Annotated in this window: 57 protein-coding genes (1 of these 57 cut by a window edge); 20 read left to right on the top strand and 37 right to left on the bottom strand. The window is 61.9% G+C overall.

Annotated features, from left to right (window positions below; genetic code table 11):
• Positions 1-152 precede the first annotated feature (152 nt).
• The 5 genes from FJ950_RS16670 (at position 153) to FJ950_RS16650 (ending at position 5,138) form a co-directional block, all read left to right on the top strand.
• Complete coding sequence (locus FJ950_RS16670; RefSeq protein WP_140617574.1) at positions 153-863, top strand: GntR family transcriptional regulator; 711 nt, start codon at positions 153-155, stop codon at positions 861-863.
• A 56-nt stretch (positions 864-919) separates the two neighbouring features.
• Entirely contained in the window at positions 920-2,086 is a 1,167-nt protein-coding gene (locus FJ950_RS16665) for a mandelate racemase/muconate lactonizing enzyme family protein (protein WP_015319195.1), read from the top strand.
• 55 nt (positions 2,087-2,141) lie between these two features.
• The gene (locus FJ950_RS16660) at positions 2,142-3,500 is read left to right on the top strand and encodes a mandelate racemase/muconate lactonizing enzyme family protein (protein WP_140617573.1); all 1,359 of its coding nucleotides are present in this window, start codon (positions 2,142-2,144) and stop codon (positions 3,498-3,500) included.
• Positions 3,501-3,602: 102 nt separating this feature from the next.
• Entirely contained in the window at positions 3,603-3,929 is a 327-nt protein-coding gene (locus FJ950_RS16655; protein WP_140617572.1) for an NIPSNAP family protein, read from the top strand.
• A 9-nt stretch (positions 3,930-3,938) separates the two neighbouring features.
• Positions 3,939-5,138 carry a mandelate racemase/muconate lactonizing enzyme family protein gene (locus FJ950_RS16650; protein ID WP_015319192.1) on the top strand — a complete coding sequence of 400 codons (1,200 nt, stop codon included), beginning with the start codon at positions 3,939-3,941 and terminating at the stop codon, positions 5,136-5,138.
• A 111-nt stretch (positions 5,139-5,249) separates the two neighbouring features.
• On the opposite strand, the gene FJ950_RS16645 is transcribed toward FJ950_RS16650, so the two are convergent.
• The 5 genes from FJ950_RS16645 to FJ950_RS16625 form a co-directional block, all read right to left on the bottom strand.
• On the bottom strand, positions 5,250-5,843 hold the full coding sequence (locus tag FJ950_RS16645; protein WP_015319191.1) for a DJ-1/PfpI family protein: 594 nt from the start codon (positions 5,841-5,843) through the stop codon (positions 5,250-5,252).
• 67 nt (positions 5,844-5,910) lie between these two features.
• The gene (locus tag FJ950_RS16640) at positions 5,911-6,861 is read right to left on the bottom strand and encodes a substrate-binding domain-containing protein (protein WP_140617571.1); all 951 of its coding nucleotides are present in this window, start codon (positions 6,859-6,861) and stop codon (positions 5,911-5,913) included.
• A gap of 55 nt (positions 6,862-6,916) precedes the next feature.
• On the bottom strand, positions 6,917-7,906 hold the full coding sequence (locus FJ950_RS16635; protein WP_181171282.1) for an ABC transporter permease: 990 nt from the start codon (positions 7,904-7,906) through the stop codon (positions 6,917-6,919).
• On the bottom strand, positions 7,903-9,495 hold the full coding sequence (locus FJ950_RS16630) for a sugar ABC transporter ATP-binding protein (protein ID WP_140617569.1): 1,593 nt from the start codon (positions 9,493-9,495) through the stop codon (positions 7,903-7,905). Before FJ950_RS16630 ends, FJ950_RS16635 begins: the two co-directional genes overlap by 4 nt.
• A gap of 11 nt (positions 9,496-9,506) precedes the next feature.
• Positions 9,507-10,208 (bottom strand): GntR family transcriptional regulator, encoded by a 702-nt coding sequence (locus FJ950_RS16625; RefSeq protein ID WP_015319187.1) that lies wholly within the window; start codon positions 10,206-10,208, stop codon positions 9,507-9,509.
• Positions 10,209-10,362: 154 nt separating this feature from the next.
• Here FJ950_RS16625 and FJ950_RS16620 point away from each other — a divergent pair, with 154 nt between their 5' ends.
• The 4 genes from FJ950_RS16620 to FJ950_RS16605 all read left to right on the top strand — a co-directional run bounded on the left by FJ950_RS16620 (position 10,363) and on the right by FJ950_RS16605 (position 14,541).
• Complete coding sequence (locus FJ950_RS16620) at positions 10,363-11,589, top strand: iron-containing alcohol dehydrogenase (protein WP_140617568.1); 1,227 nt, start codon at positions 10,363-10,365, stop codon at positions 11,587-11,589.
• Between the two features lie 17 nt (positions 11,590-11,606).
• Positions 11,607-13,094 (top strand): NAD-dependent succinate-semialdehyde dehydrogenase, encoded by a 1,488-nt coding sequence (locus tag FJ950_RS16615; RefSeq protein WP_140617567.1) that lies wholly within the window; start codon positions 11,607-11,609, stop codon positions 13,092-13,094.
• Positions 13,095-13,103: 9 nt separating this feature from the next.
• Complete coding sequence (locus FJ950_RS16610) at positions 13,104-13,919, top strand: alpha/beta hydrolase (RefSeq protein WP_140617566.1); 816 nt, start codon at positions 13,104-13,106, stop codon at positions 13,917-13,919.
• Positions 13,920-14,073: 154 nt separating this feature from the next.
• Positions 14,074-14,541, top strand: coding sequence for a hypothetical protein (locus tag FJ950_RS16605; protein ID WP_246681327.1), 468 nt, complete (start codon positions 14,074-14,076; stop codon positions 14,539-14,541).
• 37 nt (positions 14,542-14,578) lie between these two features.
• On the opposite strand, the gene FJ950_RS16600 is transcribed toward FJ950_RS16605, so the two are convergent.
• The 10 genes from FJ950_RS16600 to FJ950_RS16555 form a co-directional block, all read right to left on the bottom strand.
• Positions 14,579-15,142, bottom strand: a complete 564-nt coding sequence (locus tag FJ950_RS16600; protein WP_140617565.1) for a hypothetical protein — start codon at positions 15,140-15,142, stop codon at positions 14,579-14,581.
• Positions 15,139-15,711: a L,D-transpeptidase gene (locus FJ950_RS16595; protein WP_015319181.1), complete on the bottom strand. Its 573-nt coding sequence runs from the start codon at positions 15,709-15,711 to the stop codon at positions 15,139-15,141. Before FJ950_RS16595 ends, FJ950_RS16600 begins: the two co-directional genes overlap by 4 nt.
• Entirely contained in the window at positions 15,698-16,861 is a 1,164-nt protein-coding gene (locus FJ950_RS16590; protein WP_140617564.1) for an AAA family ATPase, read from the bottom strand. The genes FJ950_RS16595 and FJ950_RS16590 overlap by 14 nt, the downstream gene beginning before the upstream one ends.
• A complete protein-coding gene (locus tag FJ950_RS16585) occupies positions 16,858-17,493 on the bottom strand; it encodes a TadE/TadG family type IV pilus assembly protein (RefSeq protein WP_140617563.1) in 636 nt (211 codons plus the stop codon). The genes FJ950_RS16590 and FJ950_RS16585 overlap by 4 nt, the downstream gene beginning before the upstream one ends.
• On the bottom strand, positions 17,487-17,981 hold the full coding sequence (locus FJ950_RS16580; RefSeq protein ID WP_140505828.1) for a TadE/TadG family type IV pilus assembly protein: 495 nt from the start codon (positions 17,979-17,981) through the stop codon (positions 17,487-17,489). The genes FJ950_RS16585 and FJ950_RS16580 overlap by 7 nt, the downstream gene beginning before the upstream one ends.
• 7 nt (positions 17,982-17,988) lie before the next feature.
• Positions 17,989-19,500, bottom strand: a complete 1,512-nt coding sequence (locus FJ950_RS16575) for a pilus assembly protein TadG-related protein (RefSeq protein WP_140617562.1) — start codon at positions 19,498-19,500, stop codon at positions 17,989-17,991.
• A gap of 68 nt (positions 19,501-19,568) precedes the next feature.
• Positions 19,569-19,844: a hypothetical protein gene (locus FJ950_RS16570; protein ID WP_246681326.1), complete on the bottom strand. Its 276-nt coding sequence runs from the start codon at positions 19,842-19,844 to the stop codon at positions 19,569-19,571.
• Between the two features lie 4 nt (positions 19,845-19,848).
• Entirely contained in the window at positions 19,849-21,282 is a 1,434-nt protein-coding gene (locus FJ950_RS16565) for a type II and III secretion system protein family protein (RefSeq protein WP_140617560.1), read from the bottom strand.
• Positions 21,283-21,347: 65 nt separating this feature from the next.
• Positions 21,348-22,388: a Flp pilus assembly protein CpaB gene (cpaB, locus tag FJ950_RS16560; RefSeq protein ID WP_140617559.1), complete on the bottom strand. Its 1,041-nt coding sequence runs from the start codon at positions 22,386-22,388 to the stop codon at positions 21,348-21,350.
• A 92-nt stretch (positions 22,389-22,480) separates the two neighbouring features.
• The gene (locus tag FJ950_RS16555; RefSeq protein WP_140617558.1) at positions 22,481-22,699 is read right to left on the bottom strand and encodes a Flp family type IVb pilin; all 219 of its coding nucleotides are present in this window, start codon (positions 22,697-22,699) and stop codon (positions 22,481-22,483) included.
• A 540-nt stretch (positions 22,700-23,239) separates the two neighbouring features.
• On the opposite strand from FJ950_RS16555, the gene FJ950_RS16550 reads away from it, so the two are divergent.
• The 7 genes from FJ950_RS16550 to FJ950_RS16520 all read left to right on the top strand — a co-directional run bounded on the left by FJ950_RS16550 (position 23,240) and on the right by FJ950_RS16520 (position 29,139).
• Positions 23,240-24,628, top strand: a complete 1,389-nt coding sequence (locus FJ950_RS16550; protein WP_140617557.1) for a CpaF family protein — start codon at positions 23,240-23,242, stop codon at positions 24,626-24,628.
• Positions 24,628-25,596, top strand: coding sequence for a type II secretion system F family protein (locus tag FJ950_RS16545; protein WP_140617556.1), 969 nt, complete (start codon positions 24,628-24,630; stop codon positions 25,594-25,596). The genes FJ950_RS16550 and FJ950_RS16545 overlap by 1 nt, the downstream gene beginning before the upstream one ends.
• Positions 25,597-25,615: 19 nt before the next feature.
• On the top strand, positions 25,616-26,566 hold the full coding sequence (locus tag FJ950_RS16540; RefSeq protein WP_140617555.1) for a type II secretion system F family protein: 951 nt from the start codon (positions 25,616-25,618) through the stop codon (positions 26,564-26,566).
• A 54-nt stretch (positions 26,567-26,620) separates the two neighbouring features.
• Positions 26,621-27,181 (top strand): tetratricopeptide repeat protein, encoded by a 561-nt coding sequence (locus FJ950_RS16535; protein WP_140617554.1) that lies wholly within the window; start codon positions 26,621-26,623, stop codon positions 27,179-27,181.
• 2 nt (positions 27,182-27,183) lie between these two features.
• On the top strand, positions 27,184-27,723 hold the full coding sequence (locus tag FJ950_RS16530) for a prepilin peptidase (protein WP_140617553.1): 540 nt from the start codon (positions 27,184-27,186) through the stop codon (positions 27,721-27,723).
• 245 nt (positions 27,724-27,968) lie between these two features.
• A complete protein-coding gene (locus tag FJ950_RS16525) occupies positions 27,969-28,277 on the top strand; it encodes a hypothetical protein (RefSeq protein WP_140617552.1) in 309 nt (102 codons plus the stop codon).
• A gap of 367 nt (positions 28,278-28,644) precedes the next feature.
• Positions 28,645-29,139, top strand: a complete 495-nt coding sequence (locus FJ950_RS16520) for a hypothetical protein (RefSeq protein ID WP_140617551.1) — start codon at positions 28,645-28,647, stop codon at positions 29,137-29,139.
• A gap of 66 nt (positions 29,140-29,205) precedes the next feature.
• Here FJ950_RS16520 and FJ950_RS16515 read toward each other — a convergent pair whose 3' ends face one another.
• A complete protein-coding gene (locus tag FJ950_RS16515) occupies positions 29,206-31,317 on the bottom strand; it encodes a catalase (protein ID WP_140617550.1) in 2,112 nt (703 codons plus the stop codon).
• A 292-nt stretch (positions 31,318-31,609) separates the two neighbouring features.
• Here FJ950_RS16515 and FJ950_RS16510 point away from each other — a divergent pair, with 292 nt between their 5' ends.
• The gene (locus FJ950_RS16510) at positions 31,610-32,173 is read left to right on the top strand and encodes a sigma-70 family RNA polymerase sigma factor (RefSeq protein WP_015319164.1); all 564 of its coding nucleotides are present in this window, start codon (positions 31,610-31,612) and stop codon (positions 32,171-32,173) included.
• A gap of 4 nt (positions 32,174-32,177) precedes the next feature.
• Here FJ950_RS16510 and FJ950_RS16505 read toward each other — a convergent pair whose 3' ends face one another.
• The 10 genes from FJ950_RS16505 to FJ950_RS16460 all read right to left on the bottom strand — a co-directional run bounded on the left by FJ950_RS16505 (position 32,178) and on the right by FJ950_RS16460 (position 41,128).
• Complete coding sequence (locus FJ950_RS16505; protein ID WP_015319163.1) at positions 32,178-32,354, bottom strand: hypothetical protein; 177 nt, start codon at positions 32,352-32,354, stop codon at positions 32,178-32,180.
• Positions 32,355-32,515: 161 nt separating this feature from the next.
• Positions 32,516-33,571, bottom strand: a complete 1,056-nt coding sequence (locus FJ950_RS16500; RefSeq protein ID WP_246681325.1) for a class I SAM-dependent methyltransferase — start codon at positions 33,569-33,571, stop codon at positions 32,516-32,518.
• A gap of 70 nt (positions 33,572-33,641) precedes the next feature.
• Complete coding sequence (locus tag FJ950_RS16495; protein WP_181171278.1) at positions 33,642-34,622, bottom strand: GNAT family N-acetyltransferase; 981 nt, start codon at positions 34,620-34,622, stop codon at positions 33,642-33,644.
• An 8-nt stretch (positions 34,623-34,630) separates the two neighbouring features.
• On the bottom strand, positions 34,631-35,695 hold the full coding sequence (locus FJ950_RS16490) for a glycosyltransferase family 4 protein (RefSeq protein WP_140617547.1): 1,065 nt from the start codon (positions 35,693-35,695) through the stop codon (positions 34,631-34,633).
• A 129-nt stretch (positions 35,696-35,824) separates the two neighbouring features.
• A complete protein-coding gene (locus tag FJ950_RS16485) occupies positions 35,825-36,757 on the bottom strand; it encodes a beta-xylosidase (protein ID WP_140617546.1) in 933 nt (310 codons plus the stop codon).
• Positions 36,750-37,511, bottom strand: a complete 762-nt coding sequence (locus tag FJ950_RS16480; protein WP_015319158.1) for a TIGR04290 family methyltransferase — start codon at positions 37,509-37,511, stop codon at positions 36,750-36,752. Before FJ950_RS16480 ends, FJ950_RS16485 begins: the two co-directional genes overlap by 8 nt.
• 2 nt (positions 37,512-37,513) lie before the next feature.
• Positions 37,514-38,317, bottom strand: coding sequence for a sugar phosphate nucleotidyltransferase (locus FJ950_RS16475; protein WP_140617545.1), 804 nt, complete (start codon positions 38,315-38,317; stop codon positions 37,514-37,516).
• On the bottom strand, positions 38,317-39,417 hold the full coding sequence (locus tag FJ950_RS16470) for a glycosyltransferase (protein ID WP_140617544.1): 1,101 nt from the start codon (positions 39,415-39,417) through the stop codon (positions 38,317-38,319). The genes FJ950_RS16475 and FJ950_RS16470 overlap by 1 nt, the downstream gene beginning before the upstream one ends.
• A 14-nt stretch (positions 39,418-39,431) precedes the next feature.
• Positions 39,432-40,028 carry a histidine phosphatase family protein gene (locus FJ950_RS16465; protein WP_140617543.1) on the bottom strand — a complete coding sequence of 199 codons (597 nt, stop codon included), beginning with the start codon at positions 40,026-40,028 and terminating at the stop codon, positions 39,432-39,434.
• The gene (locus FJ950_RS16460; protein WP_140617542.1) at positions 40,025-41,128 is read right to left on the bottom strand and encodes an inositol-3-phosphate synthase; all 1,104 of its coding nucleotides are present in this window, start codon (positions 41,126-41,128) and stop codon (positions 40,025-40,027) included. Before FJ950_RS16460 ends, FJ950_RS16465 begins: the two co-directional genes overlap by 4 nt.
• A 156-nt stretch (positions 41,129-41,284) precedes the next feature.
• Between FJ950_RS16460 and FJ950_RS16455 the strand changes: the two genes are divergently transcribed.
• Positions 41,285-43,030: a hypothetical protein gene (locus FJ950_RS16455; RefSeq protein ID WP_140617541.1), complete on the top strand. Its 1,746-nt coding sequence runs from the start codon at positions 41,285-41,287 to the stop codon at positions 43,028-43,030.
• A gap of 6 nt (positions 43,031-43,036) precedes the next feature.
• Here the strand turns inward: FJ950_RS16455 and FJ950_RS16450 are convergent, their stop codons facing one another.
• From FJ950_RS16450 to FJ950_RS16410, 9 genes are all read right to left on the bottom strand, one after another.
• Positions 43,037-43,237: a hypothetical protein gene (locus tag FJ950_RS16450; RefSeq protein ID WP_224582624.1), complete on the bottom strand. Its 201-nt coding sequence runs from the start codon at positions 43,235-43,237 to the stop codon at positions 43,037-43,039.
• 80 nt (positions 43,238-43,317) lie between these two features.
• The gene (locus tag FJ950_RS16445) at positions 43,318-44,364 is read right to left on the bottom strand and encodes a UDP-glucuronic acid decarboxylase family protein (RefSeq protein WP_140617540.1); all 1,047 of its coding nucleotides are present in this window, start codon (positions 44,362-44,364) and stop codon (positions 43,318-43,320) included.
• A 23-nt stretch (positions 44,365-44,387) separates the two neighbouring features.
• Positions 44,388-45,491, bottom strand: a complete 1,104-nt coding sequence (locus FJ950_RS16440) for a glycosyltransferase (RefSeq protein ID WP_140617539.1) — start codon at positions 45,489-45,491, stop codon at positions 44,388-44,390.
• Complete coding sequence (locus FJ950_RS16435) at positions 45,488-46,582, bottom strand: glycosyltransferase (protein ID WP_015319149.1); 1,095 nt, start codon at positions 46,580-46,582, stop codon at positions 45,488-45,490. The genes FJ950_RS16440 and FJ950_RS16435 overlap by 4 nt, the downstream gene beginning before the upstream one ends.
• Positions 46,579-47,709: a glycosyltransferase gene (locus FJ950_RS16430; protein ID WP_140617538.1), complete on the bottom strand. Its 1,131-nt coding sequence runs from the start codon at positions 47,707-47,709 to the stop codon at positions 46,579-46,581. Before FJ950_RS16430 ends, FJ950_RS16435 begins: the two co-directional genes overlap by 4 nt.
• Before the next feature lie 2 nt (positions 47,710-47,711).
• The gene (locus FJ950_RS16425) at positions 47,712-48,812 is read right to left on the bottom strand and encodes a glycosyltransferase family 4 protein (protein WP_140617537.1); all 1,101 of its coding nucleotides are present in this window, start codon (positions 48,810-48,812) and stop codon (positions 47,712-47,714) included.
• Positions 48,797-50,089 (bottom strand): TIGR04295 family B12-binding domain-containing radical SAM protein, encoded by a 1,293-nt coding sequence (locus FJ950_RS16420; RefSeq protein WP_140617536.1) that lies wholly within the window; start codon positions 50,087-50,089, stop codon positions 48,797-48,799. The genes FJ950_RS16425 and FJ950_RS16420 overlap by 16 nt, the downstream gene beginning before the upstream one ends.
• Complete coding sequence (locus FJ950_RS16415; RefSeq protein WP_140617535.1) at positions 50,086-51,165, bottom strand: NAD-dependent epimerase/dehydratase family protein; 1,080 nt, start codon at positions 51,163-51,165, stop codon at positions 50,086-50,088. Before FJ950_RS16415 ends, FJ950_RS16420 begins: the two co-directional genes overlap by 4 nt.
• Entirely contained in the window at positions 51,162-52,268 is a 1,107-nt protein-coding gene (locus FJ950_RS16410; protein WP_015319144.1) for an NAD-dependent epimerase/dehydratase family protein, read from the bottom strand. Before FJ950_RS16410 ends, FJ950_RS16415 begins: the two co-directional genes overlap by 4 nt.
• Before the next feature lie 215 nt (positions 52,269-52,483).
• Between FJ950_RS16410 and FJ950_RS16405 the strand changes: the two genes are divergently transcribed.
• Complete coding sequence (locus tag FJ950_RS16405) at positions 52,484-52,756, top strand: hypothetical protein (RefSeq protein ID WP_015319143.1); 273 nt, start codon at positions 52,484-52,486, stop codon at positions 52,754-52,756.
• A 144-nt stretch (positions 52,757-52,900) separates the two neighbouring features.
• On the opposite strand, the gene FJ950_RS16400 is transcribed toward FJ950_RS16405, so the two are convergent.
• Together FJ950_RS16400 and FJ950_RS16395 are read right to left on the bottom strand one after the other, a co-directional pair.
• A complete protein-coding gene (locus FJ950_RS16400; RefSeq protein WP_015319142.1) occupies positions 52,901-53,497 on the bottom strand; it encodes a response regulator in 597 nt (198 codons plus the stop codon).
• Between the two features lie 4 nt (positions 53,498-53,501).
• Positions 53,502-53,744 (bottom strand): hypothetical protein, encoded by a 243-nt coding sequence (locus tag FJ950_RS16395; protein ID WP_140617534.1) that lies wholly within the window; start codon positions 53,742-53,744, stop codon positions 53,502-53,504.
• Between the two features lie 83 nt (positions 53,745-53,827).
• Between FJ950_RS16395 and FJ950_RS16390 the strand changes: the two genes are divergently transcribed.
• Positions 53,828-56,220 carry the 5' portion of a CheR family methyltransferase gene (locus tag FJ950_RS16390; RefSeq protein WP_140617533.1) on the top strand. It continues 718 nt past the right edge of the window, so the window shows 2,393 of its 3,111 coding nt (coding positions 1-2,393); the start codon lies at positions 53,828-53,830; the stop codon falls past the right edge of the window.

The raw sequence follows: 56,220 nt of genomic DNA, 5'->3' as shown, positions 1-56,220 counted from the left end.
GCGAGGATGGTTATTGCAGTACGGTGTATCCTCTCGACCACTTGGTACGTTTTCAGAACATGGATTGCCTGTCAACGCACCGGATCGTACATTGTTTATGGGAACCGTGCGTGATATCGGACAGACTGTGTATTAATTTGGGGAGCCGGCCCTTGGCCGAAACAGACGATTTCAAAGCAAAGCCACCCCCGGGGATCGACGCCACCGGAGCCTCCAGCGAGGGTGCCTCGCTTTACGAACTGATCAGGGAAGACATCATCGAGGGACGGCTCGCCGCCAACGAACGGCTTGTTGTGACCGATCTCGCCCGCCGCCACGGCACGTCGACCAATCCCGTGCGCGAGGCCCTGCAACTGTTGCGGGGCGAGGGGTTCGTCATCTTTTCTCCTAACCGCGGGGCGCGTGTAAGGCCCATCGATCAGGATTTCGTCCGCGATATCTACGAGATCGGAGTTCTGATCGAGCCAGCCCTGACGCGATGGTTTGTAGGTATGGCCACCGGCGAGGACATCGCCGAACTCGAACGCATCCAAGGCCTGATCGAAGAGAACAATTTCGCCGACACGTTCAGGCACAGTGAACTGGATACCGCATTTCATACGGTGATGTACCAGCGGCACTATAACCGCCATGCCGCCGAGCTCTGGTGGAAGCATCGCGAAGTGCTGCGAGCGGTGAGCCGGCGTTTCAATTTCACGCTCGCGCGGCGTGCCGCGATCATTCGTGAGCATTGCGAACTCATTGCGCTCATCAAGGCCGGGGAGGCCGACAAGGCGGCCGAACTCATCTCCCGCCACGTCGAGGGTTCCGGCCGGCATGTTCTCGAACAGATGCGTGCACGCAACGCCGCTCGGGCCGGATAGGACGAGGGGTCAGGTCTGGAACAGCGTGGTTGACCACTAGTGAAAAGGCAGTTGAAATGAAAATCACGAGCGTTCGGCCGTGGCTGATCAAGTCTGGTGCTTCCTATTGGGGGGAATTCCTGTTCGTCGAGGTAACGACAGACGAGGGAGTGAGCGGCTGGGGAGAGATCACCACCACCACGAAGCTCGCCAACCGCGCCCTCTGCACGATCCTTCGACAGATCGGAGCCGCCGTGACAGGCGAAGATCCGGCGCGTATCGAATGCCTCTGGCACAAGATCTTCCGCGGCTTCACCTATATGGGTAGCCGTGGCGCCGCGGTCGAATGCGTGAGCGCGATCGACATAGCCCTCTGGGACATCAGGGGCAAAGTCCTCGGCAAGCCGATCTACGAGCTGTTGGGTGGGCCGGTCCGCGATGAGATCGCGCTCTACACCCACCCCAACCAGGCCAAATTCACCAGCAAGGACGCTGTGGTGCGCGAAATCCTGGACATCGTCGAGTCCGGACATACTGCTCTCAAGTTCGACCCCTTCCCCCACCAGGGTCGCGATGCCGACGGTGTGTCGCGCGAACAGCGGGACGGCTATCTCGACGGCGGCATGACCCGCAAGGACGAGCGCGAGGCTGCCGAACTCACGGCTCTGATCCGCGAAACGGCAGGCCCCGACATCGACATCCTCATCGATGCGCACGGCCGCTTCGATGTTCCGACCGCCATTCGCCTCTGTCGCAGCCTCGAGGAGGCCGGCCAGATCGACTGGTTCGAGGAGCCATGCCCGCCCGAGAGCCTTAACGCCCTCAAGCAGGTTCGCGAAAAGGTCAGTGCCGCTATCTCTTGGGGCGAGCGTGGCCACACAAAGTGGGATTTCGTGCCGGTTCTCGAGAACAAGCTCGCCGACTACATCATGCCTGACGTCACCTGGACGGGCGGAATTACCGAACTCAAGAAGATTTCCGCCCTGTGCGAAGCCTACTACATCCCAGTCTCGCCGCATGACGCCGCGGGACCGATCAACGTGGTTGCGGGAGCGCAGGTGATGATGACCGTTCCGAACTTCTACAAGCTCGAAACGTCGGAGTGGAATTTGGGCAAGTACGATCATCTTATCGACAAGCCGCTCGATGTTTCGAACGGTAGCCTCAAGCTCTCGTTGAGGCCGGGTCTCGGCATCGAGATGAACCGCGATTACCTGCAAGCCCATGAGATCGAACTGGGCTAGCAACGCAATCGGCAGCATGCGGGCGACAACCCGCAAATCAGAACGGGGATAAGTCATGCCAAAGACCGATGGAGCCGACGAGGCCCTCAACCGGGTCAACACCGACTCGAAGCCGTCCGAGCTTCGCATCACCGACATGCGGGTGGCCGAGATCGTCGGTGCGCCGTTCACCTCGGCGCTGCTCAAGATCTATACCAACCAAGGCATCGTCGGGCTTGGCGAGGTGCGCGACGGCGCCAGCGCCACCTACGCGCTGATGCTGAAGAGCCGGCTGCTTGGCGAGAACCCCTGCGACATCGATCGCCTGTTTCGCCGCATCAAGCAATTCGGCGGGCACGGTCGGCAGGGCGGCGGCGTCTCGGCGGTCGAGATCGCGCTCTGGGATCTCGCCGGCAAGGCCTATGGCGTTCCCATCTACCAGATGCTCGGCGGCAAGTTCCGCGATCAGGTGCGCGTCTATTGCGATACCGATGCCGAGAAACCGAGCGGCACCGAAACCGGAAAGCGCCTCAAGCAGCGCATGGACCGTGGTTTCACCTTCCTCAAGATGGACCTGGGCTTGATGCAGATCGCCCATGTCCCGGGCGCCGTATCCGCGCCCGCCGGCGCGCTCGAAGAGTTTCATGCCAATCCGCGCGGCCGTGGCGGCACGCTTGAGGAGCGCAAGGCCCGCAATCTCGCCTACGACGCGCAGAACGTGCAGCACCCGTTCACCGGCCTGCATTTCACCGAGAAGGGGATCGACCTGCTCGAGCAGTACATCCACGAGGTTCGCGAGGTGATTGGATACGAGATCCCGCTCGCCATCGACCATGTCGGCCATATCTCGCTGCAGGACGGCATACGCCTGTCGCGTCGCATCGAGAAATACGTACCGGCCTGGCTGGAGGATGTGATCCCCTGGCAACACACCGAGCAGTACCGGCAATTGCAGGGGGCCACCACGGTGCCGATGTGCACCGGCGAAGACATCTACCTCAAGGAAGGCTTCGAGCCGTTGCTCAAGAGCGGCGGCCTCTCCGTTATCCACCCGGACCTGCTCACCAGTGGGGGTATTCTCGAGACCAAGAAGATCGGCGACATGGCGCAGGATCACGGTGTCGCCATGGCCATCCATATGGCCGAAAGCCCGATCGCCGCGATGGCCGCCGCGCATGTCGCGACCGCTACCGAAAACTTCATGGCGCTCGAATACCACTCCGCCGATGTCGAGTGGTGGGACGATATCGTCACCGGCCTGCCCAAGCCGCTCGTCAAGGACGGCTTCATCACCGTGCCCGACAAGCCGGGGTTGGGCATAGACGATGTGGTCGACGAGGTGATCAGCCAGCACCTGCAGCCCGGTGTCACCGGGATATGGCAATCCACCGAGCATTGGGACAATGAATATAGCTGGGACCGGACCTGGAGTTAGCCCAGACTCCTGCCCTCACTCTCCTTGGCTCACAGGGCCGACGACTGACCATTCGTGTCGACCTCTCCCAAGGGAGAGGCGAAGAAGGAAACGGACGAAACCATGATCTACGAACTGCGCATCTATGACTGCCTGCCGGGCAGGCTGCCGGCTTTGCTCAAGCGCTTTTCCGACCAAACGCTGGCCATCTGGGAGAGGCATGGCATCCGCCAAGCCGGGTTTTTCACCACGGCAATCGGCGAAAACAGCAACCGCCTCACCTATTTCCTAGCCTGGGAATCACTGGCCGAGCGTGAGGCGAAATGGACGGCTTTCGTCACCGATCCGGCATGGCACAGGGCCCGGGACGAGTCCGAGCGCGACGGGCAGATCGTTGCCAATATCAGCAGCCAGCTGCTCACGCCGACAGCTTTCTCGTCCGTGAGATAGGACCGCGCGATGAAGATCACCGACCTTCGCTGTGCCGTTATCGGCAAGCACCCCATCGTTCGCGTCGTGACCGACGAGGGCCTCTATGGACTGGGAGAAGTCGAGTTCACCAAGACCTACCTCAAGCCCTTTGTGCTGCATTTCCGCGAGGCGCTGATCGGCGAGGATCCGACCGATGTCGAGCGGGTCATGTTGAAGATCCGCCAACGCGGTTCTTTCAAGCCCTACGGCGCGGCGGTCAGCGCTATCGAACATGCGCTTTGGGACATTGCCGGCAAGGCCGCGGGCGTGCCGGCCTATAAGCTGCTCGGCGGCAAGGTGCGCGACAAGGTACGCGTCTATAACGGCTCGATCCGCCAGAAGCGCACAGGCGACCGGCCGGAGGACTATGCCGCAGACGTCAAATGGATGATGGAGCAGCCGCAGAACTTCTTCATGGTTAAGCAAGGAATCTCGTTCCATTCCAACATGAAGGACACCATCGAGGACTTCCATTACGGCGTGACGCAGAAGAAGGCCGGCTATCACGGCGCCATGGATCAGGGCGTGATCAGCGAACGCGGTTTCAACCACATGCTCGACTGCGTGATCGCGATGAAGGAAGTGCTGGGCGACAAGGTCAGCCTGGCACTCGACTGCGGCCCGGGCTGGATGCTGCCCGATGCGATCAAGTTTGCCCGCGCGGTCGAGAGGTACAATTTGATGTGGCTGGAGGACATGCTGACCGGCGACTATGTGCCGTGGGTCAATCCGCAGGCCTACCGGGAACTGACCACCTCCACCTCGACGCCGATCCATACCGGCGAGCAGATTTACCTCAGGCACAATTTCAAGGAGCTGATCGAGACACAGGCGGTGCGCGTCATCGGCCCCGATCCTGCCGACATCGGCGGCATTGCCGAGCTCAAATGGGTCGCCGAGCACGCCTATATGCACTCGATTCTGATGGCGCCGCATGGCACGGCGAATGGCCTGCTGGGCCTCGGCGCGCTGATCAACGTCTGCGCCACCTTGCCCGCCAATTACGTGGCGTTCGAATACCCCAGTGCCTCGGACCCCTGGTGGAACGACATCGTCATCGGCCTGCCCAAGCAGATCGTGAGGGACAGCATGGTGGATCTGCTGGAAGCACCGGGGCTAGGCCTCGATATCGACGCCGAAAGCGCCAGGAAGTATTTGCTGGCGGAGGATGCCGGATTCTTCGATTGACCGGCGACGGTGGCCCTCGATCTCACCGACCGAGGGCCCGCTTCAAAGACACGTGGATGCACATCCCATCACAACAGAAGCCGGCGCATTGTTGACGCGCGCCGACCTTGTTTAATTATGGCGAATCTCGGTCCCGAGCACCTTCAGGCATTCGCGGATGAAGGCAGCGAGGGCTGTCCATCCCTTGGCCGACACCATGGTTCCGTCGACATACGCCTCCGTCGGCGACAGGTCGATGTAGGTGCCGCCGGCCAGCGTCACTTCCGGTTCGCAAGCGGCGAGCGCGCCGACCTTCTTGCCGCGCACGACACCGTCCACGGCAATCAGAATCTGGACCCCATGGCAGATCGTGAAGATCGGCTTCTGGGTATCGTGGAAGTGGCGCACCATGGCTTGCACCCGTTTGTCGGTGCGGATGTATTCCGGGCCGCGGCCGCCGGCGCAATATACGGCGTGGTATTGATCGAGCTGCTTTTCCGCCTCGGCAAACGTCTTGTTGATCACCTGAAAATGGCCGAGCTTTTCGGTGTAGGTCTGGTCGCCCTCGAAGTCGTGCAGGGAGGTCTTGATGAGGTCTCCTGCCTTCTTGTCCGGGCAGACCACGTGGACCGTGTGACCGACGGCTTCCATTGCTTGCTGGTAGACGAAGATCTCGTACTCCTCGGTGAACTCGCCGGTGAGCATCAATATTTTCTTGCCTGACATGATCATGTCCTCTGTCGTGTGAAAGGGGCGGGGCGAGTCATGCTGCGCCCCGCATTGATTGCGTTCTTCAGAACGGAGAGTCGGGGAAGAAGTATTCCTTGGCGTTGTCCTTGGTGATCAGCGGCGCGTCCAGCTTGACGGCGCCGCGAACCGGGGCCTGGCCAACCAAATTGGCCATGGTCATGTAGATGGCCGTCTTGATCATGGACGGCGGGTAGGGGGTCTCGACGGGGGTCATGCTGTCGCCGTCAATGACCTTCTTGACGATGTCCTTCATGCCGTTGCCGCCAAGCGCCAGCTTGATATCGGTGCGGCCCGACTGCTTGACCGCCTCGAGCACCCCCAGCAGCATGTCGTCGTCGTTCGCCCACACCGCGTCGATGTGCGGATATTTGGCGAGGTAGTCCTGCATCAGCTTGAAGGCTTCGTCGCTGTTCCAATGAGCGTACTGAATGTCGAGAACCTTGAGGCCGGTCCCGGCGATGGCGTCCTGAAAGCCCTTGATGCGCTCATCGTCGATCACCGTTGGGATGCCGCGCAGGACAACCAGGTCGCCCCTGCCGCCAAGCTTGTCGATCATGTATTTCGCGGTGTTGCGCCCGACGGCGATGTTGTCGCCGGCGACGTAGAGGCCCTGGATGGTCGGGTCGGTCAGGCCACGGTCGACGACGGTGATGAAGGTGCCCTTCTCCTTGATGGCCTTGACCGGTTCGGTCAATTCTTCCGAGGAGTAAGGCAGGATCACCAGCGCATCGATCTTGCGTGAGGCGGAGAGATCCTCGATCGCCGACACCTGATCGGCCGCCGACGGCGACGTCTTTACGATGACCTCGACGCCGGGGAAAGCCGCGTTGATTTCCTTGGCCGCCGTCTGCGCGTGATAGACGACGCCGGCGGTCCAGCCGTGGTCGGCGGCCGGTATCGAAACGGCGATGACTTTCTTGTCCTCGGCCATGGCATGGCCAGTCAGCAGCAGCGAGCCGAGCGCGGCCGCAGCCATCCATCTTTTACTAAACATTTTCTTCTCCCAGATTGGACCTGCAAAGACGCACCCGTGTGGTCCGGACACGGGGCTATTTCGAATTCGAGAACCTCTGAATGAGCATCGCGATGATGATGATGACGCCCTGAACCGCGGCAACCAGGTACTCGGAGACGAAGTCCGACAGCACCATGAGATTGGCGATCAGCTCCAGAATGACGGCGCCGGCGACGGTTCCCCAGACATGACCCTTGCCGCCACGCAGCGCCGTGCCGCCGATCACCACGGCGGTGATCACCTGCAGTTCCCAGAGGTGCCCGGTGGTCGGCGTTGCGGCACCTAGTCGCGGTACGTAGCAGATCGCGGCGATGGCTACGCAAACGCCTTGGACGATGTAAGCAATGGTGCGCGTCTTGATGACGGAGATGCCGGAATAGCGCGCGACGTCCTCGTTTGCGCCCACCGCCGCACATTTGCGCCCATACTTCATCTTGTAGAGGACGAACGATGCGACCGCGGCGACGGCGACGGATATCAGGATCGGGATCGGGACACCGCCGACGGTGCCGAAATAGACCGGCCGATACGCTTCGCGCAGCGACCGGTCTATTGGTATCGTGCCGCCGTCGGTCAGATAGGTGATCAACGCGCGGAAAATGCCCATTGTGCCGAGCGTCGCAATGAACGGTTCGATCCGGCCTATGGTGACGATTAGGCCGTTGGCGAGGCCACACATAAGACCGACCAGGGTCGCCACGAGCATTCCAGCCGGTATCGCCCACAGGCCGGCGTGCGGCGCCACCGCGTTCATGAACATGATGGTGATGCCGGTGACGAAGGCGGCCATCGAGCCGACGGAAAGATCGAGCCCTCCCGACGAGATAACGAACGTCGCGCCGACAGCGATGATGGCGATGAAGGCGCTGCGGGTGATGACGTTGGCAAGGTTGGTCGCGGAGAGGAAGTCTGGATTGATGAGGAAGCCGACCACCAGCAGGGCGGCCAATGCCAGGAAGGGACCCACGTCGGTCCAGGTGATGTTCAAATCACCGACGCGATGTGTGGATGGGGATCCGGTCATGACAGCCATTCTGTTCCTCCCTCGGCCTTCGGCCTCGGTTTCGGGCCGCTTGTCGCCAGCAGCGCCACATTGCTTTCGGTCATCTCGGCGCCTTGGACCTCGCCCGTCAGGCGGCCTTCCCGCATGACGAGGATGCGGTCGCAGATGCCGATCAGCTCCTGCATTTCCGACGAGATGACGATGCAGGCTTTGCCGCTGCCGACGATGGCGTGGATGAAGGCGTAGATCTGAGCCTTGTTGGCGATGTCGATGCCACGGGTCGGTTCATCGATGACGACCACAGAGGGGTTGGTGAGCAGCACCTTGGCGAGCAGCAGCTTCTGCTGATTGCCGCCGGAAAGCTGTCCCGCCTTCACGCCAGGGCTCTTGAGCCGGATATCGTAGCTCCGGACGGCCTCTGTCAGCGCGGCCGACTCGCGGCGTCTGCTGAGAGCCAGTGCGGGATGGAACCGTTCAAGTGCGGAAAGCGTGAGGTTGGGCGCCAGCCGTTCCTCGAGGAGCAGGCCCTTGCTCTTTCGGTCCTCGGTCAGGTAACCGATGCCTGCGTCGATCGCTTCGCGTTGCGAGCGGATCCGGACGGGCCGTCCCTCGAGTTCGATCACGGCGTGGGCCGGACGCAGGCCCACCAGCCCTTCGAACAGTTCCGTGCGGCCCGCGCCGATCATGCCGGCAAAGCCAAGAATTTCGCCCCTGTGGACGGTGAAAGAGACGTCTTCGGCGTAGCCCGGGACGGTGGCGTTTTTCACGCTCAGCATCGGCTCATTGGACGGTGCGCTCTTCTGCGGGTAAAGCGTTGCAAGCTCGCGGCCGACCATCAGGCGTGCCATGTCCATCTGCGTCAAGGCCGTGCCCGGATAGGTGCCGACCATCCTGCCGTCGCGCAGCACGGTCACCTTGTCGGCAAGCTGCTGCACCTCATCCAGCCGATGGCTGATATAGAGGACGGCCGTGCCATGACCTTTTAGCTGCCGGACGATTTCGAGGAGCCGATCCACTTCCTCGCCGGTCAGCACGGCGGTCGGTTCGTCGAAGATCACGACCTTGTAGTCGTCGAGCAGCGCGCGGGCGATCTGGACCAGCTGGCGGTCGGCCAGCGAGATGTCGCGCACCAGCGCGGTCGGCGAGACCGCGCAGCCGATCCGTGCCAGCTTCTCGGCTGCCAGGCGCCGCATGGCGCGGTCGTCCATCACATGGCGGCGCGAAAGCTCGCGGCCGAGAAATAGGTTGTCCGTCACCGTAAGCGCTTCGGCGAGCAGGATCTCCTGGTGGACGAGGGCGATGCCGGCTTTCTGGGCCTGGTCGGGCTTGGCGAACGTCACCGGCCGACCGGCCATGGACAAGGTGCCGCGGGTGGGCTCGGCATAGCCGGACAGCAGCCGCATCAAAGTGGATTTTCCGGCACCGTTCTCGCCGATGATGGCGTGGATTTCGCCCGGCAGGATGTCGAGCGTGACGTCGGAGAGCACGGTCACCGGCCCATATTGCTTCGAGAGACCCTGAGCGCGCAGCACCGGCTCCACGGCCCCGGGCGCACTGCCGCCGGGCAGCGCACTTCCTCCCTCTCCGGCAATATTGGCAGTAACGGACATTCGTTCAGGCCTCAATCGAAGGCCGGCAGCAGGCGATCGCGCGAGTGCTCGATGTGGGCGCGCATTGCTTTCGCGGCGGCATCCGGATCGGCAGAGCCGAACGCGGCGAGGATCGCCTCATGCTCGTCCAGCGCCTCCTCGGTCACGCGGGAATGGTACATCAGGCGGAAAATGTGGAAGTGGGTGTGTTGAAAACCCAGCGTCTCGCGGATGAGCTCGTTTTCGGCGTATTCCATGATCTTGTCGTGGAAGATCGCGTCCTGCCTGGCGAAGTTCGAATAACGCAGGCGCTCGTCCTTGCCCTCGCGGCGCGACATCACGCCTGCGGCCTCCAGCAGCGTGCCGAGTTTGGCTTCGTCCATCGTGGCAGCGGCTTTCGCCGCGCCGTGCGGTTCGAGCAGGAGACGCATTTCGTACAATTCGTCGAAACGACGCCGCGTGATCTGCGGCGCGGCGCGATATCCGATCAGGTGCGTCTTCAGAACCAGTCCTTCGCCTTCGAGACGCCCCAGCGCCTCGCGGATCGGCGTATGGGAAACGTCGAACTCCTTGACCAGATTGTCGACGGTGATGCGCGAACCGGGCGCGATCTTCAGCGACATCAGCTGGGCGAAGATGGCCTCGTAGACGTCCTCGGCCAGGCTGCCGGCCCGCTGAATGCGGCCCGCTCCCGTGGGCGCTTCACCATTATTGCTCAAACTGACAGATTGCATTTTTCGCCTCTCGACTGGGGAGACTGCTAACACGAGGGTTTGACCGATGCAATACTATATCCTATACGATTTTATCGGCGCCGCTCAATTGAGGATTTTCGGTGCGGATTTTTGCAATGCGTTTCTCCGAAACTCCCCAAGGATGCAGCCTGTCATGAGCCTTCTCACAGCCCTCCGGCTCCCACGCGAAATTCTATTCGGAAAGGGACAACGTCATGCGCTGCCAGCCGTGGCCGGCCGCCATGGCCGCCGCGCCCTGGTCTGCACCGACGAGCGTTTCGCCGGCACCGGCGTGTTCGCCGAAATGATGGAATCCCTGCGGTCGGCATCGATCGACGTGCTGGTTCACGACGGTGTCCTCCCGGACGTGCCGCGCGATTCGGTGGCGGTCTGCGTCGAGGAAGCGAGGGGCTTCCGGCCAGATATGGTGATCGGCATCGGCGGCGGCAGCTGTCTCGATTTCGCCAAATGTGCCGCCTTGCTGATCAGCCATGGCGGCGAGCTGCGGGACTACTACGGCGAGTTCAAGGTCCCGGGGCCGATGCTGCCGCTGATCGCCGTGCCGACCACGGCTGGCACAGGATCGGAGGTGACGCCCGTTGCAGTGATATCGGATCCGGACCGGACGCTCAAAGTCGGCATATCGAGCCCCTATCTCATTGCTGCCGTTGCCGTCTGCGACCCCGAACTGACAATGACTTGTCCGCCGGGCCTGACCGCGGTTGCCGGTGCCGACGCGCTCACGCATGCGATCGAGGCCTTTACGGCCATGCGCCGGGACGGGGACTTCAGCCTGCCGCAGCGCCACGTGTTCATCGGCAAGACGCCGCTGACCGACCATTTCGCGCTGCTGGCCGTCAAACTTCTCGGCCGCAGCCTGGAGAAGGCGTGCATTGACGGCGGCGACGCCGAGGCGCGCTCCGACGTGATGATGGGAGCGCTGGCTGCGGGTTGCGCGTTCGGCACCGCCGGCACGGCGGCAGCGCACGCGGTGCAATACCCGGCCGGCGCGCTCACACATACGCCGCATGGGCTGGGAGTGGCGACAATGATGCCTTACGTCATGAGCTACAACAGCCGCGTGGCCGCGGGTGAGATCGCCGAGATAGGGATTGCTCTTGGCCTCGAGCCGAACGGTCGTGGTATCGACGAAATGGCGGACGCGACCATCGAGGAGATCAGGCGCTTGTTTGCGGCGATCGGCATCACCCCGACGCTGGCCGGTCTGGGGCTCCCGACCGACAAGCTCGACTGGACCGCCGAGCAGGCGCTCGGCATCGATCGCCTGATCAAGAACAACCCGCGCCCATTCGACCTCGCCGCCATGCGCCGCCTTGTCCAGGCGGCCTATGACGGCGATCTCACCGCCTGCGCCATGTGAACGTCAGGAACAAGACGATGAACCTTCCCTACAATGCCTTCCCTCTCGATCAGGATCCGTACGACGTTCGGGGCTTTCCGCACCGGCTCTACATTGGCGGACAATGGCTGCCGTCGTCCGACGGCGGGCTCATCGAGGTCACCGATCCATCCTCCGGCGCGGTGATCGCGGCGGTCCCCGATGCGACCCTGGAGGATGCCGCCGCCGCGGTCGAGGCAGCGGCCAAGGCCGCCAAGGGGTGGCGCGAGACAGCGCCGCGCAAGCGCTCGGAGATTCTCAGGCGCTGTTTCGAGCTGATGGTCGAGCGGTCGGAGACGCTTGCCATGCTGATCTCGCTGGAGAACGGCAAGGCCCTGCGCGACGCGCGCGGCGAGGTCGCCTATGCAGCTGAATTCTTCCGCTGGAACGCCGAGGAAGCGGTTCGTATCACCGGCGAGTTCGGCACCGCCCCGTCCGGCGCGAACCGCATCGTCGTCGACTACCAGCCGATCGGCATATGCGTCCTCATCACGCCGTGGAATTTCCCCGCCGCGATGGCGACGCGCAAGATCGCACCGGCACTCGCGGCAGGCTGCACGGTCATTCTGAAACCGGCCAGCGAGACGCCGCTGACCGCCTATGCGCTGGCCGCGCTCTACAGCGAAGCCGGCGTACCGGACGGTGTCGTGAACGTGCTGACGACGTCGACACCCGGCCCCCTGACGTCGGCCATGCTGGCCGATCCGCGCGTCAGGAAGCTCTCCTTCACCGGTTCGACCGGGATCGGCCGGGCCTTGCTCGCCGAGGCCGCCAAGCATGTGATTTCCTGTTCCATGGAGCTTGGCGGCAATGCACCCTTCATCGTCTTCGACGATGCCGATCTCGACGCGGCCCTCGACGGCGCCATGATCGCCAAAATGCGCAATGCCGGCGAAGCCTGTACGGCGGCCAACCGCATCTACGTCCAGTCCGGCATCCACAATGCGTTCGCCGACGGTCTTGCGCGGCGCATGGCTGCGCTCAAGATCGGCGCCGGCACCAAGGCGGACACCGAATGTGGACCCATGATCACCAAGAAGGCGGTCGACAAGATCGACCGGCTGGTCAAGGACGCGGTCAGCCGGGGGGCCAAGGTACTGTGCGGCGGCTCGGTGCCTGAAGGGGATGGCTTTTTCTATCCGCCGACCGTCCTGGCCGAAGTCTCGCCGGACGCCGACATGGCGCATGAGGAGATCTTCGGCCCGGTGGCGCCCATCACCCGCTTCGAGAGCGAGGCGCAGGCCATCCTCCACGCCAACAACACCGAATACGGCCTCGCCGCCTATCTCTACACCCGCGATGTGGCACGCGGCATGCGGGTGGCCGCCGAGATCGAGGCCGGCATGATCGGCCTCAACCGCGGCCTGATGTCGGATCCCGCCGCGCCCTTCGGCGGAGTCAAGCAGAGCGGCCTCGGGCGGGAAGGGGGCCAGCATCACGGCATCGCCGAGTTCATGGAGGCCAAATACATCGCTGTAACCTTCTGAGCGGACACCATGTCGAAGGACCCTTTTCGCACCCGTGACCACGTTGCCGATTTCGATGACATCGTGGCCGACATCGTCGCCCGCAGCACCGCGACGCGGGCTTCGCTGCCGATGCTGGCGGACATCGCCTATGGCCCGCACGAGGCCGAACGCCTCGACCTGTTCTTTCCGGAGAGACCGCGCAGGAACCTCCCGGTGCACATCTTCATCCATGGCGGTTATTGGCGCATGTTCGCCAAGAGCGACTATTCCTACATTGCCGAAACGGTGACGAGCGCAGGGGCAATCGCGGTCGTGATCGACTACGCGCTGATGCCCGCCGTCAGGATGGCGGCAATCGTCGACCAGGTCCGGCGCGCGAGGCAATGGGTGCTGGATAATATTGCCAGCCATGGCGGCGATCCTGGTCGGCTAAGCGTCAGCGGTCATTCCGCCGGGGCGCATCTGGCGACCTTTTTGTTCGACGAGGGGTCGGCACGTCCGCCCTCGGCGGCACTTCTGCTCGGCGGGCTCTACGATTTGAAGCCCCTCCAGCAATCCTTCCTTGAGCCCTTGATAGGCCTGACCGACACGGAAGTCGGGGCGTATTCGCCGATGAGCAAATCCCACTCGTCGCGGACAAAGGTCACGCTGCTGGTCGGCGAGCGGGAAACCGAACCGTTTCACCTGCAGGCCAGATTGTTTGCCGATCGCCTGACGGAGCAGCGCCTGACGGCTTCGATCGGCATCGTCGAGGGGCGCAATCACATGGACAGCGTCCGGGATTTGGGTGTCAGGCATACAAAAGCGGGCACTTGGCTGTACGACATGATCCGAGCCGCTTGATCGGTCCTGTCTCAGCCGAAACCTTCCCCCGTTAAGCCTTGCGCAACTCATGGCGCGTAATCTGCGTGCCAGATTGCGAGGCACCATGAAGCGCCAACCACTATTGCTTTTCGCCTTTCCTGCCTGTGTCCTGCTGATCCTCGCGGCGGAGCGAATGGCCACGCTCCTGCTCGGAACCTACCCGGCAAGCCCCGATATGTGGAAGATCTGGCTCGCCTTGCATCCCTCGTCGGGCATGGTCTGGCAGCAGGTAGATGTCTATCTGGGAGGGTCGATAGTCCTCGATTTCGCTCTGCTGGGCGCGGCCCTGGTGGTCTGCTGGATGGCAAGCCGGGCCAGAAGGTCGGCCGCATTCTTTCTTGCCAACCACGGCATCTTGGTCCTCGCGGCGTCGATGATTTTCATCGGCGGCCGTTCGCAGACCGCCAGCACCATTGCCGCGTTCACGGCGCCGAGCGGCTTTCGGTTCTCGCTGATGATGGACTTCACCTGGCTGAACTGCCTGCTGGCGGTCATCGGGGTCACCGCCTGCGCCTATTGCCACCTTGCCTATGTCCGTGAACTCGGCATGCGCGTTGAATCGCGGCGCGTCCGGATCATGGCACTGCAGCGGGATTTCTAGACCAGCGCAGCGCTACGGGCCGCGCGCAGGTCCCGACCTAGTTTATCTTGTGATAGGTGACCTTGCCTTCCGGCGATACGCTCCGCTGGTAGTTGGAGCTTGGCGCGGGAGGCGCTGCCGGAGCCGACCGCCTTCGCGTTACCCGCGGCATGTCCCCGATGGCAGGCTCCGCGTCGGCGGCGCTGGCGACCGCCGCCATGTCTTCGGCGGGCGAGGGGAGTTCGACGACGCGCGGCTCGTCGCCACCGTGATTTCCCGACATCTCCGGGGGCTGCCGGGCGATGTTGGCGTTGACCTCGCCGAAGCTCGCCCGCAGCCGGTCGTCCAGCGCCTCGAACCGGCTTTGAAATCCATTGTTGACGGTGTCGAGCCGCGCGCTCATGCGCTGCTCGAACTGGCCGAGGTCCTCCAGCCGCGCCTCGATTGCGCGCAGATCGTTGATGCCGCGGTAGAGATAGACGGCCGCGGTGGCGTTCAGCAGGGCAAACAGCGCCAGGCCGACAGCGACGGCAATGGCGAGCCTGGACCGGCTCTTCTCCCTGTCGAGCAACAGCGGTTCGACCGCTATCACAAGGTCGTCGGGATCGCTGATCGTCGTCATTGGACCACCACCTTGGTGCCGACAGGCACGCGCCTGAAAAGATCGATGACATCGGTATTCGTCAGGCGAAAACAGCCCGACGTGCCGTCGAAACCCACGCCCGAAGGGTCGTTGGTGCCATGGATGCGATAGAGCGTGTCGCGGCCGTCCCGAAGCAGATAGAGCGCCCTTGCGCCGAGCGGATTGTACGGCCCCGAGGGCACCATGTCAGGCAATTCCGGCTGGCGGGCGCGCATTTCCCTGGGCGGCCGCCACGCCGGCCACTCGGTCTTGGCTCCCACCTGGACCGTACCCGTCCAGCCGAAGCCGTCGCGTCCGACACTGATCCGGTAGCGCAGGGCCTCGCCCTTGCCGGTCACCAGATAGAGCGCTTTTTCCTGCTTGCGGATGATGATGGTCCCGGTCTTCTCCTGGGTGGAAAACGCCACCGTCTTGCGCAGGCTGGGACCCATGGCCGGCAGAGGCGGGCGGCTGTCCGCCAACGCGGTCTGCCCGGCCGCGGGCGCCAGCGCCAGGCCAAGCAGGCAGGCGGCTGTCAGCCGCAAGCGATGGCCGCTAGCGGGCCGCATCGTCGAGCCGCTCGCGGAACATCTTCTTCAGGTCCTTGTTGAAGCGCGCCCGCCCATCCACTTCGGACGGCAGCATGGCGCGGTTCAGCGCGTCGGCCAGCAGGGCGTTGTCGAGGCCGACCGACTTGATGTGCGGCGCCTTGAAGATCTTCTCCAGCTCGCTGCGCGAGAAGTGGTTGCCGAACCATTTGCGCTTGTGCTTGTTGGCGACCAGCGTGATTGAGACGGCATTGCCGCGCAGCTCGCGGATCTTCTTGTAGAGCCGTTTGCCTTGCCGCAGCGAGGCGACATTCAGTTCGAAGACGATGAAGATCTCGTCGCTCGTCGACAGCACGGAATTGTGCCAGGGCGTTTCGATGTTCGGCAGGTCGATGACGATGTCGTCGAAACGGTAGGCGACGAGGTCGAGCAGCCGGAAGACGAAGTCGGCGCCCTGCGGCTCGAACGGCAGCTGCGGCCGCTCGAAGGCGTAGAGCGTCAGGCCGGAAGGCCGCGACAGCTTGATGACGTCCATCAGTTCGACGTCGAGCCGTTCCGGCTGGCCGATGATGCCGGCAAGGTCGAACTGGTTGAACAGGTTGAGATAGGCGCCGCAATTGGCGCTCTGGAAGTCGAGGTCGACCAGGCAGGTCGAGGCCGCGCGCTCGGCCGATTTCGAGGCCAGGAATTCGGCCGCCGACAGCGCCAGTGTCGTGGCGCCGGCGCCGCCGCTGGCGCCGATGAAGGTGATGATCCGGCTCTTGGCGCCCTGGTTGCCGCTGTCGTGGAAGGTCACGGCGTTGAGCAGTTCCTTGCCGTCGAGCGGCTTGTGCAGCCAGTCGGAGGCATTCATGCGCACCAGGACGCGTGTCTGCTCCGACGTCAGCTCGTCCGAAACCGCGATCAGCGGCACACCAGCCCACAGCGCGCGCCCCTCGACAATGCCTGGATTGCCAAGCAATTCGCCATTGCCGAGATCGAGGATGACGATGCCCGGGCGCGTGTCGGCCGGCGGCCCCTTGAGAAAATCGCCCGTCTCGGCAACCCGCACATCATAGATCGCCAGCGCATCGAGCCGCGTCGCCACATCGCGCTTGAAGTTCGGATCCGACGAGAACAGCGCGACCTGCTTGCGCTTGGTGGGGGTAACCTTGGTGCTGATGGCGTTCATGGCCAGGTGCTCTTGATGTCTTCGCCCGTAACCGTGCTCAGCATGGAGGGCATGTTGATGTTTCCGAACCCGAGCAATCCGCCCAGGAAGAAGAACTGGAAGGGATGATTGGTGATGCTGACGGTGATCGTTGGCACCGGGCCGCTGGGGCGCGTCCAGTAGCCGAGGCCGGAGGCCTGATATTGGATCCGCACCTCGGACTTAGCCAGCATTGGCAGGAAAGTCTGCATTCCGGCCCGGCTGCTGTTGCCGCTGAAAATGAAATCAAAAGCGGCTTGGCTTACATTGAGGTTCTGACACGTAGCGCCCACGCCACAAGTGCAAGTGACGCTTCCCGCGGTATTGGCGGTGCAGATATAGTTGTAGGTGTTTGCAGCCACCGCGGTGCCGACTTTGGTTACATCGCTCTGCGTTATCGTCTCCACCAGGAGCCCGCTGGCGACAGGTGTAGAAATCTGCGCCAACCTTGCGCCGGCTTGCACCGCTTTATTCCCTGCATTCCATTGGTAAAAGGCGTAGCCGAAATCGACGAAGCCAAGCAGAAGCGTCAACAGTAGCGGCATCACTATGGCCATTTCGACCATAGTCGCTCCGGACTGGTTGGCCCAAAACTTGATGCGCTCCGTCACCATCCAATGACTCGTTCCTGATGGGACACGCTCAGCGTGAGAGCACCAAAGCCGAGAGACGACCAGAAGCCGACGTCGGAATAAGAATAGGTGGTACTGACGTCCACGACATCGACAGTGCTCTTGCTGCTAAGATAAAGCTGCGTGCCCGTGGCCACATCAACCGCGTCCAGCGAGCGCGCCATGGTGATGTCAACTGCCGCCGGCAGCCATCCGGTCACCCTGGCGCTGCCGTTGGCGACCGCCCCATTGGCAGCAAGGTTTTGAGCCCGCCCCTTGCAGGTCTCCCAGTCACTGCTGCATCGTGCCATGTAGCGACCCGCATCCTCAACGCCGGCTTCGAGAAGCAGGCGCGTGTTCAGGATGTTGGAGAACTCAAACACACCAGCCGATAACAACAACACGAGTGGTATGGTGATCGCGGCTTCCACCAAAGCGGCGCCACTTTCGTCGCCTTGAAACCGCCCGATGATTTTGCCGAATCTGGTCATGTCGACTCTACCGATACAGTTGGGCTTCGTTGCGGAATGCTTTGTCTAGAAGGGTGTTGTTCGCAAACCCTCCATCGACGTCGACGATCTCAAGGCTGATCGGCTTTTCGCCAGCCGAAGGATCTTCGGGGTCTTTGGTGTTATCCTGCTTCTGGATGGGGCTGTTTATAAAGACGCTGGCATAGCCATCAGGCTTGAGCTGGACATGGCCATTGATCTTGGCTTGGTTGGCGATGCAGTCGACGATCGCCATGTTGAGCAACCGCCGATCGGGGTCAGCTGTCGGCGTCGTGCCTTTGAAGCAGGCCGGAATGCCGGTTTCCTTTGTCGGCGCCTTGGACTTGTCCCCGACGAGCCCGTTCGCAATCTCGTACTTATAGACGTCATATCTCGACGCCGGCACAGCGGCGCCGGTCGGGTTGGTGGTGCTAGGGACGGAGGGATATGCCGCACCGTGATTGATCAGCCAATAATTGGTGCGATCCCAGGTCGAGTTCGTCATCCCCGTGGTGGAATCGAAGCTGTTGCCCGGCGGCAGCGCCATGGCCGTCCCGTCCGTATTGGGTGTGTATTTGTTGCAGTTAGAGGTTTTATCTACCCCCTTGCGAACATTGCTCGCCGGCCGATATTGCCAATCGGTGTCATGGCTCTTCAGCGAAGTGCTGTAGATGTCGAAACGTACATTGAGACCAGCGTTGACCTGGCCCAGGGTGACGCCGGTCTTAGTGGTGAGCTTATCGCGTTGATAGCAGGTGCCGGCGGTTCCGATAGCGAGCGCGTCCCGCAATGACGTGAGATTGTTGTCGATCAGTCCGAAATTGCCTGGGCCGGGGTTCGAGTCAACCTTGAGGATACGGTATTCGCGGCTATAGGCGAGCCCGGCGGCGAACGCCTGCTGGATGGTTTTGCTGGTCAACGGGTCGGTCGTCTCGAACGGATTGCACATGAAGATTGGCACCGTTTCGCAGATCGACTGGACAAATCCGGCGACAGCCTGCGGCTTGATATCAAAGGTGTTGCTGCCGCCTAGAAAGCTTGCCGGAAAAATCGCCCCGAAAGCACCGGCACCATCGGTCAAACCGGAAGGATTCACGGAGACGAGGGCGAATGACACCGCTTTCGGATCGGTACTTGCCCACGCCACGCCATTCGCGTCAACGCCGTCAGCGTCCAATCCCGTGCTGTCGCTGGCGGGTATCCCGGTCAGATACTTGATGGTCACGTCCGCCAGGGCGAGAGTGTGGTCGCCAGTGGAGGTGGAAAATTTGGTGGTGTTGGTCAGAAGGGTTGTAGCGGCCAGATTTGCCCGGGTGATCGAATCCGGCCTGCCATCCAGTTCAGCGGCCGTCGCTAGCGCAAGCGCATCGACGCCTTTCTGAAGATCATTGTGCAGTCCGTAGGCCCGGCTCATATCGATTGCCAGCAGAGCGAAGCCGATAAGCACCGGCAGCATGATCGCCACGAGGATCATCGCTACGCCGCGTTGATCGTTCCAGAAGGCACGAATGGTCCCCAACATGACCTTACTCTCTGCTCTCTTGCAGGGCCCCTCGCATGCCCGGCGCCCTCCGCATCCTTCCGTTCAGTTCACGGCGTCGTCACACCCGACCCGCCGACATTGACCGTGATGGCTGGCGGCGGCGGCGGTGGTGGCGGATATTTGTAATTGTGCGCAACAAGTGCGGCGCGCATGCCGTCGCCTTCGATATGTGTGTTCCTGGAGGCCGGGTTGAGCGGGTCCACCGTCTGCAGCAGCGAATTGTATTTCTGCGTGTCGCCGGCAGCCAGGGTCACCGAGTCGTAGTGGTTCAGATAGTCCGCGGCACAGCCCGAAAGCGACCCGGCAAACAGAATGAGGATCAAGGCGCTATTTCTTGACATAGAGCATCTTGTCCTTCGATTTGAAATCCAGCATGTGGCCATAGGGGCCGGTGACGCCTTCGCCATGTTCATACTTGCGGATCATGTCCTTGTTCACTTCGAGCTGGCCGAGCACGAAGAACTCCGGATCGTTCGCCGGCCGCGTCTTGTCGAACGGCGTCGCCAGCTGCTCGCCGGGCTTCACCGGCCGCACGATATGCGGCGTGACGACGACGACCAGTTCGGTCTCTTCCTTCTGGCTGCTCGAATTGCGGAACAGCGTGCCGATGACAGGCACCTGGCCCAGCCACGGCACCTGGTTCTGCAGCTTGGTGGTCTTGCTGGACAGGAGCCCACCGACGGCGAAGCTCTGGCCGTCGCGCAGTTCGACCACGGTTTCCAGCTTGCGGTTGGTGAAGATCGGGTCGCCGGCGGTGGTGAAGCCGGTCAGGTCGCTGACCTCCGGCGCCAGCTGGATGTGGATCTTGTCGTCGGCGAGCACGACCGGCGTGAACAGAAGATTGACGCCGAATTGCTTGTATTCGATCTGGACCTCGCCATTCTTGTCGACGCTGCGGATCGGAACCTGGCCGCCCGCGTTGAAGCTGGCCGGTTCGCCGGAAAGCGTGGTGAGGTTTGGCTCGGCCAGCGTGCGCACGACGCCCTTGGCCTCCAGCGCCTCGATGATCAGATCGACCTTGATGTTGCTGTCGATGACGCGAGTGATCAAGGCTGCGAAGGGATTGCTGTTCGACAACAGGCCACTGACCAGATCACCCGTACCGAGCACTGCTCCGTCCGCATCGACCGTGGCAATACCTGTTCCAGTCCGGGTCGTGCCTCTGCTGTTCGTGCTCTTGATCGACACACCGAGATCGCGGCCGGCGTTGCGCTTGGCTTCCAGCACGCGCACTTCGAGATTGACCTGCTGGCTGTCGTCGACGGTGACTGCATTGATGATGGCGTCGGGACCATATTGCTGCGCCACTTCCATGATCGCCGCCAGCGTGGCGCCGTCCTTGACATGACCGCCAAGCCGCACCCTGCCATTCACCGAGCCGATTTCGATGCGCGACCTTGGCGACACCTGGCGGATCGCCGCCGCCATGTCGCTGACATCGACGCCGACCTCGATCTGGATGACCCCGAGCGATCGCTTGTCGGGTGAGAACAGGTTGACAGTGGTGGTGCCGGCGCCCTTGCCGATGACGTAGAGCGTACGGTCGGTCATTGGCTGCGCATCGGCGATCTTCTCGTCGCCGACGACGATATCGCCGAGATTGGCATTCACCTGGAGCGTCACCGATTGCGACATCGGCAGGAAGATACGATGGACGCTCGGGTTCGACACGTCGATGAAGCGGTCGGCGGCATCGGCCGCAACGCTCGACAGCAGCGCCATAAGCACGGCCGCCGCCATCCTCAACCAAAACCCCTTCATTCCCCGTCTCCCCAAATGCTGCTTGAGGCAGCCACCGTGTCGCGCGGTATTGTGCCGCATTATTATCATGGTTGTCGCGGCACGTCATATGTCTCGAGCTTCACGCCACGAAATACGCCCACGGTCACGTTCTTCGGCGGTTCCGGCTGCACATATTTGATCACTTCCTTGACGACCTCGCGCACTTCAGGCGCAGATGTCACGGCCGGAGCGGGTTTGACCTTGCCCATCTCGTCAAGCCGGCTTCCCACCCTTTCCACGGCCTGAGCCAGCCCGGCCAGCTTGTCGTCGGCCCGCTTGCGCTCAGCTGCCGCCAAGGCTTCCGCTGCAGCCTTCTTGTCGAGTTCGGCCTGCCTGGCAGCGACATCGGCCGGTGTTTCGCCGGTCAGATCGGAAAGCGTCACCCGTTCGGTCGTCTCGCCCTTGCTGGCGGCGGCCTGGCGAAGCGCCAGCGACAATTGCCCGGCACCTGCCGCCAGTGTCAGCTTCTGCGCATCCTTGGTGCTGGCCTCGAGCGTCACCGACTTCACCACGGTTGGGCTGTCCTTGCTCACATCGGCCACCTGGTCGATGGCCAGCACCTTCATGCCCTGTAGCAGCACGTCGACAAAACTCTTGTCCGCGCCATCCTCGCCGCGAACCGTTCGGGTCAGCAAGACATCGACCCGGTCGCCCGGGAAGACGAAACCCGCAACGCCCAGCACGTCGTTGACCCTGATGGAAACGGCCTTCATCCCTTCGCCGAGCACCGCCGAAAGCGTGGCGCGCTGCCCCGGCCCAGTGATCTTGCTGGCGAGGACAGGTTCGTTGGCACTAATGGTTTGAAGAGCCTGCCTCGTGCCGTCGCCTGCCAGAGCTTCCTTCGTTGTCTTGAAGGCGCCCGTTGGAACCGCGCCCGCCGGCCAGGCCACTTCGCGCAATTTATCTGCGGTGAGCGCGTCGCCGAACTTCAGCGGCATTGCCGCTACGACGACTGTGCTGCCTTGAACGAGGCCCGTTTGCGCCATGGCGCTACGCTGGCCGGCCAGCCAGATATTGACCAGCACAACTGCCAGAACGCCGAACACGCCGGCGAGAACGATCATGATAAGCGTATTGGCGCGCATGTCCCAAGCCCCAAGCCCCAATGCGGGATTCGCCCGCTTCGATAGGACTCAGGCCCGGCTCGAGCGATCCGGGCCTGAGTGTAGTCAAGCGATCAGCTGCCGATGCCGGTCGTGGCATTGCAGGCGCCAGTCGGGTGCGCGTCGAGGGCAGTGCAAAGGGCCGAGAAACGACCATTTACCCAGCCGCCGATGGCGAGGACAGTCAGGATCGATGCTACGGCGATAATGCCGATAAGGATGGAATACTCGACCATGGCAGCGCCGTTTTCGTCGTCGCGGAACTGCCGGGTCATCGTCATGAGCTTGTTCATGTCAATTTCTCCCTTGGAGGTTTGAACCCGACGAGACAGAGCCAAGGATGAACTCCATACCCAAGCATCCCCCGTCATCTCGATCCTAGGTCCCGAGAAATTGCAGAGTCAAATGGGATTAACGGTTCCTTAACTTTCCAATACATCAACTTTCGATTTGAGCGCGGCTTTGATTTTCAGCAAGAGCTTGATTCGCCTAATTTTTCAAGCGTCCTTAACCATTCGTTCACAATTATGCCTACCCACTAATGAAGTGATAACTACTTTAGCCATATGGCATATTCCTTTATATCTAATGGGTTATAGCCAGATATGGAGTGGCGTCCATGGCGGAGCACGCAAGGGGGCAGGGCCGCTGCAAAGCTTAGTGCAGCACTCATGTTTGAGAGTATGGAGACCGGAAATAAAAACGATATTTTTCTGGTGCGCTCCTTAACTATGTTGAAAGTATTGACCAGGCGCGAGGCGCCACGGCGCTTGTGCCCTGATTGGTTAACGTTTAGTTTCCGCTAATGCAGGGTTAGGGGAGCATAGGCGATTATGCTGGGGCGGTTCATCAAGGGGACAAGCGAACAGCAGGCAGTGACGAAGGTCGAGCCGCCGGCGGTTTCGCCTGTTGCCCAGCCCCTTTCGACCGCCGCTGATATTGAATCGCATGGCGATGATTTTCTGACGCTCAAGGTCGAGATTCATCGCAATCTTATCGATCGGTTCAACCTGACCGCGCTTGAAAGTGCTTCCAAGGATGAGATCCTGAACGAGATCCGTCCGATCGTGCGCGAGTTCGTTCGAAATCGGAACGTGCCGTTGAACGCACGCGAACTCGATCAATTGACCAGCGACACCGCCGACGAGATGCTGGGACTTGGGCCGATCGAACCGCTGCTCAAGGACGATTCCATTACGGATATTTTGATCAACACCCACAAGCGCGTTTTCATAGAGCGGCGTGGCATCGTCGAAGAAACGGCAATCCGCTTCCGTGATGAGGCGCATCTGCTGCGCGTCATCAACAAGATCGTTTCGGCGATAGGCAGGCGTGTCGATGAATCCTCGCCGATGGTCGATGCCCGCCTGGATGACGGCTCACGCGTCAACATCGCGGTGCGACCGATCTCGGTCGATGGTCCTCTGGTATCGATCCGGAAGTTCTCCAAGAACCCGTATTCGCTCGAACGGTTGATGGCGTTCAACTCCATTCGCCAGCCGATGGTCGATCTGCTGCGCATCGCAGTACAGGCGCGCAAATCGATCCTCGTTTCGGGCGGCACCGGCAGTGGCAAGACTACGCTGCTCAACGCGCTGTCGAGCTACATCCCCTCGAAAGAGCGCCTGATCACCATCGAGGATGCGGCCGAACTGCAGTTGCAGCAGCCTCATGTCGGCAGGCTTGAAACGCGCCCACCCAATGTCGAGGGCAAGGGCGAGGTGCGCCAGCGCGAATTGCTGAAGAACGCGTTGCGCATGCGGCCCGATCGCATCATCGTCGGCGAGGTGCGCGGCGAGGAAGCCTTTGACATGCTGCAGGCCATGAACACCGGCCATGAAGGCTCGATGACCACCATTCACGCCAACACCCCGCGTGACGCGATCTCGCGGCTGGAACAGATGGTCGGCATGGCCGGCATGCCGATGACGCACGACTCGATCCGGGCGCAGATTGCCTCCGCCATTGACATCATCGTTCAAACACAGCGTCTTTCCGACGGCGGCCGGCGTGTCACCTCCATATCGGAGCTGACTGGCATGGAGGGCAATGTCGTCCAGCTTCAGGAAATCTATCATTTCGTCCGCCGTGAGGTCACAGCCGAGGGCAAGGTCATCGGAGACTTCCGCGCAACCGGTGTCCGTCCGCGTTTTGCTCCGGAGGCCGCGACGCTTGGCCATCATTTTGCCAAGGACGCCTTCAACCCGCAGGTCGCCCTCTGATGCCGACTGGTCAAGCTCTGCTGTATTTCATCTACATGCTGGCGGCAGCCTCGGTCATTCTCGCCGGCGAAGCCCTGTATCTTTCATTTGCCGGCCGCCGCTCCCGGTCTCTAGCAGTTAATCGCCGATTGAAGCGGCTCGCTGGCGACGCCCCGGCCGAACAAACGTTACAGGGATTGCTGCGAGAGCGCGGGCTCACGGACTCGGGCGATTTTCTTTTCGGTATGGTCTGGTTGAACAGGCTCTATACCCAGTCCGGTATCACCGGAAATCCGTTGACCTTCGCCGCAACATTTCTGCTTGCAGGGCTGGCGATGGCGTTGCTGCTGGTACTCTTCCATTTTTCCGGTTTGCCGTCGCTCATTGTCTTTCTGGTCGTAGGGGTTGTCCTGCCGCTTCTCGTCCTCCGGCGTGCCCGCAACAAGCGAATCCGGAAATTCGCCAAACAGCTGCCGGATGCGCTGGACATGATTGTTCGCTCGCTGCGCGCCGGACATCCCGCTTCGGTCGCGATCGGTCTTGTGGGGCGCGAGATGCCGGATCCGCTCGGTACCGAGTTCGGTATCGTTTCCGACGAGATCACCTTTGGTCTCAGCATCGAGCAGGCCGTGCGAAAGCTTTCGCAGCGTGTCGGCTTCGAGGGCCTTCAACTGCTGTCGGTATCGCTGTCGATCCAGGCCAAGACGGGCGGCAATTTGACCGAAATTCTGGCCAATCTTTCCTCGGTTCTGCGTGAACGGCAGAAACTGCGAATGAAAATCAGGGCGCTTTCGGCCGAAGGTCGCGTCTCCGCGTGGATCATCTCCTTGTTTCCTATTGTGATGTTCTTCATCCTTCAAATCGTTGCCCCAGGCTATTACGGCGGCGTCTGGGGCAACCCGCTCGTCTTCCCGATATTTCTGCTTTTCGGGTTGTGGGCGTTGCTCGGCGACTTCATCATGTACCGGATGGTTACTTTCGATTTTTGACTGGGGGCGACGAAAGAAATTGTTTTCGAACATTCAGGACCTGGGCTTGTTGGTGTCCATTGCCGTCTTTGTGGCGGCGGTGTCCTTCTTCCTGTTCGGTGCGCTTGTCTTCCTGCCGGCTCTGCAGACACGAAAGCTCGTCGCGCAGAGCCTGATGGGCGAAGGGATTACAGACCGCCGGTCGATGCTCGGACAGGACCAGCTTGCCAAGCTTGCCGCGCAACGGCCGGTCGATGCCTACTTCAAGTCGGTCGAGAAGGAGCGGAAAGAGCCAAATGCCTTGGAAGCGAAGCTGTTTCGCGCCGGCTTCTACAAATCGAGCGCACCGCTGATTTATACGCTATCCCGCCTTGTCGCGGTATGCGTTGGTTTTCTGGCAATGTATGCAATCCTGTCGCGGGTTCTGCCGCCGCACCTGTCAGGTTTCATCACTCTTGCCGGTTCTGCCCTTTTCGGCCTCGCCTGCATGGTGGTTCCCTCCATTCTGCTCGACCGTTTCGAAAACAGCCAGAAACAGATCTATCGTCGAGCCTTCCCCGACTTCATGGACATGATGATCACTTGTGCCGATGCCGGCATGAGCCTGGAGGGGGCAGTCGAACGCGTCAGCCATGAAATGGCCGCCACCCACAAATGGCTGGGAATACAGCTGTCGATCATGAATTTGCAACTGCGTGCTGGCAAGCCGCTGCGAGAGGCGTTGCGCGAACTCTCGGACCGCATTGGCCTTGATGAGGCGAGGGCGCTGGCCGTGCTGTTCCGGCAGTCTGAGGAACTTGGCACCAGCCTCACCGACGCTTTGCGTGTTTATAGTGCGGAGATGCGTGGGCAACGAATCCTGAGTGCCGAGGAACGGGCCAATTCTCTTCCCGTCAAAATGATGATCCCGTTGGGGTTGTGCATCTTCCCGGTCGTCATGATGGTCATCATGTTGCCGGTGATCATTCGGATGAAGGGCATTTTCTTCTAAATGGGTATATGCTTTGATTCTAAAATAGAGTCGCAGGACTCTTGGGGGTTAAAAATGACAGGGCCAACGCGCCTCGCAACCGTCGTCGCTGCCAGTCTGTTGTTGGCGGCGCTTGCCGGCTGCCAGACAAACGGTGCGGACACCACCGGCGGTGTCGTGCGCACCAACGAACCCTCGAAAGGCGATGTGACGTCGTTTGGCGATGCCTTCGACGGATTGAAGACCGTCGGCGACGTCGAATATTACGCCTCGGACCAGGCCGTCGCGGAGGCCAAGAACCAGTTCCGCGCCGAAAACTACGGCAATTCCGGCGCCTTGTTCTTCAAGGCGACGCAGTTGGCGCCCAATGACGGCGGCGCCTGGATGGGTTTGGCGGCTTCCTGCGACCGCATCCACCGCTTCGACCTTGCCGACCGCGCCTATGGCCGCGCGTTCAAGCTGATGGGGCCGTCGCCCGAATATTACAACAATGTCGGCTATTCCGATCTGCTGCGCGGCAAGCTGCAGGACGCGCGCGGCAATTTCCTCAAGGCCTATGAATTGGCGCCGAACGATCCGACGGTGGCCAACAATCTGAAGCTGCTCTCGTCCAGCGTGCAGAACATCGAGCGCTGAACGTGCTGCTGACCGAAGCGATAGTGCTCAAGATCCTGGCCGCGGGCCTGCTCGCACGGATTGCCTGGCTTGACTTCACCACCCAGAAAATATCCAACCGCGACGTCCTGTTGCTGGTGTGCCTTGGGCTTGGATCGCTTCTGCTTTTGTCGCTTCAATCCCGGTCCTGGTGGGATATGGGCTTAAGCGCGGTGGCCGGCCTGTTGCTGTTTCTGGCGCTCTTCCCATTCTGGTTGCTGCGCAAGATCGGCGCCGGCGACGTCAAGCTGCTGGCGGTCGTGCCGCTTTTGATCGGCGGTAGTGGCCTGACGGTATTTTCGCTGCTGCTGCTGGTTTTCGCGCTCGCCACGGCCCTGGTCGTGAAGAACCCGCTCCTGCTGCCTCAAAGTGCCTTCCGCGTCTACGTCCAGCATCTCGATGAGAGGGGTGTGGTGCCTTTCGGCGTGCCGATCTCGGCCGCCGCAATCTGCACGATAGCGCTCCAGATCTACTGGAGTTTTGTCCTGGCCAACAGCTCTGGTATCCTCGGCCAGCTCAACTAATCCATCGTCGCCATGTGCATGGGAAGATCGTTTGGGGCTGGTGATCCCGTCCGAACGGACCCTGCCGTTCCCGTCAGCTGACAGATCCACCGGCGCCCCCTGCAAGCAAACCCAGGCGTGCCGAAAGCGTTCGCATCGGCACAAGAACCCATCCATGAGAATTTGGCTGAAGAGCGTTTCACTCGGAACATATCCGGGAAAGACAGGTTTGGTGGAAGCAGTACACAACCAAAGGAGATGCTCCGATGATCACCAAACTTCTCTCCGCAACCGTGCTTACGGTCGCTCTGGCCACGTCGGCCATGGCACAGTCGAACGGCACCGGATCCGGTTCGACGTCCGGCGCCACCAGTGGCGGCAATGGGACCACGACCGGCACTGGCGTCGGCACAGGCTCCGGTGCGACGACCACGCCCGCCGACCCGAGCACGACAAATTCGACAACCAAGTCGAACGGCATGACCGACCGTTGCAAGGATGCCGCGGGCAATGACATCGACAACAACACCGCCAGCGGTAACACGACGTCGAACATGCAGAACTGCAACAAATGAGCCACCGGCTCGGCGCGCCGCCCGAAGTCGCTCTTCTCCCTGGAGCGACTGATCGGGCGGCGTTCTTGCTGCCGGGGCGCCGATGAGCCGCGATGGCGTCAGGCAACGCCGTCCGCTCGATCGGGTTGGCAGGCGCGTGCCGGACCTGCATTCCTTCGTCACAAGAAATCGTGACATGCTGGAAAACGCCCGCCGGGCGCCTTGCAGGAGAACCGGCTCATCATGACCAGTCACGCAAGATCATGGACGGTTCCGGAGGCCGGCAAGCTGGTTCCGGTAGGTCGCTGGACATGAAGTATGTTCAGGCGTGGTGGAACATCGGCGATCAACTGTCGTTGACACGCTCGTGAGAGAAAGGACACCGTCCATGTCAAAATTCCAGGCTGCCACTCCGGATCGTCTGCGGCAACTCAGGCTTGAAGCGTCGGCTTACTTCACCCCGATGATGCTGCACGAGGCATTGCTGCGCCTTTCCCATGCCTGCGGCGGTGAAAGCCTTGGGCGGTTCGAGAAGGCCATGGTCGATCAGATAGAGGCGACGAAGGACGATCGGCCCGATTTCGAAACGATCAAGGAATTCGCGATCGAGCAGCTTTATGCCTTGATCCGCGAAGCCAATGAGTCACCAAAGAAGAAACAGTCGCTGGAAAAGATAGATACACGCAGGACGTCCGGCCGCTCCGAAGAACCGCGGACGCTCGAGGATCAACTGCAGGCAGGGTTGGAGGATTCTTTTCCGGCAAGCGACCCGCCCGCGGTGGTGTCCACAGCAATTCCAGGCGGAGCAAAGAAGCTGGTCGGGACCGACGAGGTCCTGAAACAGCAGCGAGAACAGGCCGCTAGAGAGGCCCGCCAACCATAGGGCCTAGGCATGGCTGCATACCGGACCTTGCAGCCATGCGCCGGTGTGACAGCGCGGCTCTCCGCATCAAAGCTTGACAGCGGTCTCCCGTGCCCACAGCCGCAGTTTGCGGCACGCCTCTATAAACGTCTTCACGGAGCCTGCGGTATCAAGCCCGATCAGCCCCTCATCGGCATCGGGCGCTACGCCCGCCTTGGCCAGGAGAGGTTGGGCTGCCGCTGTGAAGCCGATGAATTTGCAATGGGCGAACGCATCTGACACGAAGTCCCTCGCGGCCGCCTCGTCGAGTAGCATCTCGGCACCCTCCTCGGAAAGGAGCAGTACCACGGCGTCGAACAACACAGACGGGCCGCCGTCGATCATGTGCCTGGCCTCGATGTGGCTGCCGTCAGCCGCGTCGACGCCGCCCACCTTGGGCGCGATCACCTCCATCACCGCGCCCTCCGTTTCGATGGCGGAACGGAGCTCTTCGAACAGCGCGGGGTCGGTTCCATTGCTAAGCAAGACGCCGACCTTGCGGCCCTTGAAACTGTCAGGCCCGTTCTCGATGATGCTGAGCGCCGGCGAAGGCGGCAGGTCGTCGCGCGTCGGAACGGCTGCCTCCGCGGGGTCGGGCATATTCCGAATGCCGAGCTTGTCGGCGACGGTGGTCGCCAGGGTTTCGTCGATGTTCAGCAGATGCGAAACCATGCGTTCGCGGATCGCCGGTGCCTGGACCTTGCTCAATTCGAAGGTCAGCGCCATGGCGATGTGGCGCTGCTCCGGCGGTGTCTGGCTGTTGAAGAATTGCCGGGCCTGGCTGTAGTGATCGGCGAAGCTTTCCACGCGCAGACGCACCTTCTGCCCTTCCTCGGCATCGGCGAAGGAACGAAAGCCGCGTTGCGGATCCTCGCGCGGTCCCAGTCCCCATGAATTCGGTTCATAGTTGGCGCGACCGACCGGATTGCGCATAGCCATGTGTCCGTCCTGTTGGAAATGGGCGAACGGGCACTTCGGCGCATTGATCGGGAGATGGGTAAAGTTCGGGCTGCCCAGCCGTTTCAACTGGGTATCGAGATAGGAGAAGTTGCGGCCCTGCAGAAGCGGATCGTTGGAGAAGTCAATTCCGGGCGGCACATTCTGCGTCATGAAGGCAACCTGCTCGGTCTCCGCGAAGAAATTATCCGGCATCCGGTCAAGCACCAGCCGCCCGACCGGGATCGGTTCGAGCACCTCTTCAGGAATGATCTTGGTTGCGTCCAGAATGTCGAAGTCGAAGCTGTCGGCAAACGCCTGATCGAACAATTGCACCGTCAACTCCCATTCCGGGAAATTGCCGGACTGGATGGCGTCCCACAGATCGCGACGGTGAAAGTCTGGATCGGCGCCATTGATCTTGACCGCCTCATTCCAGACCACCGATTGCATGCCGAGCTTTGGCTTCCAGATGAATTTGACGAAGGTGGATTCGTCTTTCGCGTTGACCATGCGGAACGTGTGCACGCCAAAGCCCTGCATGAAGCGGAAGGAGCGCGGGATCGCGCGATCCGACATGATCCACATCACCATGTGCATCGATTCCGGCATCAGGCTGATGAAGTCCCAGAAATTATCGTGAGCGGTCTGGGCTTGAGGAAAGGCCCGGTCCGGCTCCTGTTTGGCGGCATGGATCAGATCGGGAAACTTGATCGCGTCCTGGATGAAGAAAACCGGGATATTGTTGCCGACCAGATCCCAGTTGCCTTCCCTGGTGTAGAGCTTGACCGCGAAGCCGCGGACGTCGCGGGCGAGATCGAACGAGCCCTTGTTGCCGGCAACCGTCGAGAAGCGCACGAAGGCCGGTGTCTTTTCGCCGGCCCTCTGGAAAATATCGGCACGTGTGTATTTGGCCAGAGACTCGTAGGTTTCGAAGTAACCATGCGCGCCGTAGCCGCGGGCATGGACGACCCTTTCAGGAATGCGTTCGTGGTCGAAGTGGAAAATCTTCTCCCGAAAATGAGAGTCCTCGATCAGCGCTGGTCCGCGTTCGCCGATCCGCAATGTGTTTTGATCGTCGGAGACGGGTGTTCCGAGCGCCGTGGTCAGAGTGGGCGTCTCACCCCCGGCGATCTGGTGCAATTCCCCGCCGTTTCCGCGCGCGCTATCCGGTTCCTGACCACTTGCCGATTGGCGAGCGGAGCGACGGGCGGATTTGGCCATGACATATCCTCGTTTTGATGCCGGAGGGGGGTGGAAGTACTCAGGAGGTCAAACTGCCGGTGCGCGGCTTTGTTCCCGTGAAAGAACCGGCGCGCGCGCGTGCATCGCCCAAGGCGACATCCCTATCGCGGCGACGGCATGGGCCGATTGGGTAAGATGCCCCCGCTGCGCGGAATTTCTGAAGAGTTGTCTTCAGCGCGAGGAACGAACCAAACTTCCATGCATTTAGCAGGGGCTGCGTTCATACACTCTTCTTCTGGGAGCTGGACCATTGTCATCCGGAGGCTACATTTTGGCCGACCAAGAAACCAATGAAGTTTCCATCGTTGAGCTCATACCCGCCATGCGGGCTTTCGCGCGTACCTTCTGCCGCGTCCCCGACGATGCCGACGATCTGGTACAGGAGACACTGACCAAGGGTCTCGCCAACATCGACAAGTTCGAACCCGGCACACGCATGAAGTCGTGGCTCTTCACCATCATGCGCAACACGTACTACACCCGGGTCAAGATCGCTGCCCGGGAAGCGCCAGGCCTACTCGACTGCGCGTCGTCCCGACCGATTTCGGAAGCCACCCAGGAATGGAGCGTTCAGAGCAAGGAAGTCCACGCCGCCATTCAAAAGCTACCGGAACACCAACGCGAGGTTCTGATGCTGATTGGCGTTCTGGGAGTAAGTTATGAAGAAACGGCCGAGATATGCGGCTGCGCGGTGGGGACGGTAAAAAGTCGGCTGAACCGTGCCCGCGCCAATATTCTTGAGTTGCTTGGGGAGAGTTCGTTGCAGACACTAATCGAAAGACGAAATCATCTATCGGATGGTCAACTCGATATGGAGGGTGACAGCCGCAGATAATCAGTTAGTTCTGCACGTCACGTCGACGTTTCTCAACCAGCGCGTTTTGCAACTCCATGGCCAGCCTTGTTAGCCGGTCTGGAATTTTTTCCTGCTCTATGGCGTCCAGGAGAGAAGTGATCTCCTGATCCATGGCCAGACCGAATTGCGGGTCCGCGGTATCGTCGCTCGAGTGAGACATCCATATTCTCTTGATAACCAGCAGTCCCTGACTTTAGTGTGGTGACAAACGCCGGACATTACAAGGCAATGTCCGCCGCCGGCAGGGTTGCCGGCAACCCTTGCACAGCTTTATTTCCTTGGCCCTACGTGCTGCAGGCAAAGGACGTGGAGCGACCGCGTTCAGTCGTTCGGCGCCTGGTCCGCGGCATGATCCTGATATCGATCGGACTTGATGCGATCGCCGTCCAGCCCGCGCTCATCGCCGTGCTGCTTCCCGCGGCCGATCTTTCTTGCCGCGGGTGCCATGCTTTCCTCCTTCGGGTCGGTGCCGATCTTCGGCGCCTCTGGTTCGACGTCCGAACTGGCGGCGCGCAGTAATGTTCCGCCGCCTCGAGCAAGTAGGAAAGCCTCGCCATCCCATGATCGAAACGGCTTCTCGCCATTGATGACGACCCGCATTTGGTGAGCTTCCGCCAGGCGGCCGACATCAGCGCGGTCCCACGAAAGCGATCCGCGATAGGAATAGTTCAGCAAGGCGAGCCAGCCAGGCCGTTTCAGAACGCGTGCGATCTCATCGAAATGCCGGTCGGCCATGCCGGCCAGAACCAGATAAGGAAAGCTGTCAACCGCCAGCACGCAATCGAAACTGCCGTCGTCGAATTCGCTCAAATCGAGACCGGAGGTTTGCCGCAACTCGACATTGCCCAGCGCGGCGCACCGCTCGGAGGCGATGGAGATCATCCGCGATGATATGTCGATGCCGACCATGCGGTTGAAGGAGTTGGAAAGCGCATGTTCGAAACGGCCGATGCCACAACCAATGTCCAGAATATCCCGGCGGGTTCCGGAGAAGTCCTGCTGCTTGAGCCAGGCGACGACTTCGTCGGTCGTGGCTGAGAGCCTTTCCTCATCCCCTAGGGATGCGAGCTGGACACTTGCTGTCTCCGAAATCGCTGCCGCCGCATCGAAGCTCGAGGCCAGCCGCGTGACGACGGCGGCACCGGTCTCCCCGTCGTCGCGTGTGTGCCGAACGGCCGCTCCCGTCGCTCGCAATGTGGCAAAAACATCAGGCTTGCGGCGAAGCAACCCGGCTATCTCTTGCGGTCTTTCCGCGTCTCGCGCATTCATCGGAACGATATCCAGCACGATCTTTGCCAGTTCCGCCGCCCTGATCCCTGTCTGCAGGTGAAGCGCCAGCCTGGCGACGACTGCTTCGGCGCAAACACCGTCCGCCATGCAGTCTTCAACAGCCGATCTGATCGTAGTGCGGCGCGGAGCGGATTTTGGCTTGGTCGCAGGCATGTCATCAACTCCGCGTCCAGACCCGGCGCATCGTCCACCTGTCGATGGCGCCCCAGCCATATTTGTAGGCTTCCTGGCCGCGCAGGAAATCGAACTCGCGCGCACCTTCGCGGATCGATTCCGCGATCGCGTGGCCGATCAGGATCGCCCCTGGGCTCTCTTCGGCATAGGCGGGGTCGAAGCCCCCGAGATAGGCATAGGCACGACCGCGATGGTGGAAGCCGTAATAGGCCCCGACCGTCCTGCCGTCGATTGCCAAAAGCCAGCATCGGACCAGGCCGCGAGCGTCGAGCAAGGGAAGTGAGCGCCTGTGGAATTCCTCTGCAGCCGCGTCGGCCAACACGCCACCTCCGTGTCCGGCCCAGCGCGCGTCGTGCAGGCGGATCAACTGATCGAGGAAGGTTTGAGGATCGCCTCGTGCCGACGACAACGCTATCCGGCCGCGTCTGGATGCGGCCTGCCGCGCCCGTCGCAACTGGCGCCGGCGCCGGGAGGGTACACAGCCTGCAAGGGTATCGTCTCCGGCGATGGCGAGCACGGGGCAAGCACCATGAGTGGCTGGCTGCCCCGCCTTCAGATCGGGATGCGCAATCGCAAGACCGGCGCCGCCTTCCGGCAAATCCGACAGGATCCACTGCGACCAGCCGACCGAGAGGATCTTTTCGGCAACAATGGCCGCGACCTGGTTTTCGACGCCGGGAACACACAGGACATCCAGATAGTCGCTGAGCGAAATGCCGACCGGAAGAAGTTTCGAGCCGGCGGTCCCGTGCTCTAGATAAAGCGGCGCTAGCCCTATCAGTTCGCTTCCGCGCCAGACCGCGACCGTCGCCAGGTCGCCGGGCCCGAATGTGCGCCACCATGGCACCAGCCACGCAGGAGATTGAAACGGCGTCGCCGAGGAACTCTGCTCCCACAGTCCCCACCAATCCGCCGCAAGCGCATCGAATTGCGCCGGATCATCGATGATCTGACCGCGCAACACAGGCTCGCTCACGGCGTGACGGCGAGGCGCCCGGCATCGGTGCCAAGTCGCGCCAGCGCCTGATAGGCATCCATGTAAGACGAGATCATTCGCTCCAGCGAGAACCGCCGTCGCGCCTCGGCGCGGCATGTCTCGGCGTCCAGGCTTGACGCCGCAACGATGGCTTGTGCCATCTCGTCGATCGTATTGACGAGAAAACCGGTCTTGCCGTGCTCGATCACGTCCGGAAGCGCACCATTCGGAAAGGCGATCACCGGTGTGCCGCAGGCCAGCGCCTCCATGGCGACAAGGGAGCTGGTCTCGGCGGCAAGGCTCGGGATGACCAGACAGCGTGCTGCGTTGAGAAAGCGCCGCTTGGCGGTGAAACCGAGCGGACCAAGAAAGCGGCGGCGGCCATCGAGGCGAGGTTGGACCTCGTCGTGAAAGTAACGCGTGTGCGTTTCATAGGGATAGACCTTACCGCCGACAACCAGGGGTACACCTGCCTGCTTGGCCGCGTCCAGCGCCAGGTGGATGCCCTTTTCCGGGCAGATGCGGCTCAGGACCAGTGCGAAGTCGCGCTTCGGCTGCAGCAGGCTGAGCGCCTCTATGTCTACTCCATTCGGAATTGGCGGGGCCAGTTTGGCGCCGGGTGGCACGGTTTTCTGCTGGGCGGCCGAGACTGCATGAAGCCACAGGTCGTCGCGCGTCGGCTGCAAGGCCCCGGCCGGATACCAGTCCAGCGGCAGGTGAAGGGTCACCAAGGTGGGGCCATCGTCGGGCAGATAGGCATCGAAATCGATGCCATGCAGATGAACCACATCGATCGGCCATCTGGCGCGGACAGCCGCGATCGCGGTTCGATGAGCCTGCTGCGCGCGGCTCTTCGCCGCCTCGTCGAGCACGCCGCCTTCCGCCGGTGTTTCCACAAGCGTGCCGCTCGCGCTGGAGCCCCGGCAGCCGACGACAATAGACCGATGACCCGCGCCAACCAGCGCGCGATCGAGCATCGACAGGACCTGTTCGGCACCCCCGACCGCATCCGGTCCGACAGGCGCGAGGGGATAGGCGACATTGAGGACGGTGAGCGTCATGGCCGACCGAGCCATGGTGCGGGATGGGCGAGGGCGGTTGCGCACGACCTGGTGCCGATCTCGAAGGGGCCGAGAGCCTTGACCTCGGTCAGTGCATCCAATGATCGCGGACCGGGTCGCATGAGAGCTTCACGCAGCCGAGGCCCGCTGCGTCGGGAGCGAGGCGGACGTCATGCCGGGCGCGTAGCGGCGGATCATCGTTGCACAGAACTCGGCGAATTCCTCGGGTACCAGCGGGGGGCTGGTGTGGTGAGGCATCATTCCGCGATGCTCGGGCGTGAAGCAGAAGGTGACCGTGACGTCGAAAGCGGCGAGTGCTTCCATCTGTCGGTCGAACCAGTCCAACGCATTCGGCCTGAAGCTATCGGCCCAGGAAAGCCCCGTGCGCATATTGGTCACGCCGAGCCGCTTCATCCAGGCGACGGCATCGTCCAGCCGCGGGTCCTCGAAATGAAACCACTGCACCAGGCCCATTGCGGGTGTGTAGCGTAGGAATTCTTCCAGCGCCGGTTTTGGCGTACCGTCCTGGCGCAGCAGCCCCATGTGGAAATGGCGGTAATAGGAAGATCCCTCCGCCTCGCGATGCCGCGTCGTTGCTTCCCATTCGCGCGGAAGGTCATAGAGGCTGTACCACTGGATTCGCGGTGCGTTGCCGAGCAGCAATTCGGCGGTGCGCTTGAGCCCCCAGACCTGTATTTCCTCGGCCCCGAAGGTCGATACGCCGACCTCGCTGACCCAGATGGGGAGGTCGGTGACGGTCGCGATCTCACCGATCTTCTGCGGCCATTCCTGAATTTGCCACAGGTTCCAGTCGAGGGGAAAGCCGTGAACAGCGACGGCGTCGACATGGTCCAGCACGCCGAATTCCTTCATGCGCGTGATAAAGCCGGGGTCTATCGGCGAGATGCCGCCAAGCACTTTTATCAGAGCCGGGTTCTCGGATGCGATCGCGTCCGCCGACAGGACTGCCATCCTGGCAAAGCGGCTCCAATCGGGGTCGAGCTCGGGGTCCCAATGCGATTTGTTGTTGGGCTCGTTCCAGATCATCGCGGCTTCAATCATGGAGCTTTCCTTTCGACGGATATATCGCGCCACCGCCGGCCGGATCGCCGGCAGCGCGGCAGAAATAGACCTCCTGCTCGGGATGCAGAACGATCTCGAAACCGGCGCTGCGCAGCATCGCTTCGGTGCAGGCCCGGTTAGGTATCCACCAGTTGGTCGGATCGTCGGCATAGCGGTGTTCGATGAAATGCAGCTTGGGAAATTCCGGCTGGTCGAACAAATCATGCGTCCAGAAATGATAGTTTTCTTCCAACGCGGGCAGGTCCTTGCTGCCGCGCTGCATGGACTGAAAGATCAACAGGTCGCCGGCGACGTGCTCACGGATCAGGTCGAGTGCGAGCAAGGGGTGGCGCAGATGGTAAAGCACCCCCATGAACAGCACGACATCGAATGTCTCGCGCAGGGCACCGACGTCGTAGACCGACAGCTTCTGGAATTCGATATCACAGTCCGCGATCTCGGCGGCAAAGCGGGCCTGCGCCAGATAGGCCTCGTCGAAATCGATCCCGAGGACGCGGGCGGCGCCTCGCCGTTTCATCTCGATCGAGTAGAAGCCGGCATTGCAGCCAATATCCAGCACGGTCTTGCCGGTCAGATCAGCGGGTATGGCATCGGCAAATTTGCGCCATTTGATCAGCGGGTAGTTGCCGAGAAAGTGGTCGGGCGCGGTTTCGACGCCGGCCAGGTCCATATTGTGGAACCACGGGCCGAGCGCGTCGATGCGCCGGCGGATTTCGGCATGGGAATGCAACATGGTCAGGCTCCTTCACCCGGAACGACAGGCACATGCGAATGCGCGCCGGGCATGATCGTTGCGGGCTGCTGATGAGCTGACGGGACGCCGTTTTCAAGCAACCGCAGAGCTGTGCGATACCCATTGAAAGTACCGACATCGACATAAGCGGACCCTGCCTTGACACCATAGGCCACCCCCCCGCCCGCAAGGTAGGCGTTGATCAGCGTGCCGATATATTCGTCACGACCATCCCGCTCGCGCCAGAGCGCCGCAAGCCGATGCAGGATATGGCCGGGCATCTTGAACGCGCCCCAAACCCAGTTCGTGGCGGCGTCCTGCCGCTTGACCTGGATTTCGATCACCCGCTCCTCATCATCGGTAACGACGGCGTCGAAGAATTCCGGGCTATCCACCGGGAAGAGCAGAAAAGAAAGCTGATCGTCAGGCAAGTGACAGAAGCCGTCCTCGGGAAACCAGATCGTATCTGGAAGCCCGACGAGGACGACCTCGTCGGGCGCGACGAGGGGCGCTGCCCGGAAAATCGCATCGCAGAGACCTACCGGGTGGGGCTGCACCACGAAGAGCGCTGCCGCCTCACCATAGCCGGCGGCATAATATTCGAGGATGTCGGATTTGCCCGATCCGATGATGAAGCAAATCTTGTCGACGCCGGCCTGGACCATGCGCCGTACCAGATACTCGCTCACGGCGCAGGGACGTTCGGTCTGTCCGTCGATCCTGCTGCCGACCGGCAGCAACTCCTTCGAGAAGCCGAGCGGTTGAATGCGGCTGCCGCGTCCGGCAGCGGGCACGATGCCCAACATCAGACTGCTTCCTTCATCGGTTCACCGACTGGGTTTCGCAAGGCATCGGCCAGGATTTTGTCCAGTTCCGCTGCGCGCTTGGCGGAAGTGTGCTCGCCCAAGACCCGTTCGCGGGCTCGCCTTCGAATGCCGTCGAGTTCGAACTCCGGCAATTGCATTGCCGCGACCACATCATCCGTGTCGCGCGCCAACAGCACTTCGCGGCCGGGTTCGAAGAATTCCGCGAGGCCTGGCCATGCGTCGGTGACGATGGCAGCCCCACACGCGGCCGCTTCGAAGAGCCGTCCCGAGGGGCACCAGCCCTTTTGCGCCATCGCTTCGCGGGTGACGTTCAGTGTCAGCCGCGACGAGGAGAAGAACGCCGGATGGTCGGCGGGCGGCAGATGCCTGACGAAGAAGATGTTGTCGCTCCATGGGAATTCTTGCGGATATTGTGCGCCGCCGATGATGAAGCGCTGGTCGGGCAGGCGCGCGGCCGGGCGGACCAGAAGCTTTTCGACGCCGGCCTGGCGATCCGCCGCGTAGGTCCCGAGATAGGACAGATCACCGGCGAATTCGGCCCGCTTCTCTGCCGGCCGGTGCTGGTCCGGATCGACATGCCCGTAGAGCGGCATCACGCGGCGCGCGCCCAGCACCGTCTTCAGCGCCTCGATCGCCGGGCCGCCGGTGTAGCTCAGGACGAGGTCGTAGTCGGCAAGGCCTTCAGGTCCGAAATAGGGCGGACGCTCACCTTGTTCGACGCGGGCAAGCGTGACTGGAGTATCGAGATCGTAAAAGGCTCGCAGTCCGCAGCATGCCTGCTGCGCGAGGCGCGAAGCCTCGACGGCGTCGGGACAATAAGAGGTGACGACCACGACATCCGCTTGCTTCATCGCCCGTTCCGCGACGCGGCGGATGTCCTCCCAGTCCGGATAGATGACGACGTTGCCTCCATCGAGCTGATCCAGATCGCGGGTCCCGGCATAATAGGGGGTGTCGCGTTCGAAAAAGGTGATCGACCAGCCCAGCCGGGCGAGGGCGCGGATCAGCCCACGCCACAGCGTGGCATGGCCGTTTCCCCATGAAGACGTGACGGTAAGACCGAAAATGACCATCCGCATGGGGAATTTCCTCGTCAGGCAGCTTCGTTCAATCGCAGGAGCTTCGAGCCCCAGTCGCCCGATACGATCGTCGTGATCGAGGCGGGATCGATGTCGAAGCGAAAGCAGTCGCCTACCGGCAAGCCAAGCACCTTGCAGACGGCGGCCTTGATCACATCGGCGTGGCTGATCAGGGCGACACATTGGTTCTGATGCAGCTCGCGGACGCCGTTCATCAGCGAGACGATGCGCTCCTGGACATCCAGCATGGTCTCGCCGCTCGGTGTCCGGGCCTCCTGCCGCTGATCGTTCCACGCGCGCCAACTGGCATCGCCGTTCAATTCGTCGAAAGTCTTCCCCGACCAGTCGCCGAAGTCGATCTCGTCGAGTTCGGCGCGGATCGCGATTTCGCCGACACCGCAAGCGAGAGCGATCGGAACCGCCGTCTCCTGCGTGCGCTCGCGCGGGCTGCATAGAATGGCTGCAATCGTCTCACGGGCCATGCGGCCGCCAAGCTGCTCGGCTTGAGCCTTGCCGGCCTCGCCGAGACATACACCGGCCATGCGGCCCGCAAGGTACGAGCCGACATTGTCGTGCGCCGCATGGCGGATCAAAAAGAACGTCGTCGTCATTCCGCGGCATCCAGCAATGGCTCGTCCTTACCGGCGATGAAAGCGAGCGTGCGCTGGCGCGCTTCGGCGTCGGTGAACTGTTCGGGTGGCGATTTCATGAAGTAGCTGCAAGGACCCGTCAGCGCCCCGGCAATGCCGCGGTCGAGCGCGAGCTTGGCGCAGCGCACCGCATCGATCACCACGCCGGCTGAATTGGGCGAATCCCACACTTCCAGCTTGAGCTCGGCATTCAGCGGCACGCCGCCGAAGGTCGTGCCTTCGACGCGGATGTAGGCCCATTTGCGGTCGGTGAGCCAAGGCACGTGGTCGCTGGGGCCGACATGGATGTTGCCCGGCTCCAGGGGAACATCGAGCTGGCTGGTTACCGATTGCGTCTTGGAGATTTTCTTCGATTCCAGCCGCTCGCGTTCGAGCATGTTGAGAAAATCGGTGTTGCCGCCGAAATTCAGCTGATAGGTGCGATCGATGCGCACGCCGCGCTCGCGAAAGAGATTGGCCAGCAACCGGTGCACGATGGTGGCGCCGACCTGGCTCTTGATGTCGTCGCCGACCAGCGGCAGCCCGCGTTGCTCGAAGCGCCGGCGCCATTCCGGACGCGAGGCGATGAAGACCGGTATGCAATTGACGAAGGCACAGCCGGCCTCGAGCGCGCATTCAGCGTAGAAGTGCGTCGCCTCTTCCGAACCCACCGGCAGGTAGGAGACCAACACATCTGCTCCGCTGTCGCGCAGGATATCGCTGACATTGGCAACCGGTTCGGGCGCTTCTTCGATTTCGTCGCGCAGATATTTGCCGATCCCGTCAAGCGTCGGCCCGCGTTCGACGAGAACGCCGGTCGTCGGCGCGTCGGCAAAGCGGAACGTGTTGTTGGGGGGGGCGTAGATCGCATCCGCGACGTCACGGCCGACCTTGCTTTTGGCGACATCGAACGCACAGACAATTTCGATGTCGTCGACGTGATAGCCACCGAGATCGGCATGCATCAGCCCCGGGATCGGTTCGTTGCTTTTGGCATGACGATAATAGGAGAGGCCCTGCACCAGGGAGGATGCGCAATTGCCCACTCCAACGATACCAACACGAACTTTTTTCGATCCCACGAAACTGCCGCCCTATGCTGTTCAAAGGTAAGTTCCTTGCGCCGAACCGCCACCGTGCCGGAATGTTCCTTGGCTTGGTCAAAAATTGCGCGAAGCAGCATGGATCGAAGCTGCGCACGCCGCGTTGCCCGCACGGCAAGCATCGGAAATCGACCAATGATCGTCTACGGCGACCACAAGCGGACCGAGAACGCACGACAGCTTCAGAAGGCGGCGATCGAAATGGCCCAAGGCCTCGATCGCATGCCTTGCGGCATCCGGCGCCATGCCGCATTGGTCGGGCTGTTCGTCAGCGTGTCGGAACTGGTCCAGGGGCTCGCGGATGTCGACTTCAAGGCCCGGGGCGTCGACACCAATTCGCCTTCGCAACGGCAAGGCGCCAGGCTACTGGTCGGGCTTGCGGCAGAGGTGGCGAGGTCGTGGCGAAGCGGGTTCGCCGTAGACGGTGGCATCGACCCGCGACTTCTCCAAATGCTGACCGCACTCGATTGCAAGGCAGAGGTTTTGACCGGCTCGTCCGAGGGCTACGCGCATTATGCCCTTTATCCAGAGAGTTATCTCGGCGCGGCGCGGATATCAGGTCTCGATGCGAACACATGCGTGATCGGCATCCGCAGCATCGGCCTGGGGCTCGCGGCCATGGTGGCGGCCGCGATCGGTGCGCCGGCGCCCATTAGCGTGCGCCCGATCGGGCATCCTTTCGATCGGCGCCTCAATGCCGATCCGCGTTTGGTGGCGGCCTGGAGGAACGAGCCGTCGGCTCGTTTCGCTGTCGTCGACGAAGGTCCCGGCCTGTCGGGAAGTTCGGTCCACGCCGTCGTCGCGTGGCTGAGAAAACAGGGCATCGATACGGACCGCATTCACCTGTTCCCCAGCCATTCGGGCGATCCGGGCGCCGAAGCCTCGCCGGATGTTCGGGAGACATGGGTGCGCTGCCGCAGGCATGTGGCGATGACGTTCGAACGCACCTTCCCCGAAAGCTCGCAAAGTCCAACGCTGCGCGATTGGGTAGCCGAGGCGGTTGGCAGTCCGAAATTGCGCTTGACCGAAATATCCGGGGGCGCGTGGCGCTCCCTTCACTACGCCGACGAAAAGCGCTGGCCACCGAGCACACGCGGCACCGAACGGCGAAAGTTCCTGGCCTCCGCGGGTCAAGGTCGCTGGCTTGTCAAATTTGTCGGCCTCGGCGAAACCGGGCTGCGCAAGATGCAAGCCGCCAGGATGTTGCATCAAGCCGGATTCGGACCGCAAGTCATCGGGGTCTGCCACGGTTTTCTGGTCGAACGGTGGACCGATGGAACCACGATGGATCAGCTGCCGCTGTCCAGGCAGAGACTTGTCGCGGCGTTCACACGCTATCTGGCCTGGCGTGCGACCAATCTGCGGACCTGCGAAGCCGGCGCATCATTGCTCGCCCTCGCGGAGATGGCGGTTCACAATGCTTCCGAAGCTTTGGGCGAAAGCCAGGCGGCTAGACTGCGGACCTGGTTCTCGAAGCAGACGCCCGCAAAGGTGTTGGAACGGGTCGAGATCGACGGCAGGCTTCACCCCTGGGAGTTTCTGGTCGGTTCCGATGGCACGCTGATCAAGACGGATGCAGTCGACCATTGCCAAGGACACGATCTGATCGGCTGCCAGCCGATAGAATGGGACCTTGCCGGCGCCTGCGTGGAATATGACTTGTCCGAAGCCGAGGCGGCGACGTTGATCGGCGGCATGGATAGCCTCATCGACACCAGGCTCATCGATTATTTCAAACCTTGCTATTTGGCGTTTCAGCTCGGGCTGTGGAGCATGGCCGCCCAATCCGAGAATGGCTGGGAAAGAGCAAGGCTGGAGGAGACGGCAAACCGATATGAGGCAGGACTGACACGGTTCCTGGGCCAGGCCAGGGCCGATTAGTCTGCGTCAATCCAGCCTGCGCAGCATGTCTGCTTCCTGCTCGAGAATACTGGCCACCTCCTCCCGCTGCAGATGCGTCATCATCAGGCTGACACAGCACTCCAGATAGGTGATTGAGGCTCGCCGCAAATACGCAGCCGTCTCTCGTTCCGCCATCCTGTCGATATCGGTCCGAGATCGCTTGGGGTGCATGAGGAGGTCCTCCATATGTGGTCCTCCCGTCAAACCAAAAGCTTGCCTGGATGTTCCCGCGGGAATCGATGCGAAGATGTGACCGCGGTCCGGCATCAGGCAGGGAGGTTCTGCAGCCCGCCTGACGTGGGTCTCGCCCTTGTGGAGCGTCCTGCCATTTGATCGCCGATCGAGCCGCCTTCAAGCGTGGCGAAATAGCTGATCGTCCGCGCGAGCCCCTCGGTGAGAGGCACTCTTGGCGTCCAGCCGAGCAGCGTTTTTGCGCGCGAGATGTCGGGCTGCCGGCGTCGAGGATCATCCTGCGGCAGCGGCAGGAACGTCATGTCCGATTTGGTGCCGGTCATAGCCTTCACCAACGCCGCCAGTCGCACAATGGTGAATTCGCCGGGGTTGCCCAGATTGACGGGCTTGCCCGGATTGGGATTGATATCCATAAGGCCCATCAACCCATCGATCAGATCGGAGACGTAGCAGAAGGATCGCGTCTGCATGCCGTCGCCGAAAATCGTCAGCGGGCGCTTCTCGAGCGCCTGCATGATCAGGTTCGAGACGATGCGGCCGTCCGCCGGATCCATTCTCGGCCCGTAGGTGTTGAAGATACGCGCGACACGAACGTCGGCCTTGCCGGCTCGCAGATAGTCGAAGCAAAGTGTTTCGGCGGTGCGTTTGCCTTCGTCGTAGCAGGCGCGTGGGCCGGTGCAGTTCACATGGCCGACATAATCTTCCCTCTGCGGATGTTGCTCCGGATCGCCATACACTTCACTCGTGGAGGCCTGCAGCAATCGCGCGTCGTTGCGGGCGGCGAGTTCGAGCAGGTTCAATGTTCCGATGACGCAGGTTCGTGTGGTGTGGATCGGATCGGCCTGGTAACGCGGCGGCGAGGCGGCGCAGGCCATGTTGAAAATGCGATCCACCGGCTCGCCAAGGTCCAATGGACGGCAGATATCCTGCTCGATCAACCGGAAACCCGGCTGGTCCATGATCGCGTTGATGTTCTCCATGCGACCGGTAAGAAAATTGTCGGCGCAGATCACACGCCAGCCATCGCGTAACAATGCTTCGCAAAGATGCGAACCGAGGAAGCCCGCGCCACCGGCGACGAGCACCGTCTTTGCCCTTTGCGCTTTTTTTGTTTGTCGCATCGCGATTTTCTCCTGTCTGCCAGTCATGCTGCACTTCCGATATCGAGATCGAGGACCACCGCCCCCTTTTGCGTAAGCGCCGTGATGAATTCGCGAGCCCTGGCCACACCGGTATGAGAGGCAAGGACGAGTTCGCGTGCCCGGTCGGCCATGGCTAGACGTGTACGAGCCGATTCCCGGGACAGGATCGCGACGACCTCGTCCGCCTTCTTGGCCGTGTGGATCGTCGATGCGGGAAAGAAGCTGTCGAGGCCTGGCCAGCGGTCGCTGATGATCGGCGTGCCGCAAGCAGCGGCTTCGAAAAGGCGCACGCTGGGCGACCATCCCGCGGCAATCATGGAACTGCGTGTGACGTTCAGCGTGTAGCGCTGACGGCTGTAGAATGCGGCGTGATCGGCCGGCGGCAAGTGTTCGATACGCTCGACATTGTCGGGCCAGTCGATGTCGGACGGATATTGCGAGCCGGCCACGACGAAACGCCGATTCGGCATGCGCCGTGCAGGCTCGAGCAGAAGCGCATTGAGCGTGGCTTGCCGGTCGGCGCTATAGGTGCCGAGATAACCGAGGTCCCAGCCGATCGGATCGGCGGTGCGGTGATGTCGTTCCGGATCGACCGAACAGTAGAGCGGCTCGGCGCGGCGTGCGCCGAAGGTCTGCGTCAGATCGGCAAGCATCGGGCCGCCGGCAAAAGAGAAATAGATGTCGAAGTAGGGGATTTGGCGCCAGCTCAGATAGTCGCAATCGTCCGCCGACAGCTTCGCCAGGGTCACCGGCGTGTCGATGTCGTAAAAGCAGAGTTGTCCTTTGCAAAGTGAAGCGACGGTGTCGATCACCGCGCGCCCTTCCGGTACGAAGGAGCCGATCACCACGACATCGGCCTGTTGCAGACACCGCGCGTAGTCGCGTTGCAGTTCCTGCACGGTTTCGTAGTAGCGCAAGGCGCAGAAATCCGGATCGCGCAAATCGCGGTGATTGGCGTACCATGGCACATCGCGCTCCAGAAAAGTTACGCGATGGCCGAGTTGGTGGAGGCCTTTCAACAGACCTCGAAAAGTGGTGGCATGGCCGTTTCCCCAGGACGAGGAAAGCGACAGGCCGAGAAAGACGATGTCCAACTGCCTGGTCATTCGGCTGCCTCCACGGTCCCGTGCGTCAAATGCCGTTTGAAGACCGCATCAGCCACGGCCGCCCGCAATGCGTAGGTATGATCGGCGAGAACGCGTCGAAGTGCGGCCTGGCCGATCGCCTTTGCCCGAACTGGGGTCAGCGCCTGCATGATTTCGGCGACATCGCCGCCGTCGCGCGCCACAAGGATCTCCTCGTCGGGCTTCAGGAACAGCTCGACGCCGAGCCAGGCATCGGTGATCAGGCAAGCGCCGGCGCCGGCCGCCTCGAAGACACGCGTGGCGGGTGAAAAACCGTTCGCGGCCATGCTGTCGCGGCTGATGTTCAGCACCGCCTTTGGCGTGACATTGAAGGCGTTGTGATCGCGGGTGCCGACATGGCCGAGCCAGCCGACATTGGCGGGGAGCGGCTTGTCGCCCCACCCAGATCCGCCGAGCAGAAAACGTTGTTCCGGCAGCTGGGCCGCGGGATCGAGGAAGAACGATCCCACCCGCGCTTCACGATCCGGCAGCCTGTTTCCGAGGAACGCCAGATCGCAGGCAAAACGCGCATTGCTGGCGACCGGGTGGTGCGTTTCGGGATCGAGCGCATTGTAGATTGGCACGCACTCGTTCGCGCCCATGGCACGATAGGCCCAGACTACGGGATCGCCGCCACCATAGGTCAGCACAAGGTCGATTTCTTGCAGCGCACGATGCAGCGGGTGGTCCGGCTCGTCGCGCAGCTGGGCGAGTGTGGCCGGCGCGTCGACGTCCCAGAATACAATGAGCGCATCGCTGCGGGCGTGGTCGAGCACGGCGCGAAGCAGCGCCTCGTCCTCGAAGCCGACGCCACTCGCCTTGACGACGATATCGGCTTCGGCGGCACGCGCCGCCACCTGCATCAGGGCATGGTGGGTTGCCTCGTAGACGACGACAGAGCACCAGTCCGGCGCCTCGATGTCGCGGTTCTTCTGCCGGTCATAGACGTCAGGCTCATAGAAGGTGATTTCGTAGCCCAGTTGCGAAAGCGCCTTCAGCAATCCTCGGTAATAGGTCGCGGCGCCGTTCCAGTAGGACGACAAAAGGCTCGATCCATAGAATGCGATCTTCATGCTGCGGCTTCCTTTGCGGCGGTCAGCTCGGCGGTGTGCAGGGTCGTGCATTGCCAGAGCACGTCGAACAACTCGTCGACGCGGTGACGACAGGTGTGCCGCGAGCGGATGGTCTCAAGACCCGAGGTCACCAGGGAGGCCGCAAAATCGGGATCGGCCAACACCGCCTGGAGGTGTTGCCGCATTTGCGATCCATCCTCGGCAAACAGGAAGTCGATGCCGGGCCTGAAAAGCTGCTCGACGTCGGACCAAGGCGCTGAAATCAGCGGGATGCCGCAGGCAAGTGCCTCGAACATGCGGATCGTCGGAATTCCGGGCAAGCCTTCACGATAAGGACGCCGCGGGATGTGCACGGTGACACGATGCGCGGCGAACGCCTTCGGCACGTCGGCATTGGCGATCCACCCTTCGTAGCGCAGACCCGCGGCGGCCAGTTCAGCAAGTGCCGGCTGGGGATAGCGGACACCGTGAACAGTGGCCTGAAGACTGAGATCGCGCACGGGTTCGATCAGGAACTCCTGGATTTCGGCCGTCCGCTCGTCGTCGCCCCAGTTTCCGATCCAGACCAGGTCGGACGTCGCGTGGATTTCCGGGTGCGGTTTGAACAGCCGATCGTCCGCCGCTTCATGCCAGGTGAAGACACGCTTGCCCCACCCGGCGCGCAGATAGCTCTCGCGCAGCGCTTCGCCAAAGGCGAGAACGCCATCATAATGTTCCAGGCGGAGCGCCGAGATTGCCTCGGTGGCCGACACGGCGCGGTGATGGGTGTCGTGAAACAGCAAGGTGAATTTGCCGCCATCGGCCCGGGCACGGCCGATGCGAGCGACAAGCTCCGGGTCGGTCCATTCGTGGACGATCACCACGTCGGCCTCGGCGATCCAGGCTTCATGGTCGAACCCGGCATCGTAGGTCACCGGCATCAATTCGGGGAAATCGTTGCGAAAACGTTCGATCGCGAAGGATCCCCTCTCGGCCAGTAGGTTCGATCGGCTCCAGCCGTCCGCCGGCTCCAGAGCGATGGCCTGATGCCGGCGCGCCACCAGTTCGCGCATGACGCCGCGAAGGAAATGGGCATTGCCGTGGTTCCAGTCGGAGACGAGCGAGTGGGTGTAGAACAAGAAGCGCATGATCAGCGCTCCGCCACGGCCAGCGCCGCCTTTTCGTAGACATCGCGCATGGCCGCTGCCTGTCTCGCCAGAGTGAACCTGCGGCTTCGGCGGAGGGCGGCGTGGCCGAGCTCCCGCCTATGCCCCGCATCGCTGGAAAGACGATTGATGCAGGCAGCGAGATCATGCGGGTCGCGCCCGTCAAAGAACATCGCGGCCCCGTCCCATAACTCGCGATAGGTCGGGATGTCCGAGAGCACCAGGGGCGTTGCCGACATGGCCGCTTCCAGAGCCGCCAGACCGAACGGTTCGTAGAGCGACGGAGACACGAAAATACCGGCGCGGGCCATCAGCGAGCGCACCTCGCCATGCGGCAGTGCTCCGAGAGGAACGGCATGGTTGACGATGGCGCGCTCGCCGTTAGGGCCGTGAAGCGAACCGGCTGTAAAGAGAGGCCATTGCGTCAACGAGGCGGCCTGGTCGACCACCACCACATTCTTTCCCTCGTCCCACCAGCGGGCGGCGGCGAAGACGAGCGGCTGGCGGGTTTCTGCTGTCGGGACGGGGCGTGCGGCATTTCCGACGACGTGAAGGCGTGCGATCGGGCCATAGCAGGTCTCGAGCATCTCGGCATGGCTGCGGCTTGGAGCGATGACTGCGTCGGCCCTGTCGAAGCCGCGCCTGTTGCGCTCTTTCTGCCAGCTCCATGCGCTATCCAACGCCTGTCCCTTGACGGAATGGAACCATGTCGTCACGCATGAATGCGAGACGGCTATGACTGGGCAAGGCGCGTCCAACCCCACGGCCTGCGTCGGTCCGTTGAGATGGACAAGGTCGATGGCGTAGTCGCGTATCGGCGCACGCAATTCCAGCGGCAGACGGTCGAGCTCGCCGGCGCTGCGGGTCATCCAATCCAGTGGCGTATTCAGCCAGATGAGCGTCGCGAAGGACCGTGCCTCTTCGGCCTGTTGCCTGGATGGGTGCGGCCCCAGGCCGGCGAACACAACGCTGTCGCCGCCATTGACCAGTTCCCGGCCGAGATCAAGCGCATAGCGCCATACTCCGCCCATGGCGTCGACGGTCATCAGGATGCGGCGCTTGCGTGGCGTCAGTGTCCGCAACATGCCGCCTCCAGTTCCGCCAGCGGGCGCGGGCGCTTTTCCTGGATGTCGCTGAACTTCTGGAACGATGCGAGGTAATGATCATGAGCGCGCTCCCAGGCGAGGTCGTCGGGTTCGCCCCAAAGCTCGCGATAGCTGGGCGAACTCGGATATGGATACAGCGGCACGGGTTCATTGGCCCACACGCCATTGTCGATCAGGTGGGCTCGCCAGTGATCGACAAGGGCAGGATCGTCCTCGACGACGCCGATCAGATTGGCCTGGACGAAGGGAACGTGGCGTCTGGCCTTGACCAGCAGCGCGGCAAGCTCCTCGGTGCCCAGCCGGCAGCGCTTCGCCAGCATGGCCCGCCCTTCCACCGTCAGGCTTTCGAGGCCGGCTTCGATGGACACGCAGCCTGCCGCGCCCAGCAGTTCCAGCAGCTCGGGTTTCCACAGATCGATGCGGGTCTGGACGCCGAATTTCACATCGCGGCCGACCAACGCCTCCAGCAACGCTTTTTGGGGCAGGAAGATTTCGTCGATGAAGTAGATGTAGCCGACACCCTGGGCGATCAGCCTATCGATTTCAGTCACCACCGCTTCGTGGTTGCGGCGGCGATAGGCATCGCGGAAATCGATCTTGGCGCAGAAGCTGCAATTGTAGGGACAGCCGCGCGACGCCTCGACCTCGGCGCCGAATCCAAGCTGTTGGTCATCGAACCGGTGATGGTGGTGTGAATGGGCGGCAATCCAGTCGGACGGCCATTCCAGCGGCGGGTGATCGACAAACGAACTGGAATGGACGCCGCCGTTCGAAACCAGCTTGGCATCCCGCAGATAGGCGGTTGAGGGTACCGCGCTCCAATCGTCGCGTCGTGCAAGTTCCGCGACGACTTCCTCGCATTCGCCGCGCACGACAATGTCGACGCCCAGCTTGCGCAAGGTCGGCGCCGGTGTCGCCGAACCATGTGGCCCGACCGCGACCGTGCGTCCGCCACGCCCGGCCAGGCGATTGAGGAAATCGGCCGGCACCCGCAATTCCGGCGGTGCGCAGCGCCAGAACAGATAGGTCGGCGCGGTGCTGACGACCGTCATTGCCGGCGCGAAATCAACCACGCGTTCGCAGAGTCCGGAATTGTCGAGCTTCTGCAATTGCCCGTCCAGCATCAGCACCTCATGGCCGGCCGCCTCGAGCAGGGCTTTCGAATAGCCGAGTTCCAGCGGCAGATGCGGTTGGCGGCAGCCGAAATAGATGCTGTCGTCATATGTCCAGGACGGGTTGACCAGCGCTATTCTCATGCGACGTACCTCACGGCTTCGGGGCGGGGCTCGAGCCGGTGGCGCTGCAGCCAGTCGGCGAGATCGCGAATGCCCTCACGCCACGCAACCTGCGCCTTCCAGCCAAGCGCGGTTTCGATCTTGCGGGTATCGGCGACGAAGAAGGGCTGGTCGCCGGTCCGTTCCCCATCATGGCGGACCGAGAGCTCGCGACCGGTCAGGCCGCCGATCTCGCTCAACAGCATACGCAGGCTGAGCGCGTTTTCAGGTCCGCCGCCAAGATTGAATGCCTGGCCCTTGGTGAGCTCGATATGGTCCAGCACGGCCCTGTAGGCGGCGACCGCATCGGAAACGTGCAGGATGTCGCGCACCTGCCTGCCGTCGCCATAGATGGTGATTTCCCGTCCCGTCAGGGCGCTGAGCAGGAAGTGCGCTACCCAACCCTGGTCCTCGGTTCCAAACTGGCGCGGTCCGTAGATGCAGCTCATCCGCAGCACCGCCGTCGGCATGCCGTAGGACTTGGCATAATCGAGCACATATTGGTCCGCCGCGCCCTTGGAGCAGCCATAGGGTGTGCAGAAATCGAGGCCGCGAGCCTCGTCGATCCCGCCGGCCTGGATCGCGCTATCGCAAGGTATGTAGCGGTCGTCGTCCGCGCGAACCGCGACGTCGGGGAGGCTGCCGTAAACCTTGTTGGTACTGGCGAAAATCACTGGGATGCGCTCGCCGCTCAGCCGCGCCGCTTCCAGCACGTTGAACGTGCCGCGAAGATTGATGTCGAAATCCTCGTCCGGCCGGACCAGGCTCGTGGTGACGGCCGTCTGCGCGGCGAGATGGAAAATCGCCTTGCATCTCATCAGGGCCGGCGCCAAGGCATTGGCGTCCCGCACATCGATGGTCTCGACCGTTAGGCGGCCACCGTGTTTCTGGGCAAGCCATTGCAGGTTCTGTTCGACGCCGGGACGGCTGAGATTGTCGACCACCAGCACTGGCTCGCCATCCGACAACAGGCTGTCGGCCAGGTTTGATCCTATGAAGCCGCTGCCGCCGACGATGGCGACCGGCGCTTCGCGTCGGTTGCGTGCGCCCGGGCTCATGACACCAACCCGCGCTCTTCGAGTTCGCGCTTCATTTCGGCGCCGCGATCGACGGCGGCCGTGTTGCGCACCCAGGAAACGAAATCCCCGAGAGAGTTCTCCAATTGCAGGGCGGGTTCGAAACCGAGCAGCTCACGAGCCTTGGAGATATCGGCGAAGCAGTTGCGAATGTCGCCGGAGCGCGCCTTGCCGAGCAGCTCGGGCGAACGGTTCGGGGTTCCCATGGCTTCGGCCAGCAATCGCGCGACTTCGCTGATCGCATAGGCGCGGCCGCTGCCGATGTTGATGACGTGGCCCTTTGCCTGACGTTGCTGCAGCGCAAGGCGAAAGGCGCGGGCGACGTCATGCACATGAACGAAATCGCGCTTCTGTTCGCCATCCTCGAAGATCATCGGCCGTTGGCCATTGGCGAGACGTGAAGCGAAATTGGCCAGCACGCCGGTATAGGGATTTGATAGCGCCTGGCCGGCACCGAAGACATTGAACAGGCGCAACGCGACCGCATCGATGTTGTACGCTTCGCCAAAGATCAGCACGGCGCGTTCCTGGGCGTATTTCGTCAGCGCGTAGATCGAGGCGAGGTCGACCGGCTTTTCTTCATCCGTCGGCAGCGGCGAAAGGGGTTCGCCTTCCGGCGACAGCGGATTCCACTGTCCGCTTTTGATGTCGCTTGACTTGCGCCTTGCATTGTCGATGCGCCGGCCGTCGGGCGTGGCATAGAGGCCCTCGCCATAGACGCTCATCGAGGAGGCGACGACGATCCGTTCGACCGGATGCTTGATCAGCGCTTCAAGCAATGTCGCCGTGCCGAGATCGTTGGTGCCGACATAGCGCGCGATCTCGTACATTGATTGTCCGACGCCGACTTCCGACGCCAGATGAATGACGGCGTCGACGCCTTCCAGCGCCTCGGCAACGGCTTCGCGGTCGCGAATGTCGCCCTTGATCAGTTCGGCACCTGCGGGAAGCGCGACCGCTTCACCCGCATGCACCTGCTCCAGCAGGGCGTCGAGAATGCGAACTGAATAATCCTGAGCGATGAGTTCTTGTGTGACGTGGCGGCCGATGAAGCCGCAGCCTCCTGTAACCAATATGCGTTTCACGACGACTCCTCGGACAAGTGACCTCGGCGCCCCGAACTTTTCGGCAAAAGGTTTGTTCCCTGTGCTTCAACAAAGTTCCCTTCGCGGGCTTCGCCTGAAAGCAAGCGCAACACCATCGGCCCGCGATGCGGGAACATTGCCGCCGGTATGCTGTTAGGGCGCTCGACAGCCGCCGTGACGCCGAAAGGCGAAGCCGATGATCAAGGGAGATTTCAATGTCGCAGTCCCAGACGACCACCAATCACGACGAAATTCGCAAATGGGCCGAGGAGCGGCAGGGCCGGCCGGCGGTGGTCCGCACCAAGGGCGAGGGCGGCATCCTGCGGATCGACTTTGGCGAGCCCGAGGAAGCATTCGACCCCATCGATTGGGACGAGTTCTTCCGGATATTCGACGAGAACGATCTGGCCTTCCTTTATCAGGCCAAGACCAGCGACGGAAAATCCAGCCGTTTCAACAAATTCGTCGAGCGCGATCGCAAAGGTTAAGAAGGCCTGGCGGCCGATGCAGCGGGCCCCAGAAAATCTCGAAAGTCGCTGGAACAATCGACTGCCCTATTGCCTCGGGCGCTGATCCAGAAAGGTGATCCAGCAGCCCCCAAGGGAAGCGCCTTGGCCTCGGCCCAGGAGAATTCAATGCATCAGCTTTGCGCCGCGGGCTTTGGCCACTTCTCGCATGACGTCGTTGAGCCAGTTTTCGGTGGACTGGCCAAGCTGCCGGTGGTCGACGTCCCGGATCGCTTGCTCGAGTGTCCTCTCGACCAGCCGGTCCGATGCGTTGACGTCTCCCAGCAGAAGACGCGCCGCGAGGCGCAGTTTGGGCAAAAGGGTGAAAACGTCGTCTGGCGGGGAGGGCACGGAGATGTCCGCTTGTTCGGACGCCTGCGGCGGAAAAAGGGCATTGAACACAGCCTTGCTGCCCGAGGATTTCCGCAAATTGCTGGCGTAACGGAGATGCTCGGGGATGGCGATGTCGTTGTCGCCGCTGAAGAATACGAAGGGGATACCGCGGCGCATCAACTTGTCGGCGATCGGAAACACACGTCGGCCGTTGAGATTGACGTCCAGGATTGCAGCTTCGGCTTGATCGGTATGTTCAGACGCCTGCTCGACGGTAGCGGCGGGCCCGAGAATGATAGCACCCATGTTGCTGAAAAACCTCGCAAGATCTCCAGCCATCGACCATTCGTCTTCGACAATCAGAAGATGCAACCCCCGCAGATCGCGCACGTCGTCATCCTTTCTTCGAACGGAGTTTAGGATGCAAAGAAGGCACTTCCACTTTCCTGTCATCCAGCGCCGCTTGCAACCGTTTCGCAAGCACCAGCATGCGATCCGGGATGGGCCCATCGAGACCTTCGATTAATTCAGGCGCCCCCGGCACCATTGGCGCCAGGAGTTTCAGGCCAGCAGAGCGTTTTGTCATTGAACCACCATGGATATCGGGTTCAACGTCATCCTTGCTGACTTGTTCCATCCTCCCTGCGCGCTATATGGTTGTGTCCTGTCCGATCCGACGTTGAGAGGCTTCATGTCGGTCGGGCGAAAGGGGGACAAGCCGTGACAGCCCGATCAATCAAGTTCCCCATCGTCGGCATCGGTGCGTCCGCTGGTGGCATTCCCGCAATGGAAGGGCTTTTCAAGGGCATCACCGACCGGCCCGGCATGGCGTTCGTGATCATCACGCACCTCAGTCCCAAGCGCAACAGCCTGCTGCACGAGGTCATCGACCGCTACACCGCCATGCCTGTCGTGGTAGTCGAGGACGGCGTGGCCGTCGAACCCGACCACGTCTATGTGATGCCGGAAAACGTCACTCTGGTCATCGAGAATGGCGTGCTGCACCTGCGGCGCCCCAATGGGCTTACCCAGGAGCGCAAACCTGTCGATATCTTCTTCAGCGCACTGGCCGACGACCAGGGCGAATACTCGGTCGGCGTGATTCTGTCGGGCGGTGATTCCGATGGCACCCTGGGCGTGAAGGCGATCAAGGAGCGGGGCGGGCTCACCGTCGCGCAAGCGCCGGACGGCTACGGTCCGCGCAACCCCGACATGCCGCAGAGCGCCATTGCCAGCGGGCTCATCGATGTTGCCGTGCCCGCCGAGGAGATTGGGGCGAAGCTCGAGGCTTACGCCAGGGGCTTCGACACGCTGGACGGGCTGAAGAACGAAGAGGACGACCATGCGGCCGACATAGATAAGGTCCGCGAACAGATATACGGCATTTTGCGCAGCCACTCCGGCCACGACTTTTCAGGCTATAAAACCAAGACATTCCTGCGCCGCATCAAGCGGCGCATGCAGATCGCCCAGATACAGTCCATCAATGGCTATATCGACTGGCTGAAGAAGGACCCTCGCGAGGTGATGAACCTGTTTCGCGATCTGCTGATCAATGTCACCAACTTCTTCCGCGATCCCGATGCTTTCGAATTGCTGGAGCAAAAGATCATCCCGCGGCTGTTCGAGGGCAAGACCGCGACCGATACGGTCAGGGTCTGGGTTCCCGGCTGCGCCACCGGCGAGGAGGTGTTCTCCATCGGCATCCTGCTGCGTGAACACATGGAAACGCTTTCAGCCGTTCCGCGCGTCCAGATATTCGCCACCGACATAGACGAGCCGGCCCTGGCCGTGGCGCGCGCCGCACGCTATCCCGAGGCCTTGATGCAGGGTCTTTCCCCGGAGCGCAAACAGCGGTTTTTCAACGGCGATGGCGAAAGCTACGTCATCAGCAACGAGATCCGGGAACTGTGCATCTTCTCGCCGCACAGCGTCATCCGCGATCCGCCCTTCTCGCGCATGGATCTGGTTTCGTGCCGCAATCTGCTGATCTATTTCGGCCCAGCCATTCAAAGCCGCGTTCTTCCTGTCTTCCACTATTCGCTGAAGCCGGGTGGCTATCTTTTCCTCGGCACGTCCGAAAGCGTCGGGCAGCACGAAAATCTGTTCGCCACCGTCGACAAGAAACATCGCCTCTTCCAAGCACGGGAGCATGCCTCGCCACATATCAGGCTGCCGGCGCTGATCGGGGATGTCCATTCCGGCGTCTTTCCCGCCGAAACCGCCGGCTTAAAGAAGGGCACGGTCGGCTATCCGCTGCGCCAGGCTGTCGAGGCGCAGGTGCTGGAGCGGTTCGCGCCGCCGCATGTCCTCGTCAACGCCGAAGGCGACGTCGTCTACTATTCGGCGAGGACCGGAAGATACCTCGAAGCGCCGCAAGGCATCCCCAGCCGGCAGTTGCTGACGATGGCGCGCCGCGGGCTTCGCCTGGACCTGCGCGCCGCATTGAGGGAGGCGACGACGACACGCCGCACTGTTGTGCGGGACAATCTCGCCGTCGAGGAAGACGACGAACGCGTCCAACCGATCAGGCTGACCATCGAACCCCTGGCCGAGAGGGGCAATGGTGAGCCGCTTTACCTTGTCCTCTTCGAGCCGTCGGGCCCGACCCAGGCCCGATCCGATGAGGACGGGGGCGGCCGTGACAGCGACAGCACCGCCGATCTTGAGCGGGAACTGCGCGACACAAGAGAGCGCCTTCAATCCACCATAGAGGAATACGAGACGGCCCTCGAAGAGGTGAAATCGTCGAACGAGGAACTCGTCTCCGTCAACGAAGAGGCGCAATCCACCAACGAGGAACTTGAAGCGTCCAAGGAAGAGATGCAGTCGCTCAACGAAGAGCTCAACACGATCAACGCGGAGTTGACCAGCAAGATAGAAGAGCTCGATCACGCCAACAGCGATCTGCGCAATCTGTTCGAAAGCACCGACATCGCGACCATTTTTCTCGACCGCAGTCTTGTGGTGCGGACCTTCACGCCGGCGGCCTCATCCTTCTTCAGTCTGCGCCCCTCCGACGTCGGCCGACCGCTGACGGATCTGTCGAGCCAACTCGATTATCCCGAGTTGAAGCAGCACATCGACAAGGTGTTCGAGACAGGCGAGACCCT

Source organism: Mesorhizobium sp. B2-3-14, from assembly GCF_006442175.1.
GTDB classification, from domain to species: Bacteria; Pseudomonadota; Alphaproteobacteria; order Rhizobiales; family Rhizobiaceae; genus Mesorhizobium; species Mesorhizobium australicum.
The sequence above is the reverse complement of the archived record's forward strand: the minus strand, read 5'-3'. Positions and strand labels throughout refer to the sequence as shown.

Excerpts from the sequence above, each read along its gene's own strand:
- FJ950_RS16600 (WP_140617565.1), bottom strand. The coding sequence starts at position 15,142 with ATGACGACGATCAGCGATCCCGACGACCTTGTGATAGCGGTCGAACCG.
- FJ950_RS16660 (WP_140617573.1), top strand. The coding sequence starts at position 2,142 with ATGCCAAAGACCGATGGAGCCGACGAGGCCCTCAACCGGGTCAACACC.
- FJ950_RS16535 (WP_140617554.1), top strand. The coding sequence starts at position 26,621 with ATGACAGGGCCAACGCGCCTCGCAACCGTCGTCGCTGCCAGTCTGTTG.
- FJ950_RS16440 (WP_140617539.1), bottom strand. The coding sequence starts at position 45,491 with ATGACCAGGCAGTTGGACATCGTCTTTCTCGGCCTGTCGCTTTCCTCG.
- FJ950_RS16585 (WP_140617563.1), bottom strand. The coding sequence starts at position 17,493 with ATGGTGACGGAGCGCATCAAGTTTTGGGCCAACCAGTCCGGAGCGACT.
- FJ950_RS16455 (WP_140617541.1), top strand. The coding sequence starts at position 41,285 with ATGATCGTCTACGGCGACCACAAGCGGACCGAGAACGCACGACAGCTT.
- FJ950_RS16555 (WP_140617558.1), bottom strand. The coding sequence starts at position 22,699 with ATGAACAAGCTCATGACGATGACCCGGCAGTTCCGCGACGACGAAAAC.
- FJ950_RS16610 (WP_140617566.1), top strand. The coding sequence starts at position 13,104 with ATGTCGAAGGACCCTTTTCGCACCCGTGACCACGTTGCCGATTTCGAT.
- FJ950_RS16645 (WP_015319191.1), bottom strand. The coding sequence starts at position 5,843 with ATGTCAGGCAAGAAAATATTGATGCTCACCGGCGAGTTCACCGAGGAG.
- FJ950_RS16505 (WP_015319163.1), bottom strand. The coding sequence starts at position 32,354 with ATGTCTCACTCGAGCGACGATACCGCGGACCCGCAATTCGGTCTGGCC.
- FJ950_RS16640 (WP_140617571.1), bottom strand. The coding sequence starts at position 6,861 with ATGTTTAGTAAAAGATGGATGGCTGCGGCCGCGCTCGGCTCGCTGCTG.
- FJ950_RS16445 (WP_140617540.1), bottom strand. The coding sequence starts at position 44,364 with ATGCGACAAACAAAAAAAGCGCAAAGGGCAAAGACGGTGCTCGTCGCC.
- FJ950_RS16485 (WP_140617546.1), bottom strand. The coding sequence starts at position 36,757 with ATGATTGAAGCCGCGATGATCTGGAACGAGCCCAACAACAAATCGCAT.
- FJ950_RS16450 (WP_224582624.1), bottom strand. The coding sequence starts at position 43,237 with ATGGAGGACCTCCTCATGCACCCCAAGCGATCTCGGACCGATATCGAC.
- cpaB (WP_140617559.1), bottom strand. The coding sequence starts at position 22,388 with ATGCGCGCCAATACGCTTATCATGATCGTTCTCGCCGGCGTGTTCGGC.
- FJ950_RS16515 (WP_140617550.1), bottom strand. The coding sequence starts at position 31,317 with ATGGCCAAATCCGCCCGTCGCTCCGCTCGCCAATCGGCAAGTGGTCAG.
- FJ950_RS16405 (WP_015319143.1), top strand. The coding sequence starts at position 52,484 with ATGTCGCAGTCCCAGACGACCACCAATCACGACGAAATTCGCAAATGG.
- FJ950_RS16520 (WP_140617551.1), top strand. The coding sequence starts at position 28,645 with ATGTCAAAATTCCAGGCTGCCACTCCGGATCGTCTGCGGCAACTCAGG.
- FJ950_RS16630 (WP_140617569.1), bottom strand. The coding sequence starts at position 9,495 with ATGTCCGTTACTGCCAATATTGCCGGAGAGGGAGGAAGTGCGCTGCCC.
- FJ950_RS16615 (WP_140617567.1), top strand. The coding sequence starts at position 11,607 with ATGAACCTTCCCTACAATGCCTTCCCTCTCGATCAGGATCCGTACGAC.
- FJ950_RS16635 (WP_181171282.1), bottom strand. The coding sequence starts at position 7,906 with ATGACCGGATCCCCATCCACACATCGCGTCGGTGATTTGAACATCACC.
- FJ950_RS16590 (WP_140617564.1), bottom strand. The coding sequence starts at position 16,861 with ATGAACGCCATCAGCACCAAGGTTACCCCCACCAAGCGCAAGCAGGTC.
- FJ950_RS16650 (WP_015319192.1), top strand. The coding sequence starts at position 3,939 with ATGAAGATCACCGACCTTCGCTGTGCCGTTATCGGCAAGCACCCCATC.
- FJ950_RS16595 (WP_015319181.1), bottom strand. The coding sequence starts at position 15,711 with ATGCGGCCCGCTAGCGGCCATCGCTTGCGGCTGACAGCCGCCTGCCTG.
- FJ950_RS16625 (WP_015319187.1), bottom strand. The coding sequence starts at position 10,208 with ATGCAATCTGTCAGTTTGAGCAATAATGGTGAAGCGCCCACGGGAGCG.
- FJ950_RS16655 (WP_140617572.1), top strand. The coding sequence starts at position 3,603 with ATGATCTACGAACTGCGCATCTATGACTGCCTGCCGGGCAGGCTGCCG.
- FJ950_RS16395 (WP_140617534.1), bottom strand. The coding sequence starts at position 53,744 with ATGGAACAAGTCAGCAAGGATGACGTTGAACCCGATATCCATGGTGGT.
- FJ950_RS16545 (WP_140617556.1), top strand. The coding sequence starts at position 24,628 with ATGCCGACTGGTCAAGCTCTGCTGTATTTCATCTACATGCTGGCGGCA.
- FJ950_RS16605 (WP_246681327.1), top strand. The coding sequence starts at position 14,074 with ATGGCCACGCTCCTGCTCGGAACCTACCCGGCAAGCCCCGATATGTGG.
- FJ950_RS16580 (WP_140505828.1), bottom strand. The coding sequence starts at position 17,981 with ATGACCAGATTCGGCAAAATCATCGGGCGGTTTCAAGGCGACGAAAGT.
- FJ950_RS16425 (WP_140617537.1), bottom strand. The coding sequence starts at position 48,812 with ATGTTGCGGACACTGACGCCACGCAAGCGCCGCATCCTGATGACCGTC.
- FJ950_RS16525 (WP_140617552.1), top strand. The coding sequence starts at position 27,969 with ATGATCACCAAACTTCTCTCCGCAACCGTGCTTACGGTCGCTCTGGCC.
- FJ950_RS16565 (WP_140617560.1), bottom strand. The coding sequence starts at position 21,282 with ATGAAGGGGTTTTGGTTGAGGATGGCGGCGGCCGTGCTTATGGCGCTG.
- FJ950_RS16415 (WP_140617535.1), bottom strand. The coding sequence starts at position 51,165 with ATGAGCCCGGGCGCACGCAACCGACGCGAAGCGCCGGTCGCCATCGTC.
- FJ950_RS16480 (WP_015319158.1), bottom strand. The coding sequence starts at position 37,511 with ATGTTGCATTCCCATGCCGAAATCCGCCGGCGCATCGACGCGCTCGGC.
- FJ950_RS16435 (WP_015319149.1), bottom strand. The coding sequence starts at position 46,582 with ATGAAGATCGCATTCTATGGATCGAGCCTTTTGTCGTCCTACTGGAAC.
- FJ950_RS16620 (WP_140617568.1), top strand. The coding sequence starts at position 10,363 with ATGAGCCTTCTCACAGCCCTCCGGCTCCCACGCGAAATTCTATTCGGA.
- FJ950_RS16665 (WP_015319195.1), top strand. The coding sequence starts at position 920 with ATGAAAATCACGAGCGTTCGGCCGTGGCTGATCAAGTCTGGTGCTTCC.
- FJ950_RS16490 (WP_140617547.1), bottom strand. The coding sequence starts at position 35,695 with ATGACGCTCACCGTCCTCAATGTCGCCTATCCCCTCGCGCCTGTCGGA.
- FJ950_RS16475 (WP_140617545.1), bottom strand. The coding sequence starts at position 38,317 with ATGTTGGGCATCGTGCCCGCTGCCGGACGCGGCAGCCGCATTCAACCG.
- FJ950_RS16500 (WP_246681325.1), bottom strand. The coding sequence starts at position 33,571 with ATGGCGGACGGTGTTTGCGCCGAAGCAGTCGTCGCCAGGCTGGCGCTT.
- FJ950_RS16470 (WP_140617544.1), bottom strand. The coding sequence starts at position 39,417 with ATGCGGATGGTCATTTTCGGTCTTACCGTCACGTCTTCATGGGGAAAC.
- FJ950_RS16465 (WP_140617543.1), bottom strand. The coding sequence starts at position 40,028 with ATGACGACGACGTTCTTTTTGATCCGCCATGCGGCGCACGACAATGTC.
- FJ950_RS16420 (WP_140617536.1), bottom strand. The coding sequence starts at position 50,089 with ATGAGAATAGCGCTGGTCAACCCGTCCTGGACATATGACGACAGCATC.
- FJ950_RS16575 (WP_140617562.1), bottom strand. The coding sequence starts at position 19,500 with ATGTTGGGGACCATTCGTGCCTTCTGGAACGATCAACGCGGCGTAGCG.
- FJ950_RS16550 (WP_140617557.1), top strand. The coding sequence starts at position 23,240 with ATGCTGGGGCGGTTCATCAAGGGGACAAGCGAACAGCAGGCAGTGACG.
- FJ950_RS16430 (WP_140617538.1), bottom strand. The coding sequence starts at position 47,709 with ATGCGCTTCTTGTTCTACACCCACTCGCTCGTCTCCGACTGGAACCAC.